General features: G+C 71.8%; 54 protein-coding genes and 3 tRNA genes (2 of these 57 running past the window's edge). 32 read left to right on the forward strand and 25 right to left on the reverse strand.

The genetic code is table 11. The annotated features are described in order from the left end of the window. On the reverse strand, positions 1-42 hold the 5' end (the start) of the coding sequence (locus QE401_RS05680) for a CHAD domain-containing protein (RefSeq protein WP_307137289.1). The gene continues 1,491 nt to the left of window position 1, outside the view; only the first 42 of its 1,533 coding nucleotides appear in the window; its start codon is at positions 40-42; its stop codon lies beyond the left edge, outside the window. A gap of 227 nt (positions 43-269) precedes the next feature. Further along, positions 270-803, reverse strand: coding sequence for a SixA phosphatase family protein (locus tag QE401_RS05685; RefSeq protein ID WP_307137290.1), 534 nt, complete (start codon positions 801-803; stop codon positions 270-272). Positions 804-943: 140 nt separating this feature from the next. Here QE401_RS05685 and QE401_RS05690 point away from each other — a divergent pair, with 140 nt between their 5' ends. The 5 genes from QE401_RS05690 to QE401_RS05710 all read left to right on the forward strand — a co-directional run bounded on the left by QE401_RS05690 (position 944) and on the right by QE401_RS05710 (position 6,422). After that, positions 944-1,666, forward strand: coding sequence for an SDR family NAD(P)-dependent oxidoreductase (locus QE401_RS05690; RefSeq protein ID WP_307137291.1), 723 nt, complete (start codon positions 944-946; stop codon positions 1,664-1,666). Further along, positions 1,663-2,286 (forward strand): DUF6134 family protein, encoded by a 624-nt coding sequence (locus QE401_RS05695; protein WP_307137292.1) that lies wholly within the window; start codon positions 1,663-1,665, stop codon positions 2,284-2,286. The genes QE401_RS05690 and QE401_RS05695 overlap by 4 nt, the downstream gene beginning before the upstream one ends. Positions 2,287-2,389: 103 nt before the next feature. Further along, positions 2,390-2,683 carry a hypothetical protein gene (locus QE401_RS05700; RefSeq protein ID WP_307137293.1) on the forward strand — a complete coding sequence of 98 codons (294 nt, stop codon included), beginning with the start codon at positions 2,390-2,392 and terminating at the stop codon, positions 2,681-2,683. A 178-nt stretch (positions 2,684-2,861) separates the two neighbouring features. Beyond that, entirely contained in the window at positions 2,862-4,286 is a 1,425-nt protein-coding gene (locus tag QE401_RS05705; RefSeq protein ID WP_307137294.1) for a cryptochrome/photolyase family protein, read from the forward strand. Positions 4,287-4,355: 69 nt separating this feature from the next. After that, on the forward strand, positions 4,356-6,422 hold the full coding sequence (locus QE401_RS05710; protein ID WP_307137295.1) for a methyl-accepting chemotaxis protein: 2,067 nt from the start codon (positions 4,356-4,358) through the stop codon (positions 6,420-6,422). A gap of 32 nt (positions 6,423-6,454) precedes the next feature. Here the strand turns inward: QE401_RS05710 and QE401_RS05715 are convergent, their stop codons facing one another. The 6 genes from QE401_RS05715 to QE401_RS05740 form a co-directional block, all read right to left on the reverse strand. After that, a complete protein-coding gene (locus QE401_RS05715) occupies positions 6,455-6,871 on the reverse strand; it encodes a hypothetical protein (RefSeq protein WP_307137296.1) in 417 nt (138 codons plus the stop codon). After that, entirely contained in the window at positions 6,868-7,419 is a 552-nt protein-coding gene (locus QE401_RS05720) for a hypothetical protein (RefSeq protein ID WP_307137297.1), read from the reverse strand. Before QE401_RS05720 ends, QE401_RS05715 begins: the two co-directional genes overlap by 4 nt. Next, entirely contained in the window at positions 7,419-7,826 is a 408-nt protein-coding gene (gene bamE, locus QE401_RS05725; RefSeq protein WP_307137298.1) for an outer membrane protein assembly factor BamE domain-containing protein, read from the reverse strand. Before bamE ends, QE401_RS05720 begins: the two co-directional genes overlap by 1 nt. An 11-nt stretch (positions 7,827-7,837) precedes the next feature. After that, on the reverse strand, positions 7,838-8,341 hold the full coding sequence (locus QE401_RS05730; RefSeq protein WP_307137299.1) for a hypothetical protein: 504 nt from the start codon (positions 8,339-8,341) through the stop codon (positions 7,838-7,840). Beyond that, on the reverse strand, positions 8,338-8,901 hold the full coding sequence (locus QE401_RS05735) for a hypothetical protein (RefSeq protein WP_307137300.1): 564 nt from the start codon (positions 8,899-8,901) through the stop codon (positions 8,338-8,340). Before QE401_RS05735 ends, QE401_RS05730 begins: the two co-directional genes overlap by 4 nt. A gap of 167 nt (positions 8,902-9,068) precedes the next feature. Then, positions 9,069-10,256, reverse strand: coding sequence for an alpha-hydroxy acid oxidase (locus QE401_RS05740; protein ID WP_307137301.1), 1,188 nt, complete (start codon positions 10,254-10,256; stop codon positions 9,069-9,071). A gap of 101 nt (positions 10,257-10,357) precedes the next feature. Here QE401_RS05740 and QE401_RS05745 point away from each other — a divergent pair, with 101 nt between their 5' ends. Then, positions 10,358-11,140, forward strand: a complete 783-nt coding sequence (locus tag QE401_RS05745) for a FadR/GntR family transcriptional regulator (RefSeq protein WP_307137302.1) — start codon at positions 10,358-10,360, stop codon at positions 11,138-11,140. Between the two features lie 10 nt (positions 11,141-11,150). Here QE401_RS05745 and QE401_RS05750 read toward each other — a convergent pair whose 3' ends face one another. After that, positions 11,151-11,438, reverse strand: coding sequence for a hypothetical protein (locus tag QE401_RS05750; protein ID WP_307137303.1), 288 nt, complete (start codon positions 11,436-11,438; stop codon positions 11,151-11,153). Positions 11,439-11,448: 10 nt separating this feature from the next. Further along, positions 11,449-12,252, reverse strand: a complete 804-nt coding sequence (locus QE401_RS05755; RefSeq protein WP_307137304.1) for a TorF family putative porin — start codon at positions 12,250-12,252, stop codon at positions 11,449-11,451. 230 nt (positions 12,253-12,482) lie between these two features. Between QE401_RS05755 and QE401_RS05760 the strand changes: the two genes are divergently transcribed. From QE401_RS05760 to QE401_RS05775, 4 genes are all read left to right on the forward strand, one after another. After that, entirely contained in the window at positions 12,483-12,968 is a 486-nt protein-coding gene (locus tag QE401_RS05760; RefSeq protein ID WP_307137305.1) for a hypothetical protein, read from the forward strand. Next, positions 12,965-13,924: a 4-hydroxy-tetrahydrodipicolinate synthase gene (gene dapA / locus QE401_RS05765; protein WP_307137306.1), complete on the forward strand. Its 960-nt coding sequence runs from the start codon at positions 12,965-12,967 to the stop codon at positions 13,922-13,924. Before QE401_RS05760 ends, dapA begins: the two co-directional genes overlap by 4 nt. A 141-nt stretch (positions 13,925-14,065) precedes the next feature. Beyond that, the gene (locus QE401_RS05770; RefSeq protein ID WP_307137307.1) at positions 14,066-14,626 is read left to right on the forward strand and encodes an isochorismatase family protein; all 561 of its coding nucleotides are present in this window, start codon (positions 14,066-14,068) and stop codon (positions 14,624-14,626) included. Continuing rightward, positions 14,623-15,615 carry a GlxA family transcriptional regulator gene (locus QE401_RS05775; protein ID WP_307137308.1) on the forward strand — a complete coding sequence of 331 codons (993 nt, stop codon included), beginning with the start codon at positions 14,623-14,625 and terminating at the stop codon, positions 15,613-15,615. Before QE401_RS05770 ends, QE401_RS05775 begins: the two co-directional genes overlap by 4 nt. A gap of 155 nt (positions 15,616-15,770) precedes the next feature. Here QE401_RS05775 and QE401_RS05780 read toward each other — a convergent pair whose 3' ends face one another. The 13 genes from QE401_RS05780 to QE401_RS05840 all read right to left on the reverse strand — a co-directional run bounded on the left by QE401_RS05780 (position 15,771) and on the right by QE401_RS05840 (position 30,073). Further along, on the reverse strand, positions 15,771-16,508 hold the full coding sequence (locus QE401_RS05780) for a metallophosphoesterase (RefSeq protein ID WP_307137309.1): 738 nt from the start codon (positions 16,506-16,508) through the stop codon (positions 15,771-15,773). Further along, positions 16,505-17,938: a cryptochrome/photolyase family protein gene (locus QE401_RS05785; RefSeq protein WP_307137310.1), complete on the reverse strand. Its 1,434-nt coding sequence runs from the start codon at positions 17,936-17,938 to the stop codon at positions 16,505-16,507. Before QE401_RS05785 ends, QE401_RS05780 begins: the two co-directional genes overlap by 4 nt. Beyond that, positions 17,935-18,699, reverse strand: a complete 765-nt coding sequence (pdeM, locus tag QE401_RS05790; protein WP_307137311.1) for a ligase-associated DNA damage response endonuclease PdeM — start codon at positions 18,697-18,699, stop codon at positions 17,935-17,937. The genes QE401_RS05785 and pdeM overlap by 4 nt, the downstream gene beginning before the upstream one ends. A gap of 179 nt (positions 18,700-18,878) precedes the next feature. Further along, complete coding sequence (locus tag QE401_RS05795) at positions 18,879-21,383, reverse strand: ligase-associated DNA damage response DEXH box helicase (RefSeq protein WP_307137312.1); 2,505 nt, start codon at positions 21,381-21,383, stop codon at positions 18,879-18,881. A 56-nt stretch (positions 21,384-21,439) separates the two neighbouring features. Then, a complete protein-coding gene (locus tag QE401_RS05800; protein WP_307137313.1) occupies positions 21,440-21,937 on the reverse strand; it encodes a hypothetical protein in 498 nt (165 codons plus the stop codon). Continuing rightward, positions 21,934-22,449, reverse strand: coding sequence for a hypothetical protein (locus tag QE401_RS05805; RefSeq protein ID WP_307137314.1), 516 nt, complete (start codon positions 22,447-22,449; stop codon positions 21,934-21,936). Before QE401_RS05805 ends, QE401_RS05800 begins: the two co-directional genes overlap by 4 nt. Before the next feature lie 70 nt (positions 22,450-22,519). Beyond that, positions 22,520-23,866, reverse strand: coding sequence for a 3-carboxy-cis,cis-muconate cycloisomerase (gene pcaB / locus QE401_RS05810; protein ID WP_307137315.1), 1,347 nt, complete (start codon positions 23,864-23,866; stop codon positions 22,520-22,522). A 40-nt stretch (positions 23,867-23,906) separates the two neighbouring features. Then, positions 23,907-25,064, reverse strand: a complete 1,158-nt coding sequence (pcaDC, locus tag QE401_RS05815) for a bifunctional 3-oxoadipate enol-lactonase/4-carboxymuconolactone decarboxylase PcaDC (protein ID WP_307137316.1) — start codon at positions 25,062-25,064, stop codon at positions 23,907-23,909. A gap of 86 nt (positions 25,065-25,150) precedes the next feature. Next, positions 25,151-26,473: a TRAP transporter large permease gene (locus QE401_RS05820; protein ID WP_307137317.1), complete on the reverse strand. Its 1,323-nt coding sequence runs from the start codon at positions 26,471-26,473 to the stop codon at positions 25,151-25,153. Continuing rightward, on the reverse strand, positions 26,470-26,982 hold the full coding sequence (locus QE401_RS05825) for a TRAP transporter small permease (RefSeq protein WP_307137318.1): 513 nt from the start codon (positions 26,980-26,982) through the stop codon (positions 26,470-26,472). Before QE401_RS05825 ends, QE401_RS05820 begins: the two co-directional genes overlap by 4 nt. A gap of 68 nt (positions 26,983-27,050) precedes the next feature. Continuing rightward, positions 27,051-28,103 (reverse strand): TRAP transporter substrate-binding protein, encoded by a 1,053-nt coding sequence (locus tag QE401_RS05830; RefSeq protein WP_307137319.1) that lies wholly within the window; start codon positions 28,101-28,103, stop codon positions 27,051-27,053. 199 nt (positions 28,104-28,302) lie between these two features. Continuing rightward, complete coding sequence (locus QE401_RS05835; RefSeq protein WP_307137320.1) at positions 28,303-29,187, reverse strand: ABC transporter permease; 885 nt, start codon at positions 29,185-29,187, stop codon at positions 28,303-28,305. Further along, entirely contained in the window at positions 29,177-30,073 is an 897-nt protein-coding gene (locus QE401_RS05840) for an ABC transporter ATP-binding protein (protein ID WP_307137321.1), read from the reverse strand. Before QE401_RS05840 ends, QE401_RS05835 begins: the two co-directional genes overlap by 11 nt. Positions 30,074-30,268: 195 nt before the next feature. Here QE401_RS05840 and QE401_RS05845 point away from each other — a divergent pair, with 195 nt between their 5' ends. From QE401_RS05845 to QE401_RS05855, 3 genes are all read left to right on the forward strand, one after another. Beyond that, positions 30,269-31,591, forward strand: a complete 1,323-nt coding sequence (locus tag QE401_RS05845; protein WP_307137322.1) for an acetamidase/formamidase family protein — start codon at positions 30,269-30,271, stop codon at positions 31,589-31,591. 85 nt (positions 31,592-31,676) lie between these two features. Next, the gene (locus QE401_RS05850) at positions 31,677-33,137 is read left to right on the forward strand and encodes an NAD(P)H-hydrate dehydratase (RefSeq protein WP_307140189.1); all 1,461 of its coding nucleotides are present in this window, start codon (positions 31,677-31,679) and stop codon (positions 33,135-33,137) included. 134 nt (positions 33,138-33,271) lie between these two features. Next, positions 33,272-34,675 carry a malonyl-CoA decarboxylase gene (locus QE401_RS05855; RefSeq protein ID WP_307137323.1) on the forward strand — a complete coding sequence of 468 codons (1,404 nt, stop codon included), beginning with the start codon at positions 33,272-33,274 and terminating at the stop codon, positions 34,673-34,675. Between the two features lie 138 nt (positions 34,676-34,813). On the opposite strand, the gene QE401_RS05860 is transcribed toward QE401_RS05855, so the two are convergent. Next, positions 34,814-35,623, reverse strand: a complete 810-nt coding sequence (locus tag QE401_RS05860) for an EAL domain-containing protein (RefSeq protein ID WP_307137324.1) — start codon at positions 35,621-35,623, stop codon at positions 34,814-34,816. Positions 35,624-35,745: 122 nt separating this feature from the next. Here QE401_RS05860 and QE401_RS05865 point away from each other — a divergent pair, with 122 nt between their 5' ends. From QE401_RS05865 to QE401_RS05875, 3 genes are all read left to right on the forward strand, one after another. Next, on the forward strand, positions 35,746-38,139 hold the full coding sequence (locus tag QE401_RS05865; protein ID WP_307137325.1) for a 1-deoxy-D-xylulose-5-phosphate synthase N-terminal domain-containing protein: 2,394 nt from the start codon (positions 35,746-35,748) through the stop codon (positions 38,137-38,139). 110 nt (positions 38,140-38,249) lie between these two features. Beyond that, the gene (locus QE401_RS05870; protein ID WP_307137326.1) at positions 38,250-38,519 is read left to right on the forward strand and encodes a hypothetical protein; all 270 of its coding nucleotides are present in this window, start codon (positions 38,250-38,252) and stop codon (positions 38,517-38,519) included. 40 nt (positions 38,520-38,559) lie between these two features. Continuing rightward, entirely contained in the window at positions 38,560-38,865 is a 306-nt protein-coding gene (locus tag QE401_RS05875) for a hypothetical protein (protein ID WP_307137327.1), read from the forward strand. Positions 38,866-38,884: 19 nt separating this feature from the next. On the opposite strand, the gene QE401_RS05880 is transcribed toward QE401_RS05875, so the two are convergent. Beyond that, the gene (locus tag QE401_RS05880; protein WP_307137328.1) at positions 38,885-40,120 is read right to left on the reverse strand and encodes a pyridoxal phosphate-dependent aminotransferase; all 1,236 of its coding nucleotides are present in this window, start codon (positions 40,118-40,120) and stop codon (positions 38,885-38,887) included. Between the two features lie 242 nt (positions 40,121-40,362). Between QE401_RS05880 and QE401_RS05885 the strand changes: the two genes are divergently transcribed. The 16 genes from QE401_RS05885 to nuoH form a co-directional block, all read left to right on the forward strand. After that, positions 40,363-40,447: transfer RNA gene (locus QE401_RS05885), tRNA-Leu, on the forward strand. Between the two features lie 45 nt (positions 40,448-40,492). Continuing rightward, positions 40,493-41,833 (forward strand): trigger factor, encoded by a 1,341-nt coding sequence (gene tig / locus QE401_RS05890; RefSeq protein ID WP_307140190.1) that lies wholly within the window; start codon positions 40,493-40,495, stop codon positions 41,831-41,833. Between the two features lie 254 nt (positions 41,834-42,087). After that, complete coding sequence (gene clpP / locus QE401_RS05895; protein WP_271135584.1) at positions 42,088-42,729, forward strand: ATP-dependent Clp endopeptidase proteolytic subunit ClpP; 642 nt, start codon at positions 42,088-42,090, stop codon at positions 42,727-42,729. Positions 42,730-42,919: 190 nt separating this feature from the next. Continuing rightward, complete coding sequence (gene clpX, locus QE401_RS05900; protein WP_307137329.1) at positions 42,920-44,176, forward strand: ATP-dependent Clp protease ATP-binding subunit ClpX; 1,257 nt, start codon at positions 42,920-42,922, stop codon at positions 44,174-44,176. Between the two features lie 148 nt (positions 44,177-44,324). After that, positions 44,325-46,739, forward strand: coding sequence for an endopeptidase La (gene lon / locus QE401_RS05905; protein WP_307137330.1), 2,415 nt, complete (start codon positions 44,325-44,327; stop codon positions 46,737-46,739). Positions 46,740-46,974: 235 nt separating this feature from the next. Next, on the forward strand, positions 46,975-47,247 hold the full coding sequence (locus QE401_RS05910; RefSeq protein WP_307137331.1) for an HU family DNA-binding protein: 273 nt from the start codon (positions 46,975-46,977) through the stop codon (positions 47,245-47,247). Between the two features lie 158 nt (positions 47,248-47,405). Continuing rightward, positions 47,406-47,477 (forward strand) — tRNA-Val (locus QE401_RS05915). Positions 47,478-47,571: 94 nt separating this feature from the next. Further along, positions 47,572-47,648, forward strand: a tRNA-Asp gene (locus QE401_RS05920). Between the two features lie 225 nt (positions 47,649-47,873). Further along, complete coding sequence (locus tag QE401_RS05925; RefSeq protein ID WP_271135580.1) at positions 47,874-48,242, forward strand: NADH-quinone oxidoreductase subunit A; 369 nt, start codon at positions 47,874-47,876, stop codon at positions 48,240-48,242. 8 nt (positions 48,243-48,250) lie between these two features. Further along, a complete protein-coding gene (locus QE401_RS05930) occupies positions 48,251-48,805 on the forward strand; it encodes a NuoB/complex I 20 kDa subunit family protein (protein ID WP_007002796.1) in 555 nt (184 codons plus the stop codon). Further along, positions 48,798-49,463: an NADH-quinone oxidoreductase subunit C gene (locus tag QE401_RS05935; protein ID WP_307137332.1), complete on the forward strand. Its 666-nt coding sequence runs from the start codon at positions 48,798-48,800 to the stop codon at positions 49,461-49,463. The genes QE401_RS05930 and QE401_RS05935 overlap by 8 nt, the downstream gene beginning before the upstream one ends. Then, the gene (locus QE401_RS05940; protein WP_307137333.1) at positions 49,460-50,677 is read left to right on the forward strand and encodes an NADH-quinone oxidoreductase subunit D; all 1,218 of its coding nucleotides are present in this window, start codon (positions 49,460-49,462) and stop codon (positions 50,675-50,677) included. The genes QE401_RS05935 and QE401_RS05940 overlap by 4 nt, the downstream gene beginning before the upstream one ends. Beyond that, positions 50,674-51,336: a complex I 24 kDa subunit family protein gene (locus QE401_RS05945; RefSeq protein ID WP_307137334.1), complete on the forward strand. Its 663-nt coding sequence runs from the start codon at positions 50,674-50,676 to the stop codon at positions 51,334-51,336. The genes QE401_RS05940 and QE401_RS05945 overlap by 4 nt, the downstream gene beginning before the upstream one ends. A gap of 4 nt (positions 51,337-51,340) precedes the next feature. Continuing rightward, a complete protein-coding gene (gene nuoF, locus QE401_RS05950) occupies positions 51,341-52,648 on the forward strand; it encodes an NADH-quinone oxidoreductase subunit NuoF (protein WP_307137335.1) in 1,308 nt (435 codons plus the stop codon). A gap of 6 nt (positions 52,649-52,654) precedes the next feature. Beyond that, complete coding sequence (nuoG, locus tag QE401_RS05955; RefSeq protein WP_307137336.1) at positions 52,655-54,718, forward strand: NADH-quinone oxidoreductase subunit NuoG; 2,064 nt, start codon at positions 52,655-52,657, stop codon at positions 54,716-54,718. Positions 54,719-54,724: 6 nt separating this feature from the next. Next, positions 54,725-55,035, forward strand: partial view of an NADH-quinone oxidoreductase subunit NuoH gene (nuoH, locus tag QE401_RS05960; protein WP_307137337.1) — the 5' portion only. It continues 700 nt past the right edge of the window; the window shows 311 of its 1,011 coding nt (coding positions 1-311); it begins with the start codon at positions 54,725-54,727; its stop codon lies beyond the right edge, outside the window.

The following is a 55,035-nucleotide window of genomic DNA, read 5'->3' on the forward strand; positions in this document are numbered from 1 at the left end:
CGTGCCGGGGGGGAGCGGGGGCTCGACCGGCGGAACCGGCATGGCGGCGGGCTCGGGCGCTGCCGCGGCCTGCAGCAGGGCCTCGGGCGCGGGCTGGCCCGGCGGGCCGTCCGGCGGGCCACCCTGGGGCAGGTCCGCCTGGGGCAGGTCCGCCTGGGGCAGGTCCCCCTGGGGCAGGTCCTGGGCGCGGCGCCGGGCCCTGGCCGGGCCGGCCGGCGGGCGGCGCGTGGCGACGGGCCGGCGCGGCCGCTTCGGGGGCGGGGTCTCGCTCAGGCGGCCATCTCCGGCAGGTCGTTCGGCGCCACGAAGCGGACCAGCCTGCCGCCGCCCGCCTCCAGCGCGCGCCAGGGCGCGGCGATGCTGAACTCGGCCAGCGCGCCGGTCGGATAGCCCTCGGCCAGGCGCTGCGTGCCCGGCGCCTTGCCGGCCATGCCGGCCGGGCCGGCGAGCGCCAGGGCCAGATCGTGCAGCCCGGGATTGTGCCCGATCAGCAGCAGGCTGCGCGCCGTCTCCGGCGTCTGCCGCAGCGTGTCGATCAGGCTGGCCCAGGGCGCCAGGTAGAGATCGTCCATCGGCTCGACCATCGGGCTGTCCGGCAGCGGGGCCAGGGCCTCCAGCGTCTGCAGGGTGCGCCGGGCGGAGGAGACCAGCACGATGTCCGGCGCCAGGCCGAGCCCGTGGAAGACGCCCGCCATGGCCACGGCAGCGCGTTTGCCGCGCGCGTTCAGCGGGCGGGCATGGTCCGGCAGGCTGGGATCGTCCCATGACGATTTCGCGTGCCGCAACAGGAGCAATTGCCGCATGGCCGCACTCTGCCACGCCACGCCGCCGCTGTCGCGGGGGGTGCTGCGCCCGCCTGGCCGCTGCCGGGGCCGCCGCCCGGCCGGCTTCCGCTTCCGCGCCCCGGCCCCATCTGCGCCGCAGGATCGCAGGAGGACAGCGCATGGTCGTGGCGGTGATCGGGGCGACGGGTGGGGTGGGCAGCGCGCTGGCGCGGCGGCTGAAGGCCGCGGGGCGGGTGCCGCTGCTGATCGGCCGCGACGCGGCGCGGCTCGGCGCCCTGGCGGCGGAGCTGGAGGCGCCGCAGGCGGTGGCCGATGCGCTGCGGCCGGAGGCGATGGCCCAGGCCCTGGCCAGCGCCGGCCCGGTGCTGGAGGGGCTGGCCTATTGCGTCGGCTCCATCCCGCTGCGGCCGCTGGCGCGGCTTTCCGAGGACGATTTCCTCGACGCCTTCCGGCTGAACGCGCTGGGCGCGGCGCTGGCCGTGCAGGCGGCGCAGCCGGCCCTGGCGCGGGCCGAGGGCGGTGGCAGCGTGGTGCTGTTCTCCTCCATCGCGGCGCGGCAGGGCTTTCCGGCGCATGCCGCCATCGCCGCCGCCAAGGGCGCGGTGGAGGGGCTGGTGGTGGCGCTGGGGGCCGAGCTGGCGCCGGCGATCCGCGTCAACGCCATCGCCCCAAGCCTGATGCGCACCGGCATGGCGGCGCCGCTCACCGGCAACACGGCCATGGCGGAGGGCATCGCGAAGCTGCATCCTCTGCCCCGGCTGGGCCAGGCGGAGGACGCCGCCGGGCTCGCGGCATTTTTACTCTCGGCGGAGGCGGCATGGATCAGCGGCCAGGTGATCGGCGTGGATGGCGGGCGGGCGAGCCTGCGCAGCAAGGGGTGAGGGGGGCGCTGCCACGGCGCCTGCTGCTCGGCGCCCCCGCGCTCGGGCTGGCGGCGCTGCTGGCGCCGGGCGCCGGGCGCGCCGCCCTGCCGCCGCAGGGCTACCGCTTCCGCCTGCTGCGCGAGGGGCGTGAGGTCGGCCGCCACACCGTCCAGGCCGAGCCCGATGGCACGGTGCGCAGCGTCGTGCTGGTCGAGGTGAAGCTGCTCTCCTTCACCGTCTTCCGCATGCGCCACGAATATGCCGAGCGCTGGCAGGGCGACCGGCTGGCCGGCTATGCCGCGCTGACCGAGCGCAATGGCAGCCAGGGCCGGGTCGAGCTGGCGGCCACGGCCGAGGGGCTGCGCGGCCGCGGGCCGGAGGGCGCGCTGGCCCTGCCGGCCGCGGCGGCGCCGCTGGCTTGGTGGGCGCCCGAGCATTTGCCCGGCCGCACCCTGTTCGACACCGCCACCGGCCAGGTGCTGGAGGGTGCGCCGCAGCGCGGCCGCGAGGGGGGCGAGACGCTGTGGCAATGGGCGCCGCGCGGCATGGTGGCGCGCTACGATGCCGCCGGCCGCTGGACCGGCTTCCGCATGCTGGGCGAGGATGGCAGCGAGGTGATCTACCAGCCCGAGGGCTGAGCGCCCCGCCCGGCGCCGCTCAACCGCTTGTGTGCGGGGCTGCCGCATTCCCTCCGCATTGCCCGGCTTCGCTGGATGTCAGGCAAGGCGGAGGGAGGCGGCGATGAGCATGAAGGGCTTCTGGCGCGGGCTGCGCGACATCCTCGTGTCGCTGTTCTGGCTGGTGGTGGCGCTGACGCTCGGCGTGCTGGTGGCGGCGCCGGTGGTCATCGGCCTGGACGCGCTGTTCCTGCGGCTGGGCTTCACCGCCGCCAGCCCGGATATGGCGCAGTTCACCTCGATCATCCTCGGCCTGCTGGTGGGGGTGGTGGTGGTGATCTGGCTGGACCGGCGGCTGCGCCGCTGGCTGGGCTATTCGCCGCTGGAGACCTGGGATTTCCTGCGCTGGATTCCCTGAGCGGCCCGCCCCCGCCGGGGGCTTCCGGAATCGCGCGCTGGCCCGACATGCCACGCCATGACCACGCTCCGCATCATCCTGGGTGACCAGTGCAGCCGCGGCCTCTCGGCCTTGCGCGACCTCGACCGCGCGCGCGACGTGGTGCTCAGCATGGAGGTGGCGGAGGAGAGCCGGGACGGTGCCGCATCACCGGCAGAAGATCGCGCTGATCTTCTCGATGCTGCGGCATTTCCACGCGGCCCTCGTGGCGCGCGGCGTCCGCGCCGAGCACATCCGGCTCGACGACCCGGAGAACAGCGGCAGCTTCACCGGCGAGGTGCTGCGCGCCGTGCGCCGCCACCGCGCCAGCCGCATCATCGCCACCCATCCCGGCGAATGGCGCGTGGCCGAGGCGATGCAGGGCTGGGAGGCCGCCGCCGGCATCCCGGTCGAGATCCGCGAGGATGACCGCTTCCTCTGCACCCGCGCGGAATTCGCCCGCTGGGCCGGCGGGCGGCGGCAGCTGCGCATGGAGTTCTTCTACCGCGAGATGCGCCAGCGCCACCGCCTGCTGCTGGAGCCCGACGGCACCCCCACCGGCGGGCAGTGGAATTTCGACGCCGAGAACCGCAAGCGCCTGCCGAAGGGCGTGGCGCCGCCACCGCTGCCGCGCTTCGCGCCCGACGCCATCACGCGCGAGGTGCTCGAGCTCGTCGCCCGGCGCTTCCCGCGCCGCTATGGCGGGCTGGACGGCTTCGCCTGGCCGGTCACCGCGCGCGATGCGGGGGTGGCGCTGCGGGATTTCCTGGCGCACCGCCTGCCGCGCTTCGGCGACTACCAGGACGCCATGGCGGTGGGCGAGCCGGTGCTCTACCACAGCCTGGTCTCGCCGGCGCTGAATGGCGGGCTGCTCGACCCGCTGGAGATCTGCCAGGCGGCGGAGGCCGAGTACCGCGCCGGCCGCGCGCCGCTGAACGCCGTCGAGGGCTTCATCCGCCAGATCCTGGGCTGGCGCGAATATGTGCGCGGCCTCTACTGGCTGCGCATGCCGCATTACGCGGCGGGCAATGCGCTGGAGGCCCGCCGCCCGCTGCCGGATTTCTACTGGACCGCCGAGACCGACATGGCCTGCCTGCGCCACACCCTGGCGCAGACCCGCGACCACGCCCATGCGCACCACATCCAGCGGCTGATGGTGGCCGGCAATTTCGCGCTGCTGGCCGGCATCGACCCGGTGGCGGTGAATGCATGGTATCTGGCGGTCTATGCCGACGCCTATGAATGGGTGCAGCTGCCCAACACCCAGGGCATGGCGCTGTTCGCCGATGGCGGCGCCATGGCCTCCAAGCCCTATGCCGCCTCCGGCGCCTATATCCACCGCATGAGCGATTATTGCGGCGGCTGCCGCTACGAGGTGAAGCAGGCCGAGGGGGAGGGGGCCTGCCCCTTCAACGCGCTCTACTGGGATTTCATCGCCCGCCATGCCGGGCGCTGGCGCGGCAATGCCCGCATGGCCATGCCGCTGCGCAATCTGGAGCGCATGCCGGCGGAGCGGCTCGCCGCGCTGCGCGACCGGGCGCAGCGCTTCCTCGACGCGCTGCCCCCGTCGCGCGACTACCGCTAGCGCCCCCGGGGCTCAATCCGCGGTTAAGCGGCGCGCCCTAGAACGAGGCTCTGCCCAGGGGAGCCTCCATTGCGCATCCGGACCTTCTTTCTGCTCTGCTTCTGCAGCGTCGCCACCGCCGGGGGGCTGGCGACGATCTGGACCTGCTTCGACGCCTGGTCCGACTGGCAGCGCGCCGAGCGGGCCCATCTGGCCAGCCGAGCGGTCAGCGATGCGCAGCGTGCCCAGACCGCCATCGCCGCCGAGATCGGCGGCCATGCCTCGCAGCTGCGCAGCCCGAGCCCTGATGTCGCGGCGCAGGAGCGGGTGGCGCCGGAGACCGACCGGCTGCTGCGCGAGGCGGCGGCGAGCGCCCAGGCCGCCGGGCTGGACCCGGCGCCGCTGCGCGACATCGAATCGCGCATCGCGACGCTGCGCCCGCGCAGCCTGGCGGAGATGCGCCGCCCCCTGGCCGAGCGCGACGCCGCCATGCCGACCGCCACCCAGGAACTGCGCAATGCCGGGGTGGAGACCATGGCGCGGCTGGCCGCCCGCGCCTCCCGCCAGGTCTATGCCCAGGCTCCCGATGCCGGGCTGCTGCTGGAGGTCGCCAATGCGGTGATGGACATCCGCGACATGGCCGGGCGGCGCAACACGGCGATCGTCAGCTGGATGCAGGGCCAGCCGGTGACGCCCGAGGCGATGCAGCTGGCGCAGCTGCAGACCGGGCGGATCGAGCAGGCCTGGCAGGCGGCGCAGCGGCTGATGGCCGGGCTGCGGGACTATGCCGCGCTGCAGGCCGCGCTGGCCGCGCAGAAGCGCAGCCTGGAGGCGGAGGATGAGCCGCGCTGGCGCCAGCATCTGGCGCTGGGCTGGCAGGCCATGCAGGGCGGCGCGGTCAGCTGGCCAATGCCGGTCGAGCCCTATCGCGCCTGGTCCACCCCGGCCCAGGCGCGCATCCTCGGCCTGCGCGACGCGGCGCTGGACGCGGCGCTGGACCTGACCGCCGACACCACCGCCGAGGCGCGGGCGCGCTTCATCGCCGCCAGTGGCCTGGCGGTGCTGCTGGCCGGCCTGGCCGGGTTGTCCATGCTGCTGCTGCTGCGCCGCGTGGTGCTGCCGCTGCAGGCGCTGACCGCGACCGTCGGCCGCATCGCCGGCGGCGAGCTGCAGCTGGCCGTGCCCGGCCGCGCCCGGCGCGACGAGCTGGGCGGCATGGCCCAGGCGATCGAGACGCTGCGCGCCGCCTCGGCGGAGCGGCTGGCGCTGGAGGCGCGCCAGCAGGAGGAGCAGCGCCAGCGGCTGGAGCGCGCCGCGCGCGTCGATGCGCTGCTGCGCGGCTTCGAGGAGGAGGCGGCCGGCGCGCTGCGCGCCGTCGCCGCCGCGGCGACCGAGATGGACGCCACCGCCGGCTCGATGGTGGAGATCGCGGCCAGCGGCAATGGCCGCGCCCAGGCGGTGGCGCGCGCCTCCGCCCAGGCCAGCGAGAATGTGCAGACCGTGGCGGCGGCGGCCGAGGAACTCTCCGCCAGCATCGCCGAGGTGGCGCGCCAGGTGCGCGAGGGCGCGACCCGCGCCCATGCGGCGAGCGAGGCCGCCGGCCAGACCGAGGGCACGGTGCGCGGCCTGGCCGAGGCGGCGGGGCGGATCGGCGATGTGGTGCAGCTGATCACCTCCATCGCCAGCCAGACCAATCTGCTGGCGCTGAACGCGACGATCGAGGCGGCGCGCGCCGGCGAGGCCGGCAAGGGCTTCGCCGTGGTCGCCGGCGAGGTGAAGAACCTGGCCAGCCAGACGGCGCGCGCGACCGAGGAAATCAGCCAGCAGATCGCCGCCATGCAGGCGGAGACCGGGCGCACCGTGCAGGCCATCGGCGGTATCGCCCATATGATCCGCGAGCTGAACGAGGCGACCGGCGCCGTCGCCCAGGCGGCGCAGCAGCAGGCCGAGGCGACGCAGGAGATCGGCCGCGCGGTGGCCGAGGCGGCGAGCGGCACGCAGGAGGCCTCGCGCCACGCCTCCGGCGTCAGCGAGGATGCCGGCCGCACCGGCCGTGCCGCCGAGGATGTGCGCGCCGCCGCCGGCGAGCTGGCGCGGCAATCCGAAGGGCTGCGCGGCCAGATGGACCATTTCCTGGGCGCGCTGCGGGCGGCGTGAGCCGCCCGGCGGGCCGACCCGGGCGGGCCTGTTCAGTCGACGGCGTTGGCGGTGAGGAAAAGCGCCTGTTCCAGCGCGCGGAAGAAGTGCTGGAAGGATGCCGGATCCGCCACTTCCTGCTGGTTGTACTGCCCGCTGACCCGCACCACGGTCTGCTGTGGGCCGCGCGGCCGCACCGTCACCGTCAGGCGCATGGCATAGCCCTGCAGCTTGGTGGCGCTGATGACGCCGAGCGTGTCATCCGCCCGGTCAATGGAGAAGCCGAGATCCTGCAGCGCGGCGAGCGAGGCGCGCAGCACCACGCCGCGATCGGCCGTGTCGAAGGCGCGGCTGGAGATGGCGCGCATGTCGACCTGGCTGCGGGAGGAAGCCAGGATCTGCTGGCGGGAATCGGTCTGGCAGGCGGCCAGCGCCACCAGAAGGCTGATCAGAAGGCTGCGCGCGATCATATCTCGTTAGCCTCGAGGAAGACCGATTTCGAAAGCGCCTCGAAGAAGGCGCGGTAGATGGCGGGGTCCTCGATCGTCTCGGCACGGGTGACGCGACGCTCGGTGTTCAGCACCACGCGCTGCACGGTGGCGCGGGCGATGCAGCCGCGCCCATCGCCGCTGCGGTTGATCACCAGGGCGATGCGGATGCGCTGATCTTTTTCCCAGCTGGCCTGGTGCTGCGTCTTGGCCATCGCCGCCAGCAGCACCAGCAACACCTGTGCGGCCACCTGCTGCGCCTCCACCGCGTCCCGGTCCTTGGAGGCGACGATGAGGCCGGCTTCAGCCCGCGCATCCTCGATGGTGAAGCCAAGATCCTGCATGACACCGACCGAGGCCTGCATCAGCAGAGCCTCGTTCGGCGTGTCGAATCGGCGCGACTGCAGCCGGCGCAGCGCCAGGGCGCCGTCGGTCGGCGCCATGGCACCGGCATGCAGCTGCGCCGCCTCCTGCTGACAACCTGCCAGCAGGGTGGCCCCCGCCAGCAGGGCGAAGCGCCGCCGCAGCATCAGAAGCTGCTGGAGCGGTAGGAGAAGTCGCGAACGCGCCCCTCGCCATCATAGCGAATGATGATGGTCAGCGTGCGCTGGCTGGTGCTGACGGCGCCGGCACTGCCACCGACGCCCAGCAACAGCAGGCTGGCGCCGCCGCTGCTGCCGCTCTGCACCGTCTGGGTCGCAATGCGGTCATAGACCCAGGTCTCGCGCCGCTGTTCATCGGTGGTGACGACGTTGGGCGAGCCCAGCACCTCGATCACCTGGGCATTGGTCATGCCGACGCGGATCTCACGCTGCACGGTGCCCACGGTCAGGCGGCTGCCCGCCTCCTGGCCGCGCGCCACCTCGGCGGCGTGCTGGGATGCGGGGGCGCAGGCGGTGGCGGCCAGCAATGCCAGCAGCCAGTAGGAGGAACGCATCTTGAAAATCCTTAACTGCCGGAAGGCCCGGTGACAGGGCGGATCGGCGTGGCGGCCGGCACGGCGGGCAGCGGCGCCGCTTCCTCGCTGTCAGGTGCGGCCATGGCGGCGATCGCCAGGTTGCGCGACAGCGGCTCGAAGAACAGGTCGCGATAGAAGGCGGGGTCGTCCACCTGCGTGTCGCCGGCGGCCATCGGCACCAGGGCATTGGCCCGAACCACCGTCTGGGTGGCACCGCGCGGATAGGCCGAGGCGGTCAGACGCAGCAGCCCGCGCTTCACGCCACTGACCGTACCGGCCTCTGGCGAGACCTTGGTGATGGCATAGCCCTGGTCCTGCATGCTGGCGATGATCGCCCGCAGCACCTGGTTGCGGTCCGCCGTGTCGAAGGTGCGGCTCTGGATGCTGCGCAGCTGGACGGCGCTCAGCTTGCTGGCGATCATCGGGCGCTCGCCCGGAGTGACACAGGCGCCAAGGGCCAACAGCAGCGGCAGGGCGAGGAGATGGCGCTTCACAGCGGCTGCGCCTTGCCGGCCAGGCTCTGCTGCAGCCGGTTGTAGAATTCCTGCATCAGGGTCTGGTCGCTCAGCGTCTCGTGCCGGACCTCCCCGCGATTGTTCTGCACCAAGCGCTCGAACGACACCCGCATGGCGATTCGCTGCGGCGCCTGGGCGGTGGAGGCGAGCACCAGACCGCTCGGCCGCTCAGGCCAGGTCGTCAGCGTCACCTGAATCAACTGGTCGGTGTCCCAGCGCGCCGCATTGGCGCCGGCCAGCACGGCGACCAGAATGGCGCCGACCACCTGCCCGGCCTCCCGGGCGTCGCGATGCTTGTTGCCCGCCAGCACGCCGGCAGGGGCCGAGGATTCGGTGATGGTGTAGCCGAGATCCTGCAGCACCTGGGTTGCTTCGCTCAGCAACTCCTGCTCCTGGCCTAGCCAGCGGCGGGTCTCGGTCTCGCGGATCTGCTGCTGCTGCTCGGGGGGCTGGCCGACCTTCATGGCCACTTCATTGGCGGTGACGCAGCCGGCCAGCATCAGGCTGGCGGCCGCGACCCGCAGAACGGGACGAATCACGGTCTGCTCTTCTCACGAAACTGTGTGTCGAAGCGTAACCGGTACAATCCCGTTTTCAAGCCGGATTTTTTGCCGGCAGGACTATTTCGGAAAAGATACGATAGCGGTCGGAGGAGGGAGGGCAGCTACGTCACCGCTCTCGCCGCCTTGCCCGGCAGTTCCGCCCCTCACTCCGCCGCCTGGCGCGACTCCCCCGAGCGCAGCACATCGCCGCGGCGCGGCGCGTGCAGGATCTCCGGCGTGATGCCGGCGATGCTCTTCGTGCCGGTCAGCGCCATGGAGATGTCGAGCTCCTTGCGGATGATCTCCAGCGCCTTGGTCACCCCGGCCTCGCCGCCGGCGGCCAGGCCGTAGAGCCAGGATTTGCCGATCATGCAGCCGCGCGCGCCCAGCGCCACGGCCTTCATGACGTCCTGGCCGGAGCGGATGCCGCCATCGAACCAGACCTCGACGCGCTCGCCCACCGCCTCGGCGATCGGCTGCAGCACGGAGATGGAGGAGGGCGCGCCATCCAGCTGCCGCCCGCCATGGTTGGAGACGACCAGCGCATCCGCCCCCGTCTCGGCGGCCAGACGCGCATCCTCGACATCCAGCACGCCCTTCAGGATCAGCTTGCCCGGCCAGATCGAGCGGATCCAGGCGACATCCTTCCAGGAGAGCGACGGGTCGAACTGCCCGGCGATCCAGTGCGAGAGCGTGTTCAGCCCCTCCTTGGCACCCGGCGCCTCGGTCAGGTTGCCGAAGGTCTTGCGCCTGCCGCGCAGCACTTCCAGCGCCCAGCGCGGCTTGGTCGCCACGTCCAGCATGTTCTTCACGGTCAGCTTCGGCGGCACCGCCAGCCCGTTCTTGATGTCCTGGTGCCGCTGGCCCTGGATCTGCAGGTCCAGAGTCAGCACCAGCGCCGAGCATTTCGCGGCGATGGCGCGCTCCACCAGCGAGCGGGCGAAGCCGCGGTCGCGCATGACGTAGAGCTGGAACCAGAAGGGCTTGTCGACCGCCCCGGCCACATCCTCGATCGAGCAGATCGACATGGTCGACAGGGTGAAGGGAATGCCGAAGCGATGCGCCGCGCGGCAGCCATGGATCTCGCCATCGGCATGGAACAGGCCGGTCAGCCCGGTCGGCGCGATGGCCACCGGCATGGTCACCTTGTCACCCAGCAGGGTCGTCTCGGTGCTGCGGTCGGAGACGTCGATCATCACCCGCTGCCGCAGCTTCAGCGCCGAGAGGTCGTCGCGATTGGCGCGCAGCGTCGCCTCGTCATAGGAGCCGCGATCGGCATAGTCGAAGATGGCGCGCGGGATGCGGCGGCGGGCGATGCGGCGCAGATCCTCGATATTGGTGACGGGCGGCATGGCAGATCCTGCGAAATGGTGCGGCGGGCGTTTGCCCAATGTCCCTCCGCGCGCGGGTTTGGTAAAGAGTTTTGACCAGGGATCGGAGCAGGACCCGGGCGATGAGTGATTTCCGGCCGCCGCCGCTCGCCGGAGCGGTGGCCGCCCATCTGGAGGCGCTGGTGCTGGAGGGCGTGCTGCGCCCCGGCGACCGGCTGGCGCCGGAGCGCGAGCTGGCGGCGCGGCTCGGCGTCTCGCGCCCCTCGCTGCGCGAGGCGCTGGCGCTGCTGGAGCAGAAGGGGCTGCTCGCCTCCTCCCGCGCCGGCACGATGGTGGCGGATTTCCTGGCCCCGCTCTCCGCCCCGCTGGCCGGGCTGTTCGGCAGCCATCCGCGCATCGGCCAGGATTATTTCGAGTACCGCCGGCTGATCGAGCCGCAGGCGGCGGCGCTGGCGGCGGTGCGCATCACCGCGCCGGAGCGCGCCGCGCTGCAGGACTGCCTGGCCAGGATGGAAGCCGCGCATCGCGACGCCGCGCCGGCCGAGGAAGCCGCGGCCGATCTGCAGCTGCATCTCCTGGTGCATGAGGCCAGCCACAATCTGGTGCTGCTGCATGTGCTGCGGGTCTTCGCCGGGCTGCTGCAGCGCGGCATCCTGTTCAGCCATGAGCAGTACTGGCAGCGCGACGCGCTGCGCGGCGAGATCCTGGCGCAGCACCGCGCCATCGCCGCCGCCATCCTGGCCGGCAACGCCGCCGCGGCCGAGGAGGCGATGCGCGCGCATATCCTGGCCACCGAGGCCGCCTTCCTCAGCCTGCGGGCGGAGGCGGCGCGCACCGGGGAGAGCCTGCGCAAGCAGCAGCGCGACACGCTGCTGGCCGAGGCGGCGCCGCCCGCCACCGGCTGAGCCGCGACGCTCAGCGAGGCGGCGCCTGGCCCGGCGGCGGGAGGGGCGGGTGCCCGGCCGGGGGCAGCTCGGCCAGCAGGGCGGCGAGGCCGGCCAGCAGCGCCAGCGCCACGGCGCCGCCCAGCCAGGGCCAGGCCCAGCGCGCCGCCTCCGCCCCGCGCATGCCGAGCCCGAGGCCGAGCGAGCCGAACCCCGCCCAGCCCAGCTCCGCCAGGAAGCCCAGCCCGACCAGCCGGGCCGGGCCGGCGGCGCGCAGCCAGCGCCACGGCCTGGGCTGCCGGGGCAGGGCGGGATGCATGGCGCGCCCCTCAGAAGGCGCGGCTGAGGGTCAGCAGCAGCCGGCCATCGCAGATCTTCTGCCCCTCGGGCGCGCGATCCGCGACGGGGGCGCAATCGCGCTGGCGGATCGAGGTGCCGGACCAGGACAGGCTGGCGGTGACCCCGGCGCCGATCTCGCGCGCCAGGCCGACCGCGTACCAGAGATAATCCGGCGTGCCGAACAGCGTGTTGCGCTCGATCCACTGGTAGCCGAGCCGGCCGCTGGCGGTGAAGCCGGCCGGCAGGCTCAGCTCCGCCAGCCCTTCCAGCGCGTAGGCCTGGCCGGAGCGGCCGAAGAAATTCGGCGCGTAGTTGAAGGCGCCGGTCAGCTTCAGCGGGTCGATGGCGTAGGCGGCCTTCAGCACCAGCTCCTGATACTCGTTGACCTGGCCGCCCGCCGCCTTGTCCTGGCCGGGATAAAGATAGGCGATGTAGCCGGCGTCAAAGGCCACGCCGCCCAGGCTGAAGCGGTAGCCGGCCATCAGGTCCAGCTCCTGCCGCGTGTCATTGGCGGGGCTGCCCAGGAAGCTGGCGTTGCTGAGGAAGCCGCCGACATAGACGCCGCTGCCATGCTGCAGATCCAGCGTCGCCTGCGCCGCCGGCCGGTTGCGCGTCTGGCTGAGGCCGCGGAACAGGTAGTCGCTGGAGAGCGACGGGGTGGCGGTGACGGTGAGGTCCGCCGCCTCCAGCTCGAAGGCCCGCGCGGCGGGGGCGGGGAGGGTCAGCACCGCGGCGAGGCCGGCGGTCAGGGAGGCGGCGGAGAAGGCCGGAAAACGGGCCGTTGCGGCAGGCATGGATCGATCCTCGGGACAGGCGAAGCGCGGCCGGCCGGAGGCGGCGGCCGCGCCCCTGGCCTAGGGGCGATGCCCGTAAAGCGGCCATGCGAAACCCCGCCCCGGCGCATCAAGGCGCCGTAAAGCCGGTGTGGCGTGGCCGGGGATTTATGCGGAATTTAGCCGCCCGCCACGGCTTGCGCATGGCGCCTTTACGGCCGCGGCGCGGATGCTCGGGGCTGGAGGATCCCATGTCATCCACTGCATTGTCCCATCCCGAGCCGGCCGCGGCCGCGCTGCTGGACCGGCTGGTCGCCGAGGCGGCGCTGCGCGAGCAGGACCGCGTGCTGATCATCGGCCCGCGCGGCGCCGGGCTGCTCTGCGCCGCCGCGCGCCATGGCTGCCGCAGCGGCGCCGAGGCGCGCCACGCCCCGGCCCATCCGGAGCCCGCCGATCTGGTGCTGGCGCCGGCCATCGCCTCGGAATCCATGGCGCTGACCATCGCCCGCAGCGCACGGCGCGCGCTGGCGGCGGGCGGCCGGCTGGTGCTGGCGCTGCCCGGCGAGGCGGCGGCCGGCCCGCGCGCCCTGGCCCGCGCCATCGGTCGCGGCCTGCGCGCCGAGGGCTTCCGGCAGATCCGGCTGCGCGCCATCGCCGGGCGCGACGGCGCCGCGCTGCTGCTGCTCGGCACCATGCCGCAGCCGGCGCTGCCCCGTCAGGGCGGGCGCGGCGCATGATCGCGCCCGTCCTGCGCGGGCTGATCCCGGCCCTGCCGACCCCCTTCATCCCCGGCAGCGGCCAGATCGACGAGGCCGCCCTGGCCGCCCTGGCCGAGCGTGTCGTGGCGCGCGGCGCCAGCGGCGTCGTGGCCTGTGGCAGCACCGGCGAGGCGCCGGCGCTGAGCGCCGCCGAGCATGGCCGCGCCCTGCATGTGGTGGCCGAGGCGGTGGGCCACCGCGTGCCGGTCATCGCCGGCGTCGGCGCGCCGAGCACCGAGGCGGCGGCGGCCCTCGCCCAATCCGCCGCGCTCTGCGGCGCGGCGGCGCTGCTGGTCTCCGCCCCGCCCTATGTGCGGCCGGGGCAGGAGGGGCTCTGCGCCCATATCCGCGCCGTGGCCGCCGCCGGCCGGCTGCCGCTGGTGCTCTACGACGTGCCGAGCCGCGCCGGGGTCGGCTTCGCCGATGACAGCATCGCCCGGCTGCGCGACGCCAATCTGATCCAGGCGCTGAAGGACGCGACCGCCGATCTGGCGCGGCCGGCGCGGCTGGCGCGGCTCTGCGGGCGGGATTTCACGCAGCTCTCGGGCGATGACGCCACCGCGGTCGCGCATCTGGCCATGGGCGGGTCGGGCTGCGTCTCGGTGCTGGGCAATCTGGTGCCGGCGCTGTGCAGCGCGCTGCACTCCGCCTGGGCGGCGCAGGACCCGGACCGGGTGGCGGAGCTGCGCGACCGGCTGGCGCCGCTGGCCGAGCTGCTGTTCCGCGAGAGCAGCCCGGTGCCGCTGAAGGCGGCGCTCGGCCTGCTGCGGCTTTGCGACGCCAGGCCGCGCCTGCCGCTGCTGCCGGCCACCGCCACGACCCGCGCCCTGCTGGCCGAGGCGCTGGCCGCCCTGCTGCCGGAGGAGGAGGCCCGCGCCACCGCCGCGCTGCGCCCGCCGCCGCGCCACGCCCTGCCGCCGCGCCTGCTGCAATAGGCGCCATGCCCCGCGCCGCCGGCCCGTGCTAGGCTGGCCGCACGGATGGCGTGAATTGTCCCCTCTTTGTCCGCGCCCGGCCTTATCCGGCCCGGGCGCGGCGATAGGCTGGCGCGGTCACCTTCCGCAGGAGCATGGGACATGACCGGCACCGCCCTCCTCGTCATCGACGCGCAGGAGTCTTTCCGCCACGCCGCCTATTTCCGCGAGGACGACCTGCCCGCCTATCTGGAGCGCCAGCAGGCGCTGATCGACGGCGCCGTCGCCGCCGGCCTGCCGGTGCTGCAGGTGTTCCATGTCAGCGAGGCCGGGCCCTTCTCCGAAGCCTCGGGCTTCGTGCGCACCCTGGCGCCGCTGCGCCTGGCGCCCGAGGCGGTGTTCCGCAAGCGCCGCCACAGCGCGCTGGTCAATAGCGGGCTGGATGTCTGGCTGAACACCCGCGGCATCCACCGCCTGATCGTCTCCGGCATCCGCACCGAGCAATGCTGCGAGACCACCACCCGCCACGCCTCCGATCTCGGCTATGCGGTGGATTTCGTGGCCGAGGCGACGCTGACCTTCCCGATGACCGACGCCGCCGGCCGCGCCTGGAGCGCCGCCGAGATCCGCGCCCGCACCGAGCTGGTGCTGGCCGGCCGCTTCGCCCGCATCGCCACGGTGGAGCAGGCGCTGGCCGGCGCGCCGGAGCGCCGCGCCGCATGAGCGGGGCGCGGCACATCCCGGTGCTGGTGATCGTGCCGCCGCGCGTGCTGCTGCTCGACATCGCCGGCCCCGTGGAGGTGCTGCGCAAGGCCAATCTGGAGCAGCAGGCGCTGCGCTTCAGCGTCGCCTACCACGCGCCGGCGGGGGTGGCGCGCAGCTCGGTCGGGCTGGAGCTGGCCGGGCTGGCGCCGCTGCCCAAGGCGGTGCCGCAAGGCGCGCTGCTGCTGCTGCCGGGCGCCGCCGACCTGCCGATCGGCGGCCCCCCGGCCGATGCGGAGGAAGCGCGGCAGGAGGAGGAGATCGTCGCCTGGCTGGCGCGCATGGTGCGGCCCGGCCACCGGCTGATGTCGATCTGCTCCGGCGCGCTGCTGGCGGCCCGCGCCGGGCTGCTGGACGGCCATGCCTGCACCACCCACCACGCCACCATCCCGGCGCTGATCCGCCTGGCCCCGGCCGCGCGCGTGCTGGAAAACCGGCTTTTCGTCGAATCCGGGGAGCGGCTGACCACCGCCGGCGTCACCGCCGGCATGGATCTGATGCTGCATCTGCTGGCGCGCGAGGCCGGGCATGAGGTGGCGCTGGCCGTGGCGCGCTACCTGGTGGTGTATCTGCGGCGCGGCGGCGCGGACCCGCAGCTCTCCCCCTGGCTGGAGGGGCGCAACCATATCCACCCCGCCATCCACCGCGCCCAGGACGCCATCCTGGCGGAGCCCGCGCATCCCTGGTCGGTGGCGGCGCTGGCGCGCATCGCCGGCGCCAGCCCGCGCAACCTCTCCCGCCTGTTCAACGAGCACACGGGCATGAGCGTGACCGACTACGTCAACCGGCTGCGCGTGGCGCTGGCGCACCAGCTGGTCACCGGCTCGAAGCTCGATCTGGAGCATGTGGCGGAGCGCGCCGGCTTCGCCTCGCTGCGCCAGTTCCGCCGCGCCTGGGCACGCCACCATGCGCTGTCGCCGGGCCGGCTGCGGACCTCGGTGGCCGGCTAGCGACCGGCCGGGATTGCCGCGTCCCGCCTCTCAACGAGGCAGCGGCAGCCTGAAAGAAAAGCACGAAAGAAAAGGCTGGGGGGACAGGGTCCCCCCAGACCCCGCCATCCGTGAAGCGGCCCGCCTCTCCACCCGACCGCGGCAGCCCGAAAAAATCACCAGGGGAGGTCGATCCAGGAGAGGTGGCCGCCCTTGCCGGCGCCGGTGTCGAGGAACACGGCGCGGCCGCCGGCGGCGGAGACCGCGACATAGGGGCGGCCATCGGTCGAGCGCAGCTCATGCCCGCAATAGACGGTGATGCCGGAGGGGATGCGGTGCACCCAATTGTGCAGCCGCTCGGGATAGCCATCGGCGCGGGTGCGGCTGGTCACCTGGCCGAACAGGGCGCGCGGCACCAGGCCATCGGGCTTGTGGCTGCCGGCCTCCTGCGGCGAGGGCTCGCGCAGCATGCGCGGATGGAAGCCGCCATGCACGAACAGCCAGGGGCCGAGGCGCAGCCAGGCCGGCGCCGCGGCGATGGCCTCCAGCGCCCGGGCCTTCAGCGCCTCGCCATCCGGCGCCTCGTCCAGCTGGGCCAGGGTGATGCCCAGGCCCTCGGGATCCGGGCGCACCAGCGCGCCGGACAGCGCCCGGCGCAGCTTGTGGTCGTGATTGCCGAGGATGAACATCCCCTGTCCGCTGTCCAGCAGCGCCAGCGCCTGGCGCAGCGTGCCGGGATTGTCCGGGCCGCGATCGGTCAGGTCGCCCAGCTGCAGCACGAAGAAGCGCTTCTCGGCGGCGCCCTGGATGGCGGCCTCGAAGGCGCGGGAATCGCCATGCACGTCGCCCACCACCCGCAGACCCTTGAAGTCGCGCTTGAGCCGGGAGAGCAGGTGGTTAGCGGGCAGCATCATTCCGCCGCCTTCAACGCCTGAAGGGCGGCCAGCGCCCGCTTGCGCCCGCCCTCGTGATCGACGATGGGGGCCGGGTAGTCCTGGCCGAGGCGCAGACCCGCGGCGCGCAGCACCTCGGGCGGCGCCTGCCAGGGCTTGTGCAGCCAGGCATCCGGCAGCCGCGCCAGCTCGGGCACGAAATGGCGCACATAGCGGCCCTCGGGGTCGAATTTCTCGCCCTGCAGGATCGGGTTGAAGATGCGAAAATAGGGTGAGGCGTCGATGCCGCTGCCCGCCACCCATTGCCAGTTCATGCTGTTGGCGGCGAGGTCGGCATCCACCAGCGTGTCCCAGAACCACAGGCTGCCCTGCTGCCAGGGCTGCAGCAGATGCTTCACCAGCAGGCTGCCCACCACCATGCGCACCCGGTTGTGCATCCAGCCATGCCGCCAGAGCTGGCGCAGCCCGGCATCGACGATCGGGTAGCCGGTTTGCCCCTGCTGCCAGGCCTGCAGAAGCTTGTCATCCGGCTGCCAGGGGAAGTCGGCGAATTCGGGCCGCAGCGGCGTGTCCGGCAGCTCGGTCCGGTGCCACAGCGTGTGATAGGCGAATTCGCGCCAGAGGATCTCCTTCAGCCAGGTGAGGTGGCCGCCGGATTTGCCGCCCTCGGCCACCGCGTGCCAGGCCTGGCGCGGTGAGACCTCGCCCCAGTGCAGATGCGGGGAGAGGCGGGCGGTCAGATCCTCGCCGGGGATGTCGCGGCCGCGCTCATAGCCCTCGGCGGCCTCGGCGGCGAAGTCTCGCAGCCGGGCGGCGGCGCCAGCCTCGCCAGGGGTCCAGTATTCGGGGAAGGCAGCGGCCCAGTCGGGCTGGGGCGGGCGCGGCAGCAAGTCCAGCGCCTCCAGCGCCAGGCCCTTTCGCGGCGGCGGGGCGGGGCGCAGCGTCTTCGGCGCCGGAATCGGCGGCGGCGGGTCGCCGAGCGCCAGCACCGCGCGGGCGAAGGGGGTATAGACCGAATAGGGCTTGCCCTGGCCGGTGCGCAGACGGTGCGGCTCCAGCAGCGTGGCGCCGCTGTGCAGGTGGAGCTTGCGGCCCTGGCCCTCCAGCGCCGCGGCGATGCCGGCATCGCGCTGCCGCGCCCAGGGCTCGTAGAGGCGGCTGGCATGCACCTCGGTGGCGCCCAGGGCTTCGGCCAGTTCGGGGATGAGATCGGCGGCCTTGCCGCGCAGCAGCAGCAGGGGCGCGCCCAGGGCGGCGAGTTTTTCGCCCAGCGCGTCCAGGCTGTGGTGCAGCCACCAGCGCGCGGCGCCGCCGGGCGCCCAGGGGTCGCTCTCATCCAGCACATAGACGGGCAGCACCGGCTGCTCCGCCACGGCGTGCAAAGCAGGGTGGTCGGCGGTGCGGAGATCCTGGCGCAGCCAGAGCAGGGCGGGGGGCGGGGTTCGGCTCATGGCACCGATATCGGCACCCGCACCGGCTTGCCCAGGCTGCGCCTGGCGGCCGGCTCGGCGGCGGCGGAGGCTGCGGCGGCCAGATGCTTCATCGGCCCGATGGCGGTGCTGTAGAGCCGGTCGCGCCCCAGCAGGAAGGCGCGCCCGCCGCGCGGGAACAGCGCCGCGACCGGCGGCGCGGTGATGGCGAGGCCCCCGGTATAGGCGCCGAAGGCCGGCAGCAGCACACGCCGCGCATCGGCCAGGAAGCAGGGCCGCTCCACCGCGCCGCAGCGTGTCGCCACGCTGGCCTTGGGGTGGAAATGGCCGGACAGCTCAAAGCCCGCCGCCGGGCCAGGCAGGCCCTCATGCCGGAACACCAGCGGGCCCAGGCGCAGCTCCGCCACCGCCTGGCCGGGCAGATCGGCGGGCGGGGCGGGGTCGTGATTGCCCAGCACCCAGGTGACCTCGCGCCCCTCCAGCAGGTGCAGCAGCGCGGCGCGGTCGGGCGGCAGCAGGCGGGACGCGCCCTCGCCATCGTGGAAGCTGTCGCCCAGGAAGACCAGATGCGCGACGCTGTAGCGGCGCAGCAGCGGGGCCAGCCGCGCCAGCGTCTCCCGCGTGTCATAGGGCGGCACCAGCTGGCCGCGCCGGGCGAAATGGCTGCCCTTCTCCAGATGCAGGTCGGAGAGGACCAGCAGCTTGCGGGCGGGCCAGTGCAGCGCGCCGGCCGGGTCCAGGGCCAGGCGTTCGCCGGCGAGATGCAGAGGCGCGGAAATCATGTCTCAGAACGCGTTAGCGCGCACCGCCCCCCCGTAAAAGCCCTTTTTTCGACACATTGCCGCGGCGCAAGGGAGGCGGGCGGGCGGCCCTGCCCGGCCGGTGCGCCGGGGGAAGGCAGCCAGGGCGTGGCGGGGGATGGCCGGCCGCCGGCGGGGCCGGGGGAAGCCGGGGCGGCGGCTCAGCGCCGGCGGCGCTCGCGGCCGCGCCGGCGCTCGCGCTGGGCCGGCGGGTTGGCGGGCAGCTGCTCCTCCAGCCCCAGGCTGCCGGTGAAATGCTCGGCCCCGTCGGTGGCCTCCTCGACCAGGGCGGTGGCCTCGGCCAGCAGCGCATCCTCGGCGGTGCCGGAGACCCATTCGCGCCCCTCCTCGATCAGCGCCGGCACGGCCAGCGGCGAGACCCGGTCGAGCTCCACATGCCGGATGCGGCCCTGGATGCGCGCCAGCAGCGCGCCGATGCGCGCCACATCGGTCAGGCCCGAGGCGGCCTCGGCCCGGGTCGCGCGCAGCAGGATGTGGTCGGGCTCGTGCCGGCGCAGCACATCGTAGATCAGGTCGGCGCCCATGGTCATCTGGCGGCCGGATTTCTCGGCGCCCGGATGGTTCTTCTCCAGCAGCCCGGCAATGGTGGCGATGTTGCGGAAGGAGCGACGCAGCATCGAGCTGTCGGCCATCCATTCCTCCAGCTCCTCGCCCAGCAGATCCTCGGAGAACAGCGCGTCCATGTCGGGGGCGGGGAAGGCGCTCCAGGCCGCCAGCACATAATCGGTGCCGAGGAAGCCGAGCGGGCCGAGGCCGAGCCGCTCCATCCGCCTTGTCAGCAGCATGCCCAGCGTCTGATGCGCCAGCCGCCCCTCGAAGCAATAGGCGACGAGGAAGAAGCGGCCGCCGCGCGGAAAGCTCTCGACCAGCAGCCCCTCGGCCGGCGGCAGCTCGGAGACCTTGCGCTGCAGCCGCAGCCAGTCCTGCACCGGGGCGGGCAAGGCGCGCCAGCTGCGCGGCTCGGCCAGGATGGCGCGCACCCGCGCGGCGAGATGGGTGGAGAGCGGCATGCGGGCGCCGGCATAGGCGGGCACGCGCGGCTCGCCCTCCCCGCCACGGCTGACCACCACGGTCCCGGGATCCAGCCGCTCGTAACGCAGCACCTGGCCCGCGAACAAAAAATTGTCGCCGGGTTCGAGGGTGGAGGCGAACCATTCCTCCACCTCGCCCAGCATCGGCCCGCCGCGCAGCCGCACCTTGACCAGCGGCGTCTCGACGATGGTGCCGAGATTCATCCGCAGCTGCCGCGCCACCCGCTCGCCACGGATATGCACCAGCCCCTCGGCGTCGCGGAACAGCTTGCGGTAGCGCTCATAGCCGGAGAGGGCGTAGCCGCCATCCTCGACGAAGCGCAGCACATCGTCGAAATCGCGGCGCGACAGCCCGGCATAGGGCTGGCTGCGCCGCACCTCCGCATACAGCTCGTCGGGGTGGAAGGGGGCGTGGCAGGCCATGGCCAGCACATGCTGCGCCAGCACGTCGAGCCCGCCGGGGCGGGGCGGCTCGCCATCCACCTCGCCGGCGCCGACCGCCTGGATGGCGGCGCGGCACTCGATCACCTCGAAGCGGTTGGCCGGCACCAGCACGGCGCGCGAGGGCTCATCCATGCGGTGATTGGCGCGGCCGACACGCTGCAGCAGCCGCGCCACACCCTTCGGCGCTCCAACCTGGATCACCTGGTCCACCGCGCCCCAGTCGATGCCGAGATCGAGCGAGGCCGTCGCCACCACGGCGCGCAGCCTTCCGGCGGCCATCGCCGCCTCGACCTTGCGCCGCTGCTCGACGGTGAGCGAGCCATGGTGCAGGGCGATCGGCAGATTCTCCTCGTTCAGCCGCCAGAGCGCGGCGAAGCAGAGCTCCGCCTGGGCGCGGGTGTTGACGAAGATGATGGTCACCCCGGCGCCGGTCAGCCGCTGATAGACATCGGGCATCGAGGCCAGGCCCATATGCCCGCCCCAGGGCAGCCGCCCCTCGGGCAGCAGCACCTCGAGCGAGGGTGCCGCGCCGCCGCTGGCGCGCACCTGGCGCACACTGGCGGGATCGGCCTCGGGCGAGACCCAGGCGGCGATGGCGTCCGGATGCGCGACCGTCGCCGACAGCCCGACCCGCCGCAGCCCGGGCGCGAGGCGCGACAGCCGGGCCAGGCCCAGCGCCAGCTGGTCGCCGCGCTTGGTGCCGGCCAGCGCATGCACCTCATCCACCACGGCGCAGGCGAGGTTGCCGAAGATCTCCCCGGCATCGGGCAGGGAGAGCAGCAGCTCCAGGCTTTCCGGCGTGGTCAGCAGGATCTGCGGCGGGCGCTCCCGCTGCCGGGCGCGGCGGTTGGCGGGGGTGTCGCCGGTGCGGGTCTCGATGCGCAGATCGAGGCCCATCTCCTCCACCGGCGCCATCAGGTTGCGGGCGATGTCCACCGCCAGCGCCTTCAGCGGCGAGATGTAGATTGTGTGCAGCCCCTCGCGCGGGGCGCGGTGCAGGTCGATCAGGCTGGGCAGGAAGCCGGCCAGCGTCTTGCCGCCGCCGGTGGGCGCGATCAGCAGCGCCGATTCGCCGGCCTCCGCCGCCTCCAGCATGGCCAGCTGGTGCGGGCGCGGGGTCCAGCCGCGCGCGGCGAACCAGGCGGCGAAGGGTTCCGGTAATGTTCGCATCCGCCCTCCATATGGACCGGCCCGGTGGGGCGGGGAAGGGGGAGGAGAGGGGGCGGCTATTGCAGGTAGCGCCAGCGCGCGACCGAGGGCTCCGCCCCCGCCCAGCGCCAGCCGCCGGATTGCCGGCAGGCGGTGGCGACAAACACGCCCTCGGGCGGCGAATCGGGCTTCTCCTGCACCGAGAACAGCACCTCCCGGCACAGCACCAGCGGCGTGTCGATCTCCCGCGTCACCGCCAGCTGGCCGGCATTGTCGCGCCAGCCGAAGGGCAGGCCATGCTCGACGCGCCAGGGCCGGCTCTCGCCCGGGGCCATGCTGCCGGCGGCCTCGGCGATGGCGGTCTGCTCGGCGCGCTGCAGCCGGCGCAGCCAGGCATTGACGGCGGCGTCGGTCGCCGCCCGCACGCCCACACCCACCGCATAGCCCACCGCCGCATTGCCGCTGAGCGTGCCGCTGGCGGCGCCGCTGACGCCGCCGGCGATGCCGCCGGCCAGCTCGCAGCCCGACAGCAGGGGGGCGGCCAGCAGCGCCAGCAGCGCCGCGCGGCGCCTCACTGCAGCGAGCCCCAGCGCTCGGTGGCGGGTTCGGCGCTGGCCCATTTCCAGCGCTCGCCCTGGCGGCAGATGATGGCGGTGAAGAACTCGGTCTCCGCCTCGACATCGCCGGTGACGGAGAAGACGATCTCGCGGCAGGTCAAGCCCAGCGCGCCGATCTCGCGGCTGATGGCGACCTGGCCGGCATGGTCGGTGCCCATCGGGTTGCTGTGGTTGACCGACCAGCGGGCGACCGCCCCCGGCCGCAGCGGCCCGGCGGCGGCGGCGATGCTGTCCTGCTCGGCCTGCTGCAGCTTGCGGCGCGTGTAGTTGAGCCCGGCCCGCGTCGCCGACAGCACGCCGACACCGATGCCGGCGGTGATGGCGGTGTCGCGCGTCACCGCGCCGGCCAGGGCGGCGCTGCCGACGCCCGCCAGCTCCGCCGAGCCTTCATTCACCAGCGAATCGCAGCCGGTCAGGGCAAGCAGGCTGGCGAGCAGCAGGGCGGCGGCGGGGCGGCGGCGGGGCGTCATGCGCCCCATGCTACCGCCGCGGCCCCGCAAGGAAAGCCACGCGATCTTGAGCGGCGCCCGCCCGGCGCCCTCAGAGCCGCGCCAGCACCCGGTCGATGAAGGCCTGGGCGCTGCCGAGATAATGCGACGGGTCGGTCAGCCGGGCGATCTCCTCGGCCGAAATGGCGCCGGTGACGCAGGCATCGCGCGCCAGCGCCTCGGCCAGCGGGATTCCTTCTTCCAGCGCCACATCGCAGGCATGGTGCACCGCGTCATGCGCGCCGCCACGGCCGATATGCGGGGCGAGGCCCATCATCACCGCCTCGGCCACGATCAGCCCGCCGGTGGAATCCAGGTTGCGGCGCATGCGGGTGGCGTCCACCACCATGCCCTCGGCGATGAAGCGCGCCTGGTCCAGCGCGCCATGCGCCAGGGTGAAGGCCTGCGGCAGGGCCAGCGGCTCGGCCTGCCAGGGGCCGGTGCCGCGCTCCTGGTCCACCGCCATGGCGGCCAGCATCTGCGGCACCAGCGCGTGCACGCCGCGCGCCTGGGCCAGGACATATTCGCAGGCGATCGGGTTGCGCTTCTGCGGCATGGTGGAGGAGCCGCCGCGGCCCGGCGCATGCGGCTCGAACACCTCCGCGACCTCGGTCTGCATCAGCAGCATGATGTCGGTGGCGAATTTCGACAGCGCGCCGGTCAGCAGGCCGAGCAGGCAGACCGCCTCCGCCATGCCGTCGCGCGCCACATGCCAGGGCGCGTCCGGCAGGGCGAGGTCGAGCTCCGCCGCCAGCCCCTCCGCCACCGCCAGCCCCTGGTCGCCGAGCGAGGCCAGCGTGCCGGCGGCGCCGCCGAACTGCACCTTCAGCAGGCGCGGCAGCGCCTGGGCGATGCGCTCGCGCATGGTGATCAGCGGCGACAGCCAGATGGCGCATTTGTAGCCGAAGGTCAGCGGCAGGGCGTGCTGCAGATGGGTGCGGCCGGCCATCACCGTGTCGCGGTGCTCGATCGCCCGGGCGCCGAGCGCCGCGTTCAGCCGCGCCAGATCGGCATCGATCAGGGCGAAGGCCTCGCGCAGCTGCAGGACAATGGCGGTGTCGATGATGTCCTGGGTCGTCGCGCCCCAATGCGTCCAGCGCCCGGCCTCGGCGCCGGCCAGCGCCGAGAGCTGCCTGACCAGCCCGACCACCGGATAGCCGGTGTTGCGCGTGGCCCGGGCCAGCGCCGGCAGGTCCAGCTTCTCGACCTGCGCCGCCTCGGTGATGGCGGCGGCGGCCTCGGCCGGGATGATACCGAGCCTGGCCTGGGCGCGGGCCAGCGCCGCCTCCACCTCCAGCATGCGGGCGAGGAAGGCGCGCTCCCCCACCAGGGCGCGCATGGCGTCGGTGCCGTAGAGCACGGAGAGGACCGCGCCATCGGCGGGGTTGACGGACAGCATCGGCGTTTCTCCCGTGGCAGAGGCGAAGGCGGGGCGGGGCTCAGCCCGCCGCCGCCTCCATCTCCTGATAGGCCTGCTTGGCCAGCTTCAGCGCGTGGTTGGCCGCCGGCACGCCGGCATAGGCGCCCACCTGCAGCAGAACCTCGGACAGCTCCTCCGGTGTCACGCCGGTCTGCCGCGTGGCCTTCACATGCAGCACGAATTCCTCATGCCGGCCGAGCGCGGCCATCATCGCCAGCGTCAGCAGGCTGCGGCTGTGGCGCGGCAGGCCGGGGCGGGTCCAGATCTGGCCCCAGACATTGCGCGTGATGTAGTCCTGGAAGGGGCGGTCCAGCGCCGTGGCGGCGGCGGCGGCGCGCGCCACATGCGCCTCGCCCAGCACCGCCTTGCGCACTTCCTGGCCGGCGCGCAGCAGATTGGCCGGCGCCTCCACCAGCCCGTCCAGATGCGCCAGCATGGCGCGGCTGACCGCCGCCGCTTCCTCGTAATTCGGGATGTGCTGGCAGGGCAGGCTGACCAGGGTGGCGCCGCGGCAGCGGCCGCGCAGCGCCTTCAGCGCCGCCTCCGGCACCGCCGGGTCGGCCTCGCCGGCGATGATGGTGGCGGGCTGGGCGAAGCGCGGCGGCAGATCGGCGGCGCGGGCGTCGCGCAGCGCGGCGGCGGCCCCGGCATAGCCGGCGCGGTCGGTGCGCAGCAGCATGGCGCGCAGGCCGAGCCCGTCCGGCGCCTCCGGCTGCGCCACCCAGCGCGGCATCACCGTCTCCACCAGCGCGGCGGTGCCGTCCTGGCGCACCGCCTCGATGCGCGCCTGCCAGGTGGCGGGGTCGGGGAATTCGAGGGCGGTGCAGACCAGCAGCAGCGAGGCGACGCGCTCCGGCGCCAGCGCCGCCATTTCCAGCGCGATGCGGCCGCCGATCGACAGGCCGCCGACATGCGCGCTGGCGATGCCGAGCGCGTCCAGCACCGCGATGGCGTCGCGCGCCAGCCGCGCCATGCCGTAATCGCCGGGGCTCACGCCGGTCAGCCCATGGCCGCGCAGGTCGACGCGGATCACCCGGTAGCGGCGGGTGAGCGCCGCCATCTGCGGGTCCCAGACATGCAGGCTGGTGCCGATGGAGTGCAGCAGCAGCAGGGGAGGCGCCTCCTCCGGCCCCTCCACCACGCAATGCACCAGGAGATCGTCGATCTGAAGGAACATGGGCCGCGCCTCGTTCTGCGATGTCAGTCGGTCGCGCGGACCGTCGCCTCCGGCCGGGCGGCGGTCAATCCCCCAATGGCCAGGTTTCAGCTCAGCCAGCGCACCAGGGAGAGCGACAGCGCCGGGAAGGCCAGGCAGAGCAGCAGCCGCAGCACATCCATCGCCAGATAGGGCATGACGCCGCGATAGATGCGCGCCATCGGCACGTCGCGGGCCAGCGCCGCGATGACGAAGACATTCAGCCCGATCGGCGGCGCGGTCAGGCCGATGCCCACCACCACCAGCACCAGGATGCCGAACCAGATCGCCGTCTCCTCCGGCGAGAGGCCGAAATCGAGCGCGGTGACGACGGGGAAGAAGACCGGCAGGGTCAGCAGGATCATCGCCAGCTCGTCCATCACCGCGCCGAGCACGATGTAGCTGAGCAGCAGCAGCGCCAGCACGCCATAGGCCGGCAGGTCCTGGGCGGTGATCCATTCGGCCAGCAGGTCCGGCGCCTGGGTCAGCGCCAGGAAGGCGTTGAACACCTCGGCGCCGAGCAGGATGGCGAAGATCATCGCGGTCGTCTCGGCGGTGCCGCGCAGCGCGTCGAGCAGCTGCGCCCCCGACAGGCTGCGCCGCGCCAGCGCCACGGCGAGGGTGGCGACCACACCCACCGCGGCACTCTCGGTGGGCGTGAAGATGCCGCCATAGATGCCGCCCACCACGGTGGCGGCGATCAGCAGCACGGGGACGACATTGCGCAGCGCGGCGCGCTTCTCGGCGGCCGAGAGCGGCGGCGCCGGCGGCATGGCTTCCGGGTTGCGGCGCGCCTGGATCACCACCGCCAGCATGTAGAAGCCGGTGGCGATCAGCCCCGGCACCAAAGCCGCCATGAACAGCTTGGCGATGTTCTGCTCGGTGCTGATGGCATAGACGACCAGGATGACGCTGGGCGGGATCAGGATGCCCAGCGTGCCGCCCACCGCGATGGTGCCGGTGGCGAGGCCGAGATCGTAATTGTAGCGCCGCAGCTCCGGCAGGGCGGCGCGGCCGAAGGTGGCGGTGGTGGCGACCGAGGAGCCGCAGACCGCGCCGAACGCCGCGCAGGCGCCGATGACGCCGATGGCCAGGCCCCCGCGCCGCTGCCCGACCAGCGCCTGGGCGGCGGTGAACAGGTCGCGTGCCAGCCCGCCGCGCTCGGCGATGGCGCCCATCAGGATGAAGAGCGGGATCACCGACAGGGTGTAGTTGGCGAACAGATGATAGGGCGTGGCCTTCAGGTAGTTGGCCAGCACCTCCCAGCCGACGATCTGCTGGTAGCCCACGGCGCCGACCAGCAGCATGGCGAGCCCGACCGGCGCGCGCAGCACGATCAGCAGCAGCATGGCGGCGAAGCCGAGCCCGGCCTGCAGGAATTCCTCGCTCATGCGTGGCTTCCCGGGGCGCGGCGGCCGGCCACCAGGCGCCAGGCCCAGGCGAGCGCCGCCAGCGCGGTGGCGGCGAAGGCCAGGGCGCCGAGCCCGATCGCCCACCAGATCGGAGTGGAGAGCACCATGCTGCGGGTGTCGCTGTGCAGCGCGTCCAGCGCGCCGAGCGACATGCGCCAGGCCAGCAGCAGCGAGGCCACGCCCCAGACCAGGTTCCAGAACCCGTCCATGGCGTCGCGCACCCGCTCCGGCAGCCAGCCCGTGAAACTGTCGACCAGGATGTTGGCGCGCAGCAGCGTGCCATAGGCGAGGAAGCCGAAGACGGCGAGGCCGGAGCCCATCTGCACCAGCTCGAAATCGCCCGGGATGGGCTGGCCGGCCAGCCAGCGGCGCAGCACGCTGGCCGTGGTCAGCAGGGCGGTGGCCAGCAGCAGGGCGCTGCCGGCCAGCATCAGCGCCTGGGCGAGGCGCGCCACGGGGCCGCGCGGCGGCTTGGTCTCGGCACTCATGCCTGGATCATCCTGAAGGGGGGACGCGCAGGGGAGGGAGGGGGCGCCGCGCCGGCGCCCCGGCCCGGTCAGGCGGCGTATTGGCGGAACAGGCCCTGCGCATCGGCCAGCAGCGCCGCGCCATCGACGCCGCGCTCGCGCATCTGCGCCAGCCACGCCTCGGTCACCGGGCGGCAGGCCTCGCGCCAGCGCGCCACCTCGGCCGCCTCCAGCTCGATCAGCGTGTTGCCGCGGCGGCGGGCCATGTCGGAGACGGTGACCGCCTGCTCATCCAGCATGGCGCCGACCATGGCGGCGGCGGCCTGGCCGGATTGCGCATCCAGCACGGCGCGCAGATCCGCCGGCAGGGACTGGTACTTCGCCTTGTTCATCGCCAGCACGTTGGTGGCGACATAGAAGGTCGGGCTGCCGGGGAAGGCGGTGTGGTTGCGCACCAGCTCCTGCAGCTTGATCGAGGGCACCACCTCCCACGGCACCACGGCGCCATCCAGCACGCCCTGGCTCAGCGCCTCGGGCACCTGCGGCACCGGCATGCCGACGGGCGCGGCGCCCAGCGCGCGCAGCCCCTCGCCCGCCTGGCGCGTCGGGAAGCGCAGCTTCAGCCCGCGCAGATCCTCGAGCCGGCGCACCGGGTTGCGGGAATGGATCAGCCCGCCATCATGCGACCAGAACAGCAGCGGCTGCACCTCGGCGAATTCCTGCGCCAGATGGCGCTCGGCGAAGGCCTGGGTGGCGCGCGCATTGGACAGGCCGCTGCGATTGGCGATGAAGGGCAGCTCCAGCACCTCGATGCGCGGGAAGCGGCCGGCGGTGTAGCCTGGCAGGGTCCAGACGATGTCGGCGACGCCGTCGCGCGCCTGGTCGTAGAGCTGCGGCGGCGCGCCGCCCAGCTGCATGGCCGGGAAGATGCGGATCTTCAGCCTGCCCTGCGAGGCTTCCTCGACCTTGCGCGCCCAGGGCTGCAGGAAGTTGCGATGGACGTTGGAGACGGCGGGCAGGAAGTGATGCAGCCGCAGCGTCACCTCATCGGCGCGGGCGGCGCGGGGCGCGAGCAGGGCAGGGGCGGCGAGGCCGGCGGCGAGCGCCGGGGCCAGCCCGAGCAGTTGGCGACGTTGCACCATGGACGTTGTTCCCCAGGATTCTTGGCGGCCGCTTGGTCGGCCGATTGGATGGGGGTCAAACTAAACGAGGTCGTGGCCGGATTCCAACGACAATCACGGTCGCGGCATCACGCGGGGGGCGATGGCCGGTCCGGACTGCGTCCGGAGGGCGGCCGGGATGCGGGGCGGGCGGCGGGGCCGCCCGTGCCGCGGGCGCGGCTCAGCCGGTCAGGCTGGCGACGTTCTGGTCGGCCTGGCCGCGCATCGCCCAGCCGGTGGTGCGCTCCTCGATGGCGACGGCGACACCATACATGGCCACGCCCATGATGGCGGTGACCATCAGCCCGGCGAAGACCAGCGGCACGTCGAAGCGGCTGGAGGCCAGCATCATCAGCTGGCCGATTCCCTTGTTGGCGGCCACCGTCTCGGCCAGGATCGAGCCGACGAAGGCGACCGTGATGGCGATCTTCAGCGAGGCGAAGAAATAGGGCATCGCCCGCGGCAGACCGACCTTCCGGATGATGTCGGTCTGCCTGGCGCCGAGCGCGCGCAGCACGTCGCGCAGCTCGGGCTCCACCGTCGCGATGCCGGTCGCGACATTCACCACGATGGGGAAGAAGCTGATCAGGAAGGCGGTGATGATGGCGGGCACGGTGCCGATGCCGAACCAGATCACCAGCACCGGCACCACGGCCACCTTGGGCACCGAGTTGAAGCCGATCAGCAGCGGGTAGAGCCCGTGATAGAGCAGCGCCGAGGAGCCGATCAGCACGCCGAGCGCCAGCCCGAAGACGATGGCGAGCGCGAAGCCGGCCAGCGTCGTCATCAGCGTCTGCCAGGCATTGTCCAGCAGCGGGTGCCACCATTGCACCATGCTGGCGGCGATGGCGGAGGGGGCGGGCAGGATGAAGGGATCGACCTTCAGCGCCACCACCGCGGCCTCCCACAGCAGGAAGGCGGCCAGGATCACCAGCCAGGGCAGCAGCTTCTGCAGCCGGCGACGGCGGCGGGCGGCGGCGGCCATGGCCTGCACCCGCCGGGCATTGGCGGCGCCGCGGGCGGCGCGGTCGGCGGGCGAGGGGCCGGCGGCGGGATCATGCGGCATGGTCGGTCTCCTGGCCGGCGCCGTCGCCCTGGCGGGCGGCGTTGATGCGGTCGCGCAGCTCATGCACCAGGGCCTGGAACTCGGCGCTGTAGGTGTCGTCCAGCCGGCGCGGCCGGGCGAAGGGCACGCGCCGCTCGCCGATGATGCGCCCGGGGCGGGAGGACATCACCAGCACCCGGTCGGCGAGATACACCGCCTCCTTCAGGTCGTGGGTGACCAGGATGACGGTGGGCTTCAGCGTCAGGCAGACCTCCTGCAGCTGGGCCCAGAGATCCTCGCGGGTGAAGACGTCGAGCGCGCCGAAGGGCTCGTCCAGCATCAGCAGCTGCGGGTCGTGGATCAGCGCCCGGCAGAGGCTGGCGCGCTGCTGCATGCCGCCCGAGAGCTGGTGCGGGTATTTCTGCTCGAAGCCCGAGAGCCCGACCATGGCGAGCAGGCGGCGCGCCTTCTCGACATACTCGGCGCGGTGGGCGCGCAGGCGGCGGCGATGCGGCTCCACCACCTCGAGCGGCAGCATGACGTTGTCGAGCACGTTGCGCCAGGGCAGCAGGGTCGGGTTCTGGAAGGCCATGCCGACCACGGAGAGCGGGCGGTCCACCTCCTGGCCGGCGACGATGACGCTGCCGGCGCTGGAGGGCCAGAGGCCGCTGACCAGCTTCATCAGGGTCGATTTGCCGCAGCCCGAGGGGCCGACCACCGCGACGAATTCGCTGCGCGCGATGTCGAGCGTGGTGTCGCGGAGGGCCAGCGTGCCCTCCACCCCGCCATAGCGCATGGAGACCGCGTCGATCTCCACGAAAGGCCGTTCCGTCGCCGCCATGCTCACCCGCTCGCCGCTGCTGCCCCGAAGCCGGCGCCAATGCCAGCCCTGGGTGGGGAAAAGCAAGCCTTGCGCCAACCGGGCCGCGAACCGGGCCGCCTCTCCCGCCGCGCGCCGCCTGGCGGGGCGGGGCCGGGCCGGCGGCGCGGCTGCCCGGGCCGGTGGCAGCCCGCCCGCGTGGCGGGCAGGCCGGGGCAGGGGCCTTTCCGTTCCCCCGTCCGCCGGCCTAGCCTTGGCCTCCCGACAGACAGGAGGCTCCCCATGCCGGATGGCAGCAAGCTTTCTTCCGTGCCGCAGCGCAGCCTGGTAGTGAACGGCTTCACCAACAGCGTGCTGGACCCCGAGGCGCCGATGCTGGGACCGGTCGCCAATGGCGGCACCATCATCGCCAACACGGCGCCGGGCTGCTGGGGGCCGATGATCACGCCGCGGCTGCGCGGCGGGCATGAGGTGACGCAGCCCGTCGCCATCGAGGGGGCGGAGGTGGGCGATGCCATCGTCATCCGCATCCGCGACATCACCGTGACCTCGGCGGCGACGGCCTCGGGGCATGACAGCTCGCCGGAGGGGTTCTGCCTGGGCGACCCCTATGTGGCGCCGCGCTGCCCGACCTGCGGCACGCTGTGGCCGGAGACGCATGTGGAGGGCATCGGCCAGCAGGCGGTGCGCTGCGATGCCTGCGGCAATGCGGTGACGCCGTTTGCCATCGTGCATGGCTACACGGTGGCCTTCGACGAGACGCGGCGGGTCGGGCTGACCGTGCCGCGGGAGGCGGCCGAGGCGATCGGCCATCAGGCGGAGCGCTATGCGGCACTGCCGGACGCGTCGCGGCAGCATTCGATCCTGACCTTCGCGCCCTCCGACATGCCGGGGGTGATGGTGCGGCTGCGGCCGTTCCTGGGCCAGCTCGGCACCTGCCCCTCCAAGGCGATGCCGGACAGCCACAATGCCGGGGATTTCGGCGCCTTCCTGGTCGGCGCGCCGCATCCCTACGCGCTGACGGCGGAGGAGCTGGCCGCGCACAAGACCGACGGCCATATGGACATCGACGCGGTGCGGCCGGGGGCGATCCTGCTGGCGCCGGTGAAGGTGAAGGGCGCCGGGCTGTATATGGGCGACATGCACGCCGCCCAGGGCGATGGCGAGATTGCCGGCCACACCATGGATGTGGCGGGCAGCGTGACGCTGCAGGTCGAGGTGAAGAAGGGCTATCCGATCGACGGCCCGGTGCTGTTCCCGCTGTTCGAGGATCTGCCGCCGCTGGCGCGCCCCTTCACCGCCGAGGAGAAGGCGCGCGCCGGCGTGCTGGCGGCGCGGTTCGGCGTGGCGGAGATGGAGGAGCTGGCGCCGATCTCGGTGATCGGCACGGCGGCCAACATGAATGCCGCAATCGAGAACGGGCTGCAGCGCGCGGCGACGCTGCTCGGCATGAGCGTGGCCGAGGTGCGCAACCGGGCGACGGTGAATGGCGCCATCGAGATCGGTCGCGCCCCCGGCGTCATCCAGGTGACCTTCCTGGCGCCGATGGCGAAGCTGGACATGGTGGGCCTCGGCCAGTTCTGCCGCGAGCAATACGGTTTGTGAGGGGTGCCGGAGGACGGCAGCGCCGTCCTCCTCCTGACAAAAGTTTTTTGGTTCTTTTTTCCAAAAAAGAACTTTTCTTCCCGTGATGAATATTTCCGACCACGCCGTCCTGACCCCCGCCGAGATGGCCCAGGCCGATGCCGCCGCCCCGTTGCATGGACGGAGCGTGGCGGCGCTGATGCAGGCTGCCGGCCTGGCGGTGGCGCAGGCGATCCGGCGGCGTTTCCGCCCCTGCCGGGTGCTGGTGCTGGCCGGCCCCGGCAACAATGGCGGCGATGGCTATGTGGCGGCGCGGCTGCTGGAGCAGGCGGGCTGGCCGGTCGCCGTGGCGCAATGGGGCCGCCCGCGCCCCGGCGGCGTGGCGGCGGAGGCGGCGTCGCGCTGGCGCGGCCCCGTGGTGCCTTTGTCCCCGGTGGAGCTGGCCCGGGCCGGGCTGGTGGTGGATGCGCTGTTCGGCGCCGGGCTCACCCGCCCGCTGGAGGCGCCGCTGGCGCATGCGCTGCGCGGGCCGGGCGCGCCGCTGGTGGCGGTGGATTTGCCCTCCGGCCTGGATGGCGCGACCGGCCAGGTGCTGGGCGGGGAGGCAGGCTTCGCCCCGCAGGCCGCGCTGACCGTCACCTTCTTCCGCCGCAAGCCCGCGCATCTGCTGCTGCCTGGCCGCGCCCTGTGCGGCGAGGTGGTGCTGGCGCCGATCGGCATGCCGGAGGCGGTGCTGGCGCGCATCGCGCCGCGCGCCTTCCACAATGGCCCGGCGCTGTGGTCGCTGCCGGTGCGGCGGGCCGAGAGCCATAAATTCACCCAGGGCCATGTCACGATTCCCGCCGGGGCCGGGCTGACCGGGGCGGCGCGGCTGGCCGCCGGCGCGGCGCGGCGCGGCGGCGCCGGGCTGGTCAGCCTGGTGGCGCCGGACCGCGCCACCGCCCTGCTGCTGCGCACCGGCGAGCCCGGGCTGATGGTGGCGGAGGAGGGGGTGGAGGCGCTGCTGGCCGACCGGCGCCGCCACACCTGGCTGGCGGGGCCCGGCCTGCCGGCGGGGGAGCCGACGCTCGCGCTGCTGCGGCGGCTGTTGCGGGCCGGGCGGCAGGTGGTGGCCGATGGCGGGGCGCTGACGGCCGCCGAGGGGCAGCCGGAGGCGCTGCGCGGCTGCGCGGTGCTGACACCGCATGCCGGGGAGTTCGCCAGGGTGTTCGGCGCGCCGGGGGCGGACCGCATCGCCGCGGTGCGGGCGGCGGCGTCGCGCTGCGATTCGGTGACGATTCTGAAAGGCGCGGACAGCATCATCGCCGCACCGGATGGGCGCGTGGCCATCAACGACCATGCGCCGCCGGCCCTGGCCATGGCGGGCAGCGGCGATGTGCTGGCCGGGCTGGTGGCGGCGCTGCTGGCGCAGGGCATGGCGCCTTTCGAGGCCGCCTGCGCCGCGGTCTGGCTGCATGGCGAGGCGGCCTATCGCGCGCTGGGCGGGGCGCCCGCCGGGGCGCCGCTGCTGCCGGAGGCGGTGCTGGAGGCGATCGGCGGCGCCATCGCCGCGCAACTGCCCGGCTGAAGCCCTGTTGTGACCAGGGGGATCTGCCTCTGGGCGTGGCCGAAAGGCTCACCATATGTTTCTGCAGATTTCAGTTTGCGCGTAGAGTAGCGGTGCCGTGGCCTGGGGGCGCGGCCCAATCCGAGGGGAACAGCATGTCCGACGTCGCCATCGCGGAATCCGGCCTGTTCGACAGGGCGCTGAGCCGCCTGACCCTGCTGTGGCGGGACATGGCGGCCTCGGTCACCGGCCCGGCGGCCGAGGACGCCTCCTGGGAGACGCGCATGCGCGCCTGCCTGGAGGCCAAGGGGGGCGAAATCTCGGCGCGCAACCGCGCCGCCGGCCTGGCCCAGGCCTATCTGACGCTGGACGAGGCCGGGCGGATCGAGTTTCTCCGGGCCCTGGCCTCCTTCGATTCGGATCCGGCGGCGGTGGAGGCGGCGATGCGCGAGGTCAGCGCCGCGGCCGACAATGCCAGCCGGGCCAGCGCCAAGGCCAAGCTGCGCCGGGTGCTGGAGCCGCCGCGGGTGCGGCTGCTGACGCAGTTCACCACCATCCCGGTGGGGGTGAAGTTCCTGGTCGATCTGCGCGCTGACCTGATCCGCCAGATGGGCCGCGACCCGATGCTGCAGGCGCTGGACGCCGATCTGCGCGGGCTGCTGGCGAACTGGTTCGATCTCGGCTTCCTGGAGCTGCGGCGGATCGACTGGCAGTCGCCGGCGGCGCTGCTGGAGAAGCTGGTGGGCTATGAGGCGGTGCACCGCATCCGCACCTGGCGCGACCTGAAGAACCGGCTGGATTCCGACCGCCGCTGCTACGCCTTCTTCCATCCGCGCATGCCGGAGGAGCCGCTGATCTTCGTCGAGGTGGCGCTGGTGAAGGGCCTGTCCGGCTCGGTGCAGACGCTGCTGGACGAGCGCGCGCCGGTGCAGGACCCGCGCGCGGCGGACACCGCCATCTTCTACTCGATCAACAACTGCCAGCGCGGGCTGGACGGCATCTCCTTCGGCAATTCGCTGATCAAGCGGGTCGTCGCCCTGCTGTCGGAGGAGTTCTCCAACCTCAGGACCTTCTCCACCCTGTCGCCGATCCCGGGCTTCCGCCGCTGGCTGGAGGAGCAGCTGATCGAGCCCAGCCCGAAGCTGCTGAGCGAGGAGGAGAACAAGCTGCTGGCCGAGGCGAGCGGCCTGCCCGACGGCATCGCCGCCCTGCGCGCGCTGGTGGCGCATCGCCGCCCGCTGGCCGAGGGCTGGTGCGCCAAGGCCGAGCCGGTGCTGACCCGGCTCTGCGCCCGCTACCTGGTGCTGGAGACCGGGCGCGGCGGCCGCCGTGCGCGCGATCCGGTCGGGCATTTCCACCTGTCCAATGGCGCGCGGGTGGAGCGGGTCTGCTGGCGCGGCGACACCTCGGAGAAGGGGGTGCGCGAGAGCCTGGGCTTCATGGTGAACTATCTCTACGACCCGGCGAAGATCGAGGATTACCACGAGGCCTATGTCGGCGAGGGCAACCGCGCCGCCGCCACCGCCCTGCGCAAGCTGGCGCGCAGCGTCGCCGCCTGATGCCGGCCGGCCCCGGGGCGCAGCGCCGCCCCGGGGCCGCTGGCTCAGCGCCCCGGCGTCAGGCCGTGGATCGGGGGGGGGCGGTCAGCTTTCCCGGATGCCGCAGCAGGCGATGCGGCAAGCTGGCGTGGCCAGCGGTCAGGCGGGGCAGCTGGCCCGCGGCAGCGCCTCGAATTGCGGGCGGCCCAGCAGATAGCCCTGGAACAGGGTGACGCCGAGATCGCGCAGCACGGCGAACTCGCCCGCCGTCTCCACCCCTTCGGCCACCACCTCGCAGCCCAGCTCCACGCACATCGCCACGATATGGCGCAGGATGGTGCGGCGCGCCGCGTCGCCATCGGCGCCGCGCAGCAGCGCCATGTCGAGCTTCACCACATCGGGGCGGAACTCGGCCAGCAGGGTCAGGCCGGAATGGCCGGCGCCGAAATCGTCGATGGCGGTGCGGAAGCCGATCTCCCGGTACTCGGCCAGGATGCGCAGCAGATGCGCGGGCTCCAGCATCGCCTCATGCTCGGTGAATTCGAAGACCAGCCGCTCATGCGGCAGGCCGACGCGGCGCGCCGCCTCCAGGCTGGTGCGGATGCAGGCGCGCGGCTCATACACCGCATTGGGCAGGAAATTGATCGACAGCAGCGCCGGCCCTTCCAGCAGGCCGAGGCCGGCGGCCAGCTCGATGGCGCGCACCCGGCAGGTCTGGTCGAAGGCGTAGCGGTTGCCGTCATGGATCTGCGACAGCACGCTGCCGGCGCCCTCGCCACCCGGGCCGCGCACCAGCGCCTCATAGGCGAACAGGCCCTGTTCCGCCTCGCCGCAGCGCAGGATGGGCTGGAAGGCCATGGAAAGCGGCGGCACCGGGGCGGGGTTGCGGCACCCGGCGCAGCCGCCACGCCCGGTCTCCCCTGGCGGCGCGAAGCGCGGCGTGGGTCGCGGCGCGAAGGCTTGTCCCATGGGCGGCGCTTTTCGGGTTGGGGGAGGCGCCAAACTGCGGCACGCTCCGGTCAAGACATCACGCCAGCAACGGCGCGGAACCGGCCAAGGTTGCGCCGCATCGCAGCGGAAGGGGGAAGCCGATGAACGCCACGCCCGACAAGCGCGCGCTGCGCGCCGATCAGGACCCGGCGCTGCGCCTGCGCCTGCTGCGCGCCATCGAGCGCAAGCTGCTCTGGCTTTCCGCCTGGACCATCCACAATGCCAACCATATCCGCCCCAATCGCGACGGGCTGAAGGTGGGCGGGCACCAGGCCTCCTCCGCCTCGGTCGCCGCCATCATGACGGCGCTGTATTTCGACATGCTGAAGCCGGAGGACCGTGTGGCGGTGAAGCCGCATGCCGGCCCGGTCTTCCACGCGGTGAACTACCTGTTCGGCCGGCAGAGCCGGGAAAAGCTGGCGACGCTGCGCCAGTTCGGCGGCATCCAGCCCTATCCCTCCCGGGTGAAGGATGGCGGGGAGGTGGATTTCTCCACCGGCTCGGTCGGGCTCGGCGTGGCGCTGACCAGCTTTTCCTCCCTGGTGCAGGATTATGTGCATCTGCAGGGGCTGGCGCCGGAGGGGATGCGGCGCGGCCGGCATGTCGCCATCGTGGGCGATGCCGAGCTGGATGAGGGCAATATCTACGAGGCCCTGCTGGAGGGCTGGAAACACGATGTCCGCGATGTCTGGTGGGTGATCGACTACAACCGCCAGAGCCTGGACAGCGTCGTGCCCGACCGCCTCTTCGGCCGCATCGAGGGGCTGTTCCGCGACATGGGGTGGAATGTCGTCACCCTGAAATATGGCCGCAAGCTGGAGGCCGCCTTCGCCCGCGAGGAGGGCGAGCATCTGCGCCGCTGGATCGATGACTGCCCGAACAGCCTCTATTCGGCGCTGACCTTCCAGGGCGGCGCCGCCTGGCGCGCCGCGCTGCTGGCCGAGCTGGGCCGCATCCCCGGCATCCGCGCCATCATCGACCCGCTGACCGATGAGGAACTCGGCGCGCTGATGACCAATCTCGGCGGCCATGACATCGAGACGCTGACCGAAGCCTTCCGCGCCCAGGAGGCGGCGGGCGACCAGCCCACCTGCTTCATCGCCTACACGGTCAAGGGCATGGGCCTGCCCTTCGCCGGGCACAAGGACAACCATGCCGGGCTGATGACGAAGGAGCAGATGGAGGCCTTCCGCGCCGAGATGGGCATCCGCCCCGGGCATGAATGGGACCCGTTCGAGGGGCTCGACATCCCCGAGGCCGAGCTGCGCGGCTTCATCGAGAGCGTGCCCTTCGCCCAGCCGCTGACGCCCGGGGGGCGCTGCCTCTCCGCCCCCGCCGTGCCGGTGCCCGAGCGCCTGCCCGCGCCGCGCCTGCCGCCCAACCGCATGCTCTCCACCCAGGCCGGCTTCGGCGAGCTGATGGCCGAGATCGGCCGCGGTCATCGCGAGCTGGCGCCGCTGGCCAGCCGCATCGTCACCACCAGCCCCGATGTGACGGTCTCCACCAGCCTCGGCCCCTGGGTGAACCGGCGCGGCATCTTCGACCGGCACATGAAGAACGACGTGTTCCGGGATGCCAAGCTGGCTTCCGCCCAGCGCTGGGGCATGTCGCCCAAGGGCCAGCATGTCGAGCTGGGCATCGCCGAGCAGAATCTGTTTCTCGTTCTCGGCGCGCTGGGGCTCGCCGACCGGCTGCACGGGGCAAGGCTGCTGCCGGTCGGCACGGTCTACGACCCCTTCGTCAATCGCGGCCTCGATGCGCTGATCTATGCCTGCTACCAGGATGCGCGCTTCCTGCTGGTCTCCACCCCCTCGGGGCTGACGCTGGCGCCGGAGGGCGGGCAGCACCAGAGCAGCAACACGCCCCTCCTCGGCATCGCCCAGGACCGGCTGGTGGCCTACGAGCCCGCCCATGCCGATGAGCTGGCCATCCTGCTGCGCCACGCCTTCCACCACATGCAGCAGCCGGAGGGCTCGGCGGTGTGGCTCAGGCTGTCCACCCGCAGCATCGCCCAGCCCGAGCGCAGCCTGGACCCGCAGGCGGTGATCGAGGGCGGCTACTGGGCCGTCCCGCCCGCCGAGGGCGCCCGCATCGCCATCGCCTATCAGGGCCCCGTCGCACCCGAGGCCTGGGAAGCCTTTGCCCAGTTGCGGGAGGAGGAGCCGGGGGCGGGGCTGCTGGCCATCACCAGCCCGGACCGGCTGCATGCCGGCTGGCTGGCCGCCCGCCGCGCGGCGCGGCAGGGGCCGGGGGCGGCGCGCTCGGCCATCGAGCGGCTGCTGGCGCCGCTGGCGCCGGGGGCGGCCATCGTCTCGGTGCTGGATGGCCACCCGGCGGCGCATGCCTGGATGGGCGCGGTGCGCGGCCAGCGCGTGGTGCCGCTCGGCGTCGACCGCTTCGGCCAGGCCGGCGACATCCCCGACCTCTACCGCGAATACGGGCTGGATGCGGATGCCATCCTGGATGGCTGCGCCCAGGCCCTGCTGGAGGGGTGACGGCGCGCCCGGTTTGAGACGGAAGGGATGGAAAGCGAGATGCGGCGGCCGGGTGCGTGGCGCCGCGCCTGGCTAGGCTGGGTGCCGGATCCCCGCAGCAGGAGGACAGCATGCCGCATCCCGAGATCGAGCGCCTGAGGGCCGCCCTGCCGCAGGATGCGGCGCTGCGCGAGCGGCTGCGGGCGGCCGAGACGCCGGCGGCGCTGCTCGGCGCGCTGGGGGCGGCGGGCTATGCCATCCCCGAGGCGGCGCTGCGCGCGCTGGCCGCCGCCCCCGCCACGCCGGGCGAAATGCCGCTGGCGCAGCTGGACCAGCTCGCCGGTGGCGGCTGGCTGTGGGACCGGATCCTCGCCACCTTCAACCCACACAAGAATGGCTGAGCCCGGCCCGGCCGGCCGGCGCAGACAGGAGGAGCCCCGCATGCATCCCGAAACCGAGCGTCTGCTGGCCGCGCTGCCCGGGCAGCCCGCGCTGCGCGCCGCGCTGGGCGGGCCGGGGCTGGACGCCACCGCGCGCCTCTCCGCCGCCGCCGCGGCCGGCTACGCCATCCCGCCCGAGGCGCTGCCGGCGCTGGAGGCGGCGCTGGCCGCCGCCGAGGGGAAGGCCGGAGGGAGGGCCGGGGGGAAGGGCAGCCAGGAGCGCAGCCACGAACTCGGCGACGCCGCGCTGGACCAGGTGCAGGGCGGCCATTGGCCGGTGCGCAACCTCAACTCGCCCTTCGACTGAGCCGCGCGGCGCCGGCGCCTCAGCCGGCCCGCAGCATGGCGTCCAGCCGCGCCATCGCCTCCCGGGCGAGGGCCGGGGAGACGGCGAAGCACAGCCGCAGCTTGCCATCCGGGTCCTCGCCGAAGGCGGTGCCGGGGGCCAGGCCGACCTTGGCCTGGCGCAGGATGCGCACCGCCAGGGCCCGGCTGTCGGTCTCCCCATCGACCGAGAACATCAGGTAGAAGCTGCCCTCCGGCGCCTGCACCCGGACGCCGGGGATGGCGGCGAGCCCCTCGCTGAAGATGCGCCGGCTCTCGCGGCAGCGCGCCACCATCTCGCCGATGAAATCATCGCCCTGCTCCAGCGCCGCGATGCAGGCATGCTGGATGAAGGTCGGGATCGAGGTGGTGTTGTACTGGCTGAGATTGTCGAAGGTGGCCGCCAGCCCCTCGGGGAAGACCAGCCAGCCGGCGCGCCAGCCGGTCATCGCCCAGTTCTTCGAGAAGGTGTTGGACACCAGCAGCCGGTCCGCGCCGTCGCAGATCTCGAGGAAGGAGGGGGCGATGGCATTGCCATAGGTGAAGTGGTTGTAGACCTCGTCGGAGAGGATCCACAGGCCGCGGGCGCGCGCCAGGTCGCGCAGCGCCATCATCTGCTCCCGCCCCATCACCCAGCCGGTCGGGTTGGAGGGGGAGTTGATGGCGATCACCCGGGTCCGCGGCGTGATCGCCGCCTCGATGGCGGCGAGGTCCAGCCGGAAGCCGCCCGATTCGTCGCGCTGCAGCGCCACGGGCACCGGCACGCCGCCCAGCACCTGCACCGTGGCGGCGAGGTTCGGCCAGTGCGGCGCGGGGTAGATCACCTCCTCGCCCGGGCTCAGCACGGCCTGCAGGCCCTGCATGATGGCGTTCATGCCGCCGGTGGTGACGGTGAAGCGGCCGGCCGGCACCTCCACCCCCCAATGGCGGCGGTGATAGTCGGAGAGCGCTTGGCGCAGCCGCGGCAGGCCGAGCGCATAGGTGTAGCGGGTATGGCCGGCGCGCATCGCCTCGGCCGCGGCCTCGACCACGAAGGGGGGGGTCGGCAGGTCGCCCTCGCCGATCCACAGCTTGATCACCGCCGGATCCTCGCGCGCCAGATCGGCGATCTCGGCGATCTGGTTCTGGGCGAGCTCGCGGATGCGGGCCGGCAGCTCGTCGAACGGGCCAGGGGCAGGGCCGGGGCCGGCGGCCGGAGCAAGGGTCGGGGCGGTGGCAGGGGCGGTGGCGGTGCTCATGCGGATCTCCAGGGCGGCCCGCCGGGGCCGGAGAGCGGGCCGAGGGCGGGGCCGGGCGGGCAGGCATCTTGGGCGCGGGGGCGCGGCCGGCCAAGGGGGGCAAGGGGGCCAGGGAGGGGATGGCGGCGGGCGGGGAGCGCGAATCCGCGCCCCGCCGCCGCGCCGGTCTGCACGCCCGCTCTTTCAATGGGCGCCGGGCTGCGCTAAACGCGCCCGCTCATGGAGACGCCGGCACTGCGTTCGCGGGCGTGGTGGAACTGGCAGACACGCTGGATTTAGGTTCCAGTGGCGCAAGCCGTGGGGGTTCAAATCCCTCCGCCCGCACCACCGGCCGTCCGGCACGAGACTGATTCTCAGGAGCATGGTGTGGCGATGCAGGTGACCGAGCTGGCAGCCGAGGGGCTGAAGCGGGCCTTTACCGTGGTGGTTCCGGCGGCGGAGATCGCCGCGGCGCGCGATGAGCGCCTGGCCTCGCTGGCGAAGGAAGTCCGCCTGCCGGGCTTCCGCCCCGGCAAGGTGCCGATGGCGGTGGTGAAGCAGCGCTACGCCTCGGCCGTGCTGGGCGAGGTGCTGGAGGAGCAGGTCCAGTCCGTCACCAAGACGGTGGTCGATGAGCGCGGCCTGCGCCCGGCCATGCAGCCCAAGATCGAGCTGGTGAACTTCTCCGACGGCGCCGATCTGGAGTTCAAGATCGAGCTGGAGCAGCTGCCCGAGATCCCGCTGCCCGATTTCTCGGCCATCGAGCTGGAGAAGCCGGTCGCCAAGGTCGGCGACGAGGACGTCACCAAGGCGCTGGAGGGCATCGCCGCCCGCAACCGCAGCCTGGAGGACGTGACCGAGTCCCGGCCCGCGGCGCAGGGCGATGTGGTGGTGACCGATTTCGAGGGCCGCCTGGTCGAGGGTGACACGGTGAGCGAGCCCTTCCCCGGCGGCACCGGCACCGACATGCCGGTCGAGATCGGCGGCGCCGGCTTCATCCCGGGCTTCGCCGAGGGGCTCGAGGGCATCCAGGTGGGCGAGACCCGCGAGGTCGACGTGACCTTCCCGGCCGAGTACGGCGCCGCCGAGCTGGCCGGCAAGCCGGCCCGCTTCAAGCTGACCGCCAAGGGGCTGAAGAAGCCGGTCTCCCCGGCGCTGGATGACGAGTTCGCCAAGAAGCTCGGCCTCGCCGGCCTGGACGAGCTGAAGCAGCGCGTCACCGAGACGCTGCAGGGCGAGTATGACCAGCTCTCGCGCCTCAATGTGAAGCGCAAGCTGCTGGACGCCCTGGCGCAGCAGGCCAGCTTCGAGGTGCCCCCCTCGATGGTCGAGGCCGAGTTCGCCCAGATCTGGCAGCGCGTCGAGGCCGACCTGAAGGCCGGCAATCTCGACGAGGAGGACAAGGGCAAGGATGAGGACACGCTGAAGGCCGACTACAAGGCCATCGCCGAGCGCCGCATCCGCCTGGGCCTGCTGCTGTCCGAGATCGGCCGCAGCAACAACATCCAGGTCACCAATGACGAGCTGACCCGCGCCATGCGCACCGAGGCCCAGCGCTATCCGGGCCAGGAGCGGGCGGTGCTGGAGTTCTTCCAGAAGAACCCGCAGGCGATCGAGAACCTGCGCGCCCCCATCTTCGAGGAGAAGGTGGTGGACTTCATGCTGGAGCTCGCCAAGGTGTCCGAGAAGGAAGTGCCGGCGGGCGAGCTGTCGGCGGAGCCGGCGGCGGCCTGAGGCCAGCCGAGCGACCCGCCCGGGCCGCGCCCCAAGGGGCCGGCGGGGCGGTGAGGCCGAGCGGAACCGGTGGGCCGGGGCGGATTTTCCGCCCCGGCCCGCGCGCTTCGGGGACCCCCCCTTTCGCGTCGGCGCAGGCTGCCCCATGTTAATCCCGAAGCGTTAGGGTAACGGCGGTGGGCCGGTGCCGGGATGCCACGGGCAGGGGCCCGCGGCAGGGTCCCGGACCCCCTGCCACCGCGAGAGGATGCACAATGCGGGACCGCGATCCGGTCGAACTCTACAACAACCTCGTCCCCATGGTGATCGAGCAGACCGCCCGGGGCGAGCGTGCCTTCGATATCTATTCGCGCCTGCTGAAGGAGCGGATCATCTTCCTGACGGGTCCGGTCTATGACCAGATGTCGTCGTTGATCTGCGCCCAGCTGCTGTTCCTGGAAAGCGAGAATCCGACCAAGGACATCGCCTTCTACATCAACAGCCCGGGCGGCGTGGTCTCGGCCGGCCTCGCGATGTACGACACCATGCAGTACATCCGCGCCCCCGTCTCCACCGTCTGCCTCGGCATGGCGGCCTCGATGGGCTCGCTGCTGCTGACCGCCGGCGCCAAGGGCAAGCGATTCGCCCTGCCGAACAGCCGCATCATGGTCCACCAGCCCTCGGGCGGGGCCCAGGGCCAGGCGACCGACATCGAGATCCAGGCGCGCGAGATCCTGGCGCTGCGCAAGCGGCTGAACCAGATCTATGTCAAGCACACCGGCCAGCCGATCGAGGAGATCGAGCGCAAGCTGGAGCGCGACAGCTACATGTCGGCCGAGGAAGCCAAGGAATTCGGCCTGATCGACGAAGTGGTGCTGGAGCGGCCCGCCGCCCCGGCCGAGGCCCAGAAGGGGTGACGGGTCGGGGGGATGCTGCCGCGGAAGGGGACCTGCCCCGGGCCCGCGGCGCCACCCTCCCACCTTTCCCGCAGCGCGGGGCGGGGGCGGCGAAGCATCGCCCGCCCCCGTTCCGCTTCCCCCTCGATGACAAGGGGGCTACAGTCCCGCAAGATCCGCCGGCCCGATGCCGGGGGGTCCAGGAGCGCGCATGAGCAAGTCCGGCGACTCGAAGAACACCCTCTATTGCTCGTTCTGCGGCAAGTCGCAGCACGAGGTCCGCAAACTCATCGCCGGCCCGACGGTCTTCATCTGCGACGAGTGCGTCGAGCTCTGCATGGATATCATCCGTGAGGAGCACAAGACGCATCTGGTGAAGTCCCGCGACGGGGTGCCGACCCCGCGCGAGATCTGCAAGGTGCTGGACGACTACGTGATCGGGCAGGAGCACGCCAAGAAGGTGCTCTCGGTCGCGGTGCACAATCATTACAAGCGCCTGGCGCATGGCGGGAAGACCGGTGAGGTCGAGATCGCCAAGTCCAACATCATGCTGGTCGGCCCCACCGGCTCCGGCAAGACGCTGCTGGCGCAGACCCTGGCGCGCATCCTCGACGTGCCCTTCACCATGGCCGACGCCACGACGCTGACCGAGGCGGGCTATGTCGGCGAGGATGTCGAGAACATCATCCTCAAGCTGCTGCAGGCGGCCGACTACAATGTCGAGCGGGCCCAGCGCGGCATCGTCTATATCGACGAGGTCGACAAGATCAGCCGCAAATCCGACAACCCCTCGATCACGCGGGATGTCTCGGGCGAGGGCGTGCAGCAGGCCCTGCTGAAGATCATGGAAGGCACCGTCGCCTCCGTGCCGCCGCAGGGCGGGCGCAAGCACCCGCAGCAGGAATTCCTGCAGGTCGACACCTCGAATATCCTCTTCATCTGCGGCGGTGCTTTCGCCGGGCTGGAGAAGATCATCGCGGGGCGTGGCAAGGGGTCGGGCATCGGCTATGGCGCCGAGGTCCGCGGCCCGGATGAGCGCCGCACCGGCCAGATCCTGCGCGAGGTGGAGCCCGAGGATCTGCTGAAATTCGGCCTGATCCCGGAATTCATCGGCCGCCTGCCGGTGGTCGCCACGCTGGACGATCTGGACGAGAAGGCGCTGGTCGAGATCCTGACCAAGCCGAAAAACGCCCTGGTCAAGCAGTATCAGCGCCTGTTCGAGATGGAGGCCACCAAGCTGACCTTCACCGAGGACGCGCTGAAATCGGTGGCCAACCGCGCCATCCAGCGCAAGACCGGCGCGCGCGGCCTGCGCTCGATCATGGAGGGCATCCTGCTCGGCACCATGTTCGACCTGCCGGGGCTGGAAGAGGTCGAGGAAGTGGTGGTGAACAAGGAGGTGGCCGAAGGCCGTGCCGCCCCGCTGTTCATATATGGTGAACGGGCTGCGGAGCAGACTTCCGCGTAAGGCTCGTCCGGCCGCCATGGCGCGCGGGGCAGGCCTGCATGGCTTGCCCCGCCCATCGGCCGGTCCCATCTCATGGGAGAACCCCGTGGCGGGGGTCCGTGCCGATGATCGGGCGGACCTGCGCCGACTGTCCTGAGTGAGGTCCCCTATGGCGGATAAACAACCCGAATTGCTGAGCGGCGAACTGCTTCCTGTGCTGCCGCTGCGGGACATCGTCGTGTTCCCGCACATGATCGTCCCGCTCTTCGTGGGGCGGGAGAAGAGCGTGCGCGCGCTGGAAGCGGTGATGCGGGAGGACAAGCAGATCCTCCTCGTCGCCCAGCGCAACGCCGCCCAGGACGATCCCGGCTCGGCCGATCTCTATGATGTCGGCACGGTCTCGACCGTGCTGCAGCTGCTGAAGCTGCCCGACGGCACGGTCAAGGTGCTGGTCGAGGGCGGCAAGCGCGCCCGCGTGCTCGGCTTCAAGGAGACCGACCAGTTCTTCGAGGCCTATACGGCCCCGATGGACGAGGACCAGGCCGAGACCTCCGAGGTCGAGGCGCTGGCCCGCACCGTGGTCGGCCAGTTCGAGCAGTATATCAAGCTCAACAAGAAGATCGCGCCCGAGGTGCTGGTCTCGATCAACCAGATCGAGGATTCGGCCAAGCTCGCCGACACGGTCGCCAGCCATCTGAACCTGAAGATCTCCGAGAAGCAGGAGCTGCTCGAGATCGGCAGCGTCTCCGCCCGGCTGGAGCGCGTCTTCGCCCATATGGAGAGCGAGATCGGCGTTCTTCAGGTGGAGAAGCGCATCCGCAACCGCGTCAAGCGGCAGATGGAGAAGACCCAGCGCGAGTACTATCTGAACGAGCAGCTGAAGGCGATCCAGAAGGAGCTGGGCGAGGGCGAGGACGGCAAGGACGAGAGCGCCGAGCTCGAGGCCAAGATCAAGGCCACCAAGCTCTCCCCCGAGGCGCGCGACAAGGCGCTGGGCGAGCTGAAGAAGCTGCGCTCCATGTCGCCGATGAGCGCCGAGGCGACGGTGGTGCGCAACTACCTCGACTGGATCCTCTCCATCCCCTGGAAGAAGAAGTCGAAGGTCCGCAACGACCTGGCCAAGGCCGAGGCGGTGCTGGATTCCGACCATTACGGGCTGGAGAAGGTGAAGGAGCGGATCCTGGAGTACCTGGCGGTGCAGTCGCGCTCGCCCAAGGTGCGCGGGCCGATCCTCTGCCTGGTGGGCCCGCCGGGCGTCGGCAAGACCAGCCTCGGCAAGTCCATCGCCAAGGCCACCAACCGCAATTTCGTGCGCATGTCGCTGGGCGGCGTGCGGGACGAGGCGGAGGTGCGCGGCCACCGGCGGACCTATATCGGCTCCATGCCGGGCAAGGTCATCCAGGGCATGAAGAAGGCCAAGACCTCCAACCCGCTCTTCCTGCTGGACGAGATCGACAAGCTCGGCGCCGATTGGCGCGGCGACCCGTCGAGCGCCCTGCTCGAGGTGCTGGATCCGGAGCAGAACGCGACCTTCGGTGACCATTATCTGGAGGTCGATTACGACCTGTCGGATGTGATGTTCGTCACCACCGCGAACTCGCTTCGCATGCCGCAGCCGCTGCTGGACCGCATGGAGATCATCCGCATCCCCGGCTACACCGAGGATGAGAAGGTGCAGATCGCCAAGCGCCACCTGATCCCCAAGGTCACCGAGGCCAACGGGCTGAAGGAGGGTGAGTGGAGCGTCACCGATGACGCCATGCTCGACCTGGTGCGCTACTACACGCGCGAGGCCGGCGTCCGGAACCTGGAGCGCGAGGTGGGCGGGCTGGCCCGCAAGGCCGTCAAGGAGATCGTCTCCAAGAAGGCCAAGAAGGTCAGCATCACCCGCAAGAACCTTGAGAAATATGCCGGGGTGAAGAAGTTCCGCTATGGCGAGGCCGAGGCCGAGGACATGGTGGGCGTCGTCACCGGCCTGGCCTGGACCGAGGTGGGCGGCGAGATCCTGACCATCGAATCGGTCATGGTCCCCGGCAAGGGCAAGGTGCAGACCACCGGCAAGCTGGGCGATGTGATGCAGGAAAGCGTCTCCGCGGCGCTGTCCTATGTCCGCTCGCGGGCCATCAGCTTCGGCATCAAGCCGACCCTCTTCGAGAAGCGGGACATGCATGTCCACGTGCCGGAAGGGGCGACGCCGAAGGATGGGCCGTCTGCCGGCATCGCCATGGCGACCTCGATCGTCTCGGTGCTGACCGGCATCCCGGTGCGCAAGGATGTCGCCATGACCGGCGAGATCACGCTGCGCGGCCGCGTGCTGCCGATCGGCGGCCTGAAGGAGAAGCTGCTGGCGGCGCTGCGGGCCGGCATCACCACGGTCTTCATCCCGAAGGACAATGAGAAGGACCTGGCCGAGATCCCGGACAATGTGAAGAAGGGGCTGAAGATCCACCCCGTCGCGCATGTGGACGAGGTGATCAGCCAGGCCCTGGTCCGGGCGCCGGAGGCCATCGACTGGAACGAGGCGGAGGAGACCCCGCCCGCCGCCGCCGATGGCAAGGCCGGCCAGCCCGCCATGACGCACTGAGCCGCCACAGCGGCGCTGTGAACCGCCCGGGGAAGCCCTGCTTCCCCGGGCTTTTTCATGCCCCGGGCGTCAGCCTGGCCGGGGGCGTCGTGGCCTCGACGCATCAGCGCAACAAATTGCCGCCCGGCGGGCCGCCGCGCCGCAGCGTGGCGTTGACGCCGCAAAATGCCGCTGCCTAGTGTCGCGCTGGAAGGGTGCGGCCCATGGCCGGTGCCAGAAGGCGGGGGATGAACAGGTGAACAAGCAGGATCTCGTCGCGGTCGTCGCGGAGACCGGGGAGCTGTCCAAGGCCAAGGCCAGCGAAGTGCTGGACGCGGTGTTCGATGCCATCAGCCAGTCGCTGAAGGCCAAGCAGGAGGTGCGGCTGGTGGGCTTCGGCACCTTCTCCACCTCGCGCCGCAAGGCCGGGAAGGGGCGCAATCCGCGGACGGGGGAGGAGATCGAGATCGCCGCCACCACCATGGTGCGCTTCAAGGCCGGCAAGGCGCTGAAGGACGGGCTGGGCTGAGCGCGCTCCTGCGCCGCAGGGCCAGGAGGGGACGGGGAAAGGGTCGGCGGCAGCCGGCCCTTTTTTCATGGCCGTGTGCCGGGGCGGGGCAGGGGCGCCAGGCCGCTTTTTGGGCTTGGCGCCGCCCCCGCGGCGGGGCTAAGCGCGGTGTGCTGTGCGGGCACTTAGCTCAGCGGTAGAGCGCCTCGCTTACACCGAGGATGTCGGCGGTTCGAATCCGTCAGTGCCCATTCGGTTCTCCATCAAATCAATGCACGAAAAAGCGGTTTTGGTGCGTTGACAGGAGGGGAGCGGGGCCGTATTTCCCGCCCCACGACGACGCAAGCGGGTGTAGCTCAGTCGGTTAGAGCGCCGGCCTGTCACGCCGGAGGTCGCGGGTTCGAGCCCCGTCACTCGCGCCATCGTCTTAGGCAAAAACGCCGCCCTGGGTGACCAGGGCGGCGTTTTGTCATTCCGAGCCTTTCCGTCTTTCAATGTTCCGCAATGCCCAGGGGGCTATGGCGAACCGGCCGCTTGGGGGGTAATGTCCGCCCAGCGTTGCGCTGCGGCATGCCCCGCGGCGTGGCTGGCTATGCGCTCCCCTGCGCAGGCCATACTGGGCCGCGGGCCCGAGGGACGGATGCATCATGACCCAGCCCCTGCTGGCGAACTATTTCCCGATCCTGGTCTTCCTGGCCATTGCCGCCGCCATCGCGGTGGCGATGGTGGGTGGCAGCGTGCTGGCGGCCCGCCAGAAACCCTATGCGGAGAAGGTCTCCGCCTATGAGTGCGGCTTCGAGCCGTTCGACGACACGCGCCGGCGCTTCGATGTGCGATTCTACCTGGTCGCCATCCTGTTCATCATCTTCGACCTGGAAGTGGCCTTCCTGTTCCCCTGGGCGGTCTCGCTCGGGCAGATCGGCTGGTTCGGCTTCCTGTCGATGATGGCGTTCCTGGGCGTGCTCACGGTCGGCTTCATCTATGAGTGGCGCAAGGGCGCCCTGGACTGGGAGTGAGCGGGCGGATGAGCGCGAACGAACAGCTGGCCTGGAACAGCCAGGCCCTGCCGCCGGGTGCCGAGCAGGACGCCGTCATCAAGGGCGTCTCCGGCGAGATCGAGGACAAGGGCTTCATCGTCGCCAACCTGGACAAGGTGGTGAACTGGGCGCGCACCGGCAGCCTCTGGCCGATGACCTTCGGCCTGGCCTGCTGCGCCGTGCCGATGATCCACGCCTATATGCCGCGTTACGATCTGGATCGCTTCGGCGTGATCCCGCGCGGCTCGCCGCGCCAGTCGGACGTGATGATCGTGGCCGGCACGCTGACCAACAAGATGGCCCCCGCTTTGCGCAAGGTCTATGACCAGATGGCCGAGCCGCGCTGGGTCATCTCCATGGGCAGCTGCGCCAATGGCGGCGGCTATTACCATTACAGCTACAGCGTGGTGCGCGGCTGCGACCGCGTCGTGCCGGTCGATGTCTATGTCCCCGGTTGCCCGCCGACGGCCGAGGCGCTGGTCTACGGCATCCTGCAGCTGCAGAAGAAGATCCGCCGGACGGGGAGCATCCTGCGTGGCTGACGAAACCGCCCTGGAACCGGCGGAGGCGCCGCGCGCGCCGACCGCCCAGGAAGCCCTGCTGGCCACCGTGCTCGGCGCCGTGCCGGAGGGGGTGGTCACCGCCTCCCGCATCGCCCGCGGCGAGGAGATCGAGCTGCGCATCCGCCGCGAGGCGCTGCACGCCGTGCTGCAGATGCTGCGCGACGATCCGCGCCTGGCCTTCGAGCAGTGCATGGATATCTGCGGCGTCGACTGGCCGACCCGCGCGGCGCGCTTCGACGTCGTCTACAACCTGCTGTCGCTGACCCATAACCACCGCATCCGTGTCATCACCGAGACCGATGCGGCGACGCCGGTGGCGACGGTCTGCGATCTCTGGCCCTCCGCCACCTGGTTCGAGCGCGAGGCCTGGGACATGTACGGCATCGTCTTCGACGGCCAGCCCGACCTTCGCCGCATCCTGACGGATTACGGCTTCGAGGGGCATCCGCTGCGCAAGGACTTCCCGCTGACCGGCTTCGTCGAGGTCCGCTACGATTCCGAGCGGCAGCAGGTGGTCTATGAGCCCGTCAAGCTGCAGCAGGATTTCCGCAATTTCGATTTCCTCTCGCCCTGGGAAGGCATGACCACGCTGCCCGGCGACGAGAAGGTGCATCTCAACCGGATCACCCGCGAATGAGCCTCAGCACCGACGACACCCCGGCCGCCGGCGGCACGCGCACGGTCGAGATCGACAGCCACACCATCAATTTCGGCCCGCAGCATCCGGCGGCGCATGGCGTGCTGCGCCTGATCCTGGAGATGCAGGGCGAGGTGGTGGAGCGCGCCGACCCGCATATCGGCCTGCTGCATCGCGGCACCGAGAAGCTGATCGAGCACAAGAGCTACCTGCAGGCGCTGCCCTATTTCGACCGGCTCGACTATGTCGCCCCGATGGCGCAGGAGCATTGCTTCGCCCTGGCGACGGAGAAGCTGCTCGGCATCGAGGCGCCGATCCGCGCGCAGTACATTCGCGTGCTGTTCGCCGAGATCAGCCGCATCCTGAACCACATCCTGAACATCACCACCTATGCGCTGGATGTGGGCGCGACGACGCCCTCGCTCTGGGGCTTCGAGCAGCGCGAGATCCTGCTGGAATTCTACGACGCCACCTCGGGCTCGCATTACCACGCGAACTACTTCCGGGCGGGCGGCGTGGCCAAGGATCTGCCGGCGGGGCTCACCGACCGCATCGCCGGCTGGGCCGAGCAATTCCCGAAATTCGTCGATGATGTGGAGCGGCTGCTGACCGGCAACCGCATCTTCAAGCAGCGCACCGTCGATATCGGCGTCATGACGGCCGAGGAGGCGATGGCCTGGGGCTTCTCCGGCCCCTGCATCCGCGCCTCGGGTTGCGCCTGGGATCTGCGCCGCAGCCAGCCCTATGACGTCTATGACCAGCTGGATTTCGAGATCCCGGTGGGCAGCCATGGCGATTGCTATGAGCGCTACCTGGTGCGCATCGCGGAGATGCGCGAGAGCCTGAAGATCATCAAGCAGTGCCTGGCGCAGATGCCGGGCGGCCCGATCAAGGTCGCCGACAGCAAGATCGCGCCGCCGAAGCGGGCGGAGATGAAGCGCTCGATGGAAGCGCTGATCCACCACTTCAAGCTGTATTCCGAGGGCTACCACGTGCCCGAGGGCTCGACCTACACGGCGGTCGAGGCGCCGAAGGGCGAGTTCGGCGTGTTCCTGGTGGCCGACGGCACCAACCGCCCCTATCGCTGCAAGATCCGCGCCCCCGGCTTCGCCCATCTGCAGGCGATGGAGAAGCTGTCCAAGGGCCACATGCTGGCCGACGCCGTGTCCGTCATCGGCAGCCTGGATATCGTGTTCGGAGAGATCGACCGGTGAGCGCCCCGCATTCGCACCACCATGAGGAGCCGGCGAGCTTCGCCTTCGACGCCGAGAGCGAGGCGCAGATCGCGAAGATCCTGAAGCGCTACCCGGAAGGCAAGCAGGCCAGCGGCGTCATCCCGCTGCTCTATGTCGCGCAGAAGCAGATGGGCCGCGCCACCGGCAGCGCCTGGGTGCCGCGGGTCGCGATGGACACCATCGCCGAGCGGCTCGGCATGGCGCCGATCCGTGTCTACGAGGTCGCCACCTTCTACTTCATGTTCAACACCAAGCCGATCGGCCGGTTCCACCTGCAGGTCTGCGGCACGACGCCCTGCTGGCTGCGCGGCTCGGACGAGGTGCTGCGGGCCTGCAAGGATGCCGGCGCGCTGTCCGGCTATGGCGACACCAGCGAGGATGGTCTGTTCACCCTGACCGAGGTGGAATGCCTCGGCGGCTGCGTGAACGCGCCCATCCTGCAGGTGGATGACGATTACTACGAAGACCTGGACTACGAGAGCACGGTCAAGCTGATCGAGGCGCTGAAGCGCGGCGAGCGGCCGCAGCCCGGCAGCGCCAAGGGCCGCCTCTGCTCCGCGCCGGAAGGCGGGGCGGAGACGCTGCTCGACATTCCGCTGATGGACGCGCCGGCCGGTGGCCGGCCGGTGAAGGAGTGAGACCATGGCGCTGAGCGACAAGGACCGCATCTTCACCAACCTCTACGGCATCCATCACTGGGGGCTGAAGGAGGCGCAGCGGCGCGGCAATTGGGACGGCACCGCCGCCATCATCGCCAAGGGGCGGGACTGGATCATCGAGGAGATGAAGCAGTCGGGCCTGCGCGGCCGTGGCGGCGCCGGCTTCCCCACCGGCATGAAGTGGAGCTTCATGCCGAAATCGAACCCGGATGGGCGTCCCTCCTACCTCGTGGTCAATTGCGACGAGTCGGAGCCTGGCACCTGCAAGGACCGCGACATCGTCCGCAACGATCCGCACACGCTGATCGAGGGTTGCCTGATCGCCGGCGTCGCCATGGGCGCGCATGCCGGCTACATCTACATCCGCGGCGAATACTATAACGAGCACCTGGTGCTGCAGGCGGCGATCGACGAGGCCTATGAGGCCGGTCTGCTCGGCGCCAATGCCGCCGGCTCGGGCTGGGATTTCGACCTCTACGTGCATCGCGGCGCCGGCGCCTATATCTGCGGCGAAGAGACGGCGCTGATCGAGAGCCTGGAGGGCAAGAAGGGCATGCCCCGGCTGAAGCCGCCCTTCCCGGCGGCGGTCGGCCTCTATGGCTGCCCGACCACGGTGAACAATGTCGAGACCATCGCGGTGGTGCCGACCATCCTGCGCCGCGGGGCTTCCTGGTTCTCCTCCTTTGGCCGGCCGCGCAATTCCGGCACCAAGGTGTTCTGCATCCAGGGCCATGTGAACAAGCCCTGCAATGTGGAAGCCGAGATGAGCATCCCGATGCGGGAGCTGATCGAGCGCTATGCCGGCGGCGTGCGCGGCGGCTGGGACAATCTGCTGGCGGTGATCCCGGGCGGGTCGTCCACCCCGCTGCTGCCCAAGCATATCTGCGACGACGTGCTGATGGATTTCGACGCGCTGCGCGAGCACAAATCCGGCCTCGGCACCGCCGGCGTGATCGTCATGGACAAGTCCACCGACATCATCAAGGCGATCGCCCGGCTGGCGCAGTTCTACAAGCATGAGAGCTGCGGCCAGTGCACCCCCTGCCGCGAGGGCATGGGCTGGCAGAAGCGCCTGATGGACCGCATGGTCGAGGGCCGCGCCGAGATCGAGGAGATCGACCTGCTGGAGGGCGTCACCCGGCAGATCGAGGGTCACACCATCTGCGCGCTGGCCGATGGCGGCGTGTGGCCGGTGCAGGGGCTGATCCGCCACTTCCGCCCGCTGATGGAAGAGCGCATCCGCCAGTACAAGCAGAAGCACAGCGGCGGCATGCCGCTGGCGGCGGAGTAAGCGGCCATGGCCAAGGTTACGATCGACGGGATCGAGGTCGAGGTCCCCAACGGCGCCACCGTGCTGCAGGCCTGCGAGGCGGCGGGGAAGGAAATTCCCCGCTTCTGCTACCATGAGCGCCTGTCGGTGGCCGGCAATTGCCGCATGTGCCTGGTCGAGGTGGAGAAGGCGCCGAAGCCCGTCGCCTCCTGCGCCTATCCGGTCGCCGATGGCATGAAGGTCTTCACGGATAGCGAGCTGGTGCGCAACGCCCGCCGCAACGTGATGGAATTCCTGCTGATCAACCATCCGCTCGACTGCCCGATCTGCGACCAGGGCGGCGAGTGCGACCTGCAGGACCAGGCGACGGCCTATGGCGGCCAGGGCGGCCGCTACCGCGAGCAGAAGCGCGCGGTGAAGGACAAGTATATGGGTCCGCTGGTCAAGACGATCATGACCCGCTGCATCCAGTGCACCCGCTGCGTGCGCTTCGCGACCGAGGTCGCGGGCGTGCCCGAGCTGGGCGCCACCGGCCGCGGCGAGGACATGCAGATCGGCACCTATGTCGAGAAGGCGCTGACCACCGAGCTGTCCGGCAATTTGATCGACATCTGCCCGGTGGGCGCGCTGACCAGCCGGCCCTACGCCTTCGTCTCCCGCCCCTGGGAGCTGCGCAAGACCGACAGCATCGATGTGCTGGACGCGGTGGGTGCGAATATCCGCATCGACACGCGCGGGCCTGAGGTGCTGCGCATCATGCCGCGCACCAATGAGGATGTGAACGAGGAGTGGATGGCCGATCGTGGCCGCTTCTCCTTCGACGGGCTGAAGCGCAAGCGGCTGGATCGTCCCTGGATCCGCGAGAACGGCAAGCTTCGCCCCGCCGGCTGGGAAGAGGCCTTCGGGGTCATCGCGGCCAAGTTCAAGAACCTGCCGGGCAACCGGCTGGGCGCCGTCGCCGGCGACCTGGTCGATGCCGAGAGCGCTTTCGCGCTGCGCGAGCTGATGGTGGGGCTGGGCTCGGCCAATCTCGATTGCCGCCAGGATGGCGCGGCGATCGACGTGTCGCGCCGCGACCACTACCTGTTCAATTCGGGCATCGCCGGCATCGACGAGGCGGATGCGCTGCTGATCATCGGCAGCAATCCGCGCCAGGAAGCCCCGGTGCTGAATGCGCGCATCCGCAGGCGCTGGGCCTCGGGCGCGCTGAAGGTGGCCTATATCGGGCCCGAGGGGCTGAACCTCACCTACAAGGCGGAGCATCTGGGGGAGGGGCCGCAGGCCCTCTCCACCCTGCTCTCCGGCACCGGTGCGTTTGCCGAGGTGCTGAAGGGCGCCAGCAAGCCGATGATCATCCTGGGCCGCGCGGCCATCGCCCGCCCGGATGGCGCGGCGGTGCTGGCCGCCGCCTGGGAGCTGGCGAAGCAGACCGGTGCGCTGACGCCGGAATGGCACGGCTTCAACCTGCTGCATCTGTTCGGCGGCCAGGTCGGCGCGCTGGAGGCCGGCTTCGTGCCCGGCCCGGGCGGGCTGGACCTCGCCGGCATGCTGGGCGGCGGAGTGGACGCGCTCTGGCTGCTGGGCGCCGACGGTTTCGACCCGGCGCTGATCCCGGCCGAGACCTTCGTGGTCTATCAGGGCCATCACGGTGACCGGGCGGCGGCGCGGGCGGATGTCATCCTCCCCGGCGCGGCCTACACCGAGAAGGAAGCGACCTACGTCAACACCGAGGGCCGCGTGCAGCGCGGCCGCCTGGCGGTGCATCCGCCGGGCGAGGCGCGGGAGGATTGGCGCATCCTGCGCGCCGCCGGCGCTGCCCTCGGCGTGGCGATGCAGTTCGACAGCCTGGAGGCGCTGCGCGAGCGGCTGGTCGCCGCCAACCCGGTCTTCGGCATGGTCGATGGCCGCATCGCCGGCGGCTGCGCCGACACCACCGGCCCCTCGGCCGGCGGGGCGAGCCTGGGCTCGGACGCCTTCACCCTGGCGCTGACCGATTACTGGCAGGCCGATCCGATCAGCCGCGCCTCGGACACCATGGCCGAGTGCAGCCGCATCTACAGCGACGCCACGCCCAAGCTGGCGGCGGAGTAAGCAGGCATGGACGCTTTCCTCGCTTCCCCGATCGGGATCCTGGCGATCACCGTCGCCCAGACCCTGGCGCTGCTGGTGCCGCTGCTGATCGGCGTCGCCTACATGACCTATGCCGAGCGCAAGATCATGGCGGCGATGCAGATGCGGAAGGGGCCGAATGTGGTGGGCCCCTTCGGCCTGCTGCAGCCCTTCGCCGACGCGCTGAAGATGCTGCTGAAGGAGACCATCATTCCTTCCGGCGCCAACCGGGCGCTGTTCATCTTCGGCCCGATGCTGACGCTGATCCTGGCGCTGATCGCCTGGGCGGTGATCCCGGT

Source organism: Pseudoroseomonas cervicalis, assembly GCF_030818485.1.
In the GTDB taxonomy this organism is placed as follows: Bacteria; Pseudomonadota; Alphaproteobacteria; order Acetobacterales; family Acetobacteraceae; genus Pseudoroseomonas; species Pseudoroseomonas cervicalis_A.

Excerpts from the sequence above, each read along its gene's own strand:
- QE401_RS05685 (WP_307137290.1), bottom strand. The coding sequence starts at position 803 with ATGCGGCAATTGCTCCTGTTGCGGCACGCGAAATCGTCATGGGACGAT.
- QE401_RS05690 (WP_307137291.1), top strand. The coding sequence starts at position 944 with ATGGTCGTGGCGGTGATCGGGGCGACGGGTGGGGTGGGCAGCGCGCTG.
- QE401_RS05700 (WP_307137293.1), top strand. The coding sequence starts at position 2,390 with ATGAGCATGAAGGGCTTCTGGCGCGGGCTGCGCGACATCCTCGTGTCG.
- QE401_RS05715 (WP_307137296.1), bottom strand. The coding sequence starts at position 6,871 with ATGATCGCGCGCAGCCTTCTGATCAGCCTTCTGGTGGCGCTGGCCGCC.
- QE401_RS05720 (WP_307137297.1), bottom strand. The coding sequence starts at position 7,419 with ATGCTGCGGCGGCGCTTCGCCCTGCTGGCGGGGGCCACCCTGCTGGCA.
- bamE (WP_307137298.1), bottom strand. The coding sequence starts at position 7,826 with ATGCGTTCCTCCTACTGGCTGCTGGCATTGCTGGCCGCCACCGCCTGC.
- QE401_RS05740 (WP_307137301.1), bottom strand. The coding sequence starts at position 10,256 with ATGCCGCCCGTCACCAATATCGAGGATCTGCGCCGCATCGCCCGCCGC.
- QE401_RS05745 (WP_307137302.1), top strand. The coding sequence starts at position 10,358 with ATGAGTGATTTCCGGCCGCCGCCGCTCGCCGGAGCGGTGGCCGCCCAT.
- QE401_RS05750 (WP_307137303.1), bottom strand. The coding sequence starts at position 11,438 with ATGCATCCCGCCCTGCCCCGGCAGCCCAGGCCGTGGCGCTGGCTGCGC.
- QE401_RS05755 (WP_307137304.1), bottom strand. The coding sequence starts at position 12,252 with ATGCCTGCCGCAACGGCCCGTTTTCCGGCCTTCTCCGCCGCCTCCCTG.
- QE401_RS05760 (WP_307137305.1), top strand. The coding sequence starts at position 12,483 with ATGTCATCCACTGCATTGTCCCATCCCGAGCCGGCCGCGGCCGCGCTG.
- dapA (WP_307137306.1), top strand. The coding sequence starts at position 12,965 with ATGATCGCGCCCGTCCTGCGCGGGCTGATCCCGGCCCTGCCGACCCCC.
- QE401_RS05770 (WP_307137307.1), top strand. The coding sequence starts at position 14,066 with ATGACCGGCACCGCCCTCCTCGTCATCGACGCGCAGGAGTCTTTCCGC.
- QE401_RS05775 (WP_307137308.1), top strand. The coding sequence starts at position 14,623 with ATGAGCGGGGCGCGGCACATCCCGGTGCTGGTGATCGTGCCGCCGCGC.
- QE401_RS05780 (WP_307137309.1), bottom strand. The coding sequence starts at position 16,508 with ATGATGCTGCCCGCTAACCACCTGCTCTCCCGGCTCAAGCGCGACTTC.
- QE401_RS05785 (WP_307137310.1), bottom strand. The coding sequence starts at position 17,938 with ATGAGCCGAACCCCGCCCCCCGCCCTGCTCTGGCTGCGCCAGGATCTC.
- pdeM (WP_307137311.1), bottom strand. The coding sequence starts at position 18,699 with ATGATTTCCGCGCCTCTGCATCTCGCCGGCGAACGCCTGGCCCTGGAC.
- QE401_RS05795 (WP_307137312.1), bottom strand. The coding sequence starts at position 21,383 with ATGCGAACATTACCGGAACCCTTCGCCGCCTGGTTCGCCGCGCGCGGC.
- QE401_RS05805 (WP_307137314.1), bottom strand. The coding sequence starts at position 22,449 with ATGACGCCCCGCCGCCGCCCCGCCGCCGCCCTGCTGCTCGCCAGCCTG.
- pcaB (WP_307137315.1), bottom strand. The coding sequence starts at position 23,866 with ATGCTGTCCGTCAACCCCGCCGATGGCGCGGTCCTCTCCGTGCTCTAC.
- pcaDC (WP_307137316.1), bottom strand. The coding sequence starts at position 25,064 with ATGTTCCTTCAGATCGACGATCTCCTGGTGCATTGCGTGGTGGAGGGG.
- QE401_RS05820 (WP_307137317.1), bottom strand. The coding sequence starts at position 26,473 with ATGAGCGAGGAATTCCTGCAGGCCGGGCTCGGCTTCGCCGCCATGCTG.
- QE401_RS05825 (WP_307137318.1), bottom strand. The coding sequence starts at position 26,982 with ATGAGTGCCGAGACCAAGCCGCCGCGCGGCCCCGTGGCGCGCCTCGCC.
- QE401_RS05830 (WP_307137319.1), bottom strand. The coding sequence starts at position 28,103 with ATGGTGCAACGTCGCCAACTGCTCGGGCTGGCCCCGGCGCTCGCCGCC.
- QE401_RS05835 (WP_307137320.1), bottom strand. The coding sequence starts at position 29,187 with ATGCCGCATGATCCCGCCGCCGGCCCCTCGCCCGCCGACCGCGCCGCC.
- QE401_RS05845 (WP_307137322.1), top strand. The coding sequence starts at position 30,269 with ATGCCGGATGGCAGCAAGCTTTCTTCCGTGCCGCAGCGCAGCCTGGTA.
- QE401_RS05850 (WP_307140189.1), top strand. The coding sequence starts at position 31,677 with ATGAATATTTCCGACCACGCCGTCCTGACCCCCGCCGAGATGGCCCAG.
- QE401_RS05855 (WP_307137323.1), top strand. The coding sequence starts at position 33,272 with ATGTCCGACGTCGCCATCGCGGAATCCGGCCTGTTCGACAGGGCGCTG.
- QE401_RS05860 (WP_307137324.1), bottom strand. The coding sequence starts at position 35,623 with ATGGGACAAGCCTTCGCGCCGCGACCCACGCCGCGCTTCGCGCCGCCA.
- QE401_RS05865 (WP_307137325.1), top strand. The coding sequence starts at position 35,746 with ATGAACGCCACGCCCGACAAGCGCGCGCTGCGCGCCGATCAGGACCCG.
- QE401_RS05870 (WP_307137326.1), top strand. The coding sequence starts at position 38,250 with ATGCCGCATCCCGAGATCGAGCGCCTGAGGGCCGCCCTGCCGCAGGAT.
- QE401_RS05875 (WP_307137327.1), top strand. The coding sequence starts at position 38,560 with ATGCATCCCGAAACCGAGCGTCTGCTGGCCGCGCTGCCCGGGCAGCCC.
- QE401_RS05880 (WP_307137328.1), bottom strand. The coding sequence starts at position 40,120 with ATGAGCACCGCCACCGCCCCTGCCACCGCCCCGACCCTTGCTCCGGCC.
- tig (WP_307140190.1), top strand. The coding sequence starts at position 40,493 with ATGCAGGTGACCGAGCTGGCAGCCGAGGGGCTGAAGCGGGCCTTTACC.
- clpP (WP_271135584.1), top strand. The coding sequence starts at position 42,088 with ATGCGGGACCGCGATCCGGTCGAACTCTACAACAACCTCGTCCCCATG.
- clpX (WP_307137329.1), top strand. The coding sequence starts at position 42,920 with ATGAGCAAGTCCGGCGACTCGAAGAACACCCTCTATTGCTCGTTCTGC.
- lon (WP_307137330.1), top strand. The coding sequence starts at position 44,325 with ATGGCGGATAAACAACCCGAATTGCTGAGCGGCGAACTGCTTCCTGTG.
- QE401_RS05925 (WP_271135580.1), top strand. The coding sequence starts at position 47,874 with ATGACCCAGCCCCTGCTGGCGAACTATTTCCCGATCCTGGTCTTCCTG.
- QE401_RS05930 (WP_007002796.1), top strand. The coding sequence starts at position 48,251 with ATGAGCGCGAACGAACAGCTGGCCTGGAACAGCCAGGCCCTGCCGCCG.
- QE401_RS05940 (WP_307137333.1), top strand. The coding sequence starts at position 49,460 with ATGAGCCTCAGCACCGACGACACCCCGGCCGCCGGCGGCACGCGCACG.
- nuoF (WP_307137335.1), top strand. The coding sequence starts at position 51,341 with ATGGCGCTGAGCGACAAGGACCGCATCTTCACCAACCTCTACGGCATC.
- nuoG (WP_307137336.1), top strand. The coding sequence starts at position 52,655 with ATGGCCAAGGTTACGATCGACGGGATCGAGGTCGAGGTCCCCAACGGC.